The sequence below is a fragment of the Streptomyces misionensis genome (assembly GCF_007896895.1).
Classification (GTDB): domain Bacteria; phylum Actinomycetota; class Actinomycetes; order Streptomycetales; family Streptomycetaceae; genus Streptomyces; species Streptomyces misionensis_A.
The window spans coordinates 1-40790 of the sequence record NZ_VOGW01000048.1 but is presented as its reverse complement, the minus strand read 5'-3'; the positions used below and the strand labels follow the sequence as shown (position 1 = coordinate 40790).

Sequence of the window (40790 nt, the reverse complement as noted above, 5' to 3'; positions counted from 1 at the left end):
GCCCCCGTCCTGTCCGTGCGGGACCTGCGGATCTCCTTCCCCTCCGAGGCGGGCACCGTCGAGGCGGTGCGCGGCGTCGACTTCGACCTGCTGCCCGGCCGTACCCTCTGCGTCGTCGGCGAGTCCGGATCGGGCAAGTCGGCGACCGCGATGGGCATCATGGGCCTCCTGCCCCCCACCGCCGACGTGCGCGGCCGGGTGCTGCTCAACGGCGAGGACCTCGTCGGTCTCGACGACAAGGCGCTCTCCGGGATCCGCGGCAACTCCATCGGCATGGTCTTCCAGGACCCCCTGTCCGCCCTCACGCCGATCTTCTCCGTGGGCAGGCTGCTCTCCGACGCCCTGCGGGCCCACCAGGACCTCACCAAGCGGGCGGCCTGGGACCAGGCCGTGCAACTGCTCGACCTCGTCGGCATCCCCGACCCGCGCGGCCGGGCCGCGTCCTTCCCGCACGAGTTCTCCGGCGGCATGCGCCAGCGGGTGGTCATCGCCATGGCCATCGCCAACCGGCCCTCCGTGCTCGTGGCCGACGAACCCACCACCGCCCTCGACGTCACCGTACAGGCCCAGATCCTGGACGTGCTGCGGCTGGCGCAGCAGGAGACCGGCGCCGGTCTCCTGCTGATCACACACGACCTCGGGGTCGTCGCGGGCCATGCCGACGACGTCGCCGTCATGTACGCGGGCCGGTTCGTGGAACACGCGGGCGTCGGCGAGCTCTTCCGCCGCCCGACGATGCCGTACACCGCGCGGCTGCTGGCCGCCGTGCCGACCGTGGACAGCGGCGTCCGCCGTCCCCTGGTCCCGATCGGCGGCGAACCACCCGCCCTGGTGGGCCTCCCGGACGGGTGCCCCTTCGCGCCCCGCTGCGCGGTCGCCCTCGACGCGTGCCGCTCCGGCGAACCGGAACTGCGCCATGTCACCGGACACGGACACGTGGCCTGCCTGCGCGCCGCCGAGATCGCCGACGGAACCCTGGACCTGACGGGCGGTGCCGCGGCCGCCGACCGGCCGGCGCCACCGGAGCGTGCCGAAGCCGGCGAGGTGGTGCTCCGTGTCGAGGACCTCGTCAAGACCTTCCCGGTCACCAAGGGGGCCCTCCTCAAGCGCCGCGTCGGCACGCTGCACGCCGTCAACCGGGTCGGTTTCGAACTGCGCGCCGGCGAAACGCTCGGCCTGGTGGGCGAGTCCGGCAGCGGCAAGACGACGACCCTCATGGAGATCCTGCGGCTCAGGCGGCCCGAGGGCGGCCGGATCGAGATCTCCGGCACCGACGTCGGCACGGCCGCGTCCGGCGCACGCACACGGGAGCTGCGGCAGGACGTACAGATCGTCATGCAGGACCCCCTGGGCGCGCTGGACCCCCGGATGCCCGTCTTCCACTCGCTGGCCGAACCCCTGCGGGTACTCGGACGCGACCGCGAGTCGATCCGCGCCCGGGTCCGCGAACTGCTCACCCTGGTGGGCCTGGACCACTCGGTCGGCGACCGCTTCCCGGCCCAGCTCTCCGGCGGCCAACGCCAGCGGATCGGCATCGCCCGGGCGCTGGCCACGGAACCGAGGCTGCTCGCGCTCGACGAGCCGCTCTCCGCCCTGGACGTGTCGGTACAGGCCGGGGTGATCAACCTGCTGGCACGGCTGAAACGGGAACTCGGGCTCGCCTACCTCGTGGTGGCCCACGATCTGGCCGTGATCCGGTACATCTCCGATCGCATCGCGGTGATGTACCTGGGGCACATCGTCGAGACCGGGGACACCGAGACGATCTTCTCCGACCCCAGGCACCCCTACACACGTGCGCTGCTGTCGGCGATCCCGATACCCGACCCCGAGCGGGAACGCACCCGCGAACGCGTCGTGCTGGAGGGCGAACAGCCGACCGCCACGCGCCTGCCCGCGGGGTGCGTCTTCGTCGACCGCTGCCCGCTGTACCGCGACGCCGACGACGAACTGCGGCACCGCTGCCGCACCCAGCCACCCGTGCCGACCCCGGCGGCCGGACACCCCGGCCACCAATACGCCTGCCACGGCGTCTGAGCACCGGCCCGGCGATGTTGTCCCTCACCCTTCCTTAAGGAACCCTCCACCATGCGCACGAGACCGGCCCTGCCCGTCGCCCTGACCGCCGCCGTCCTTGTCGCCGCCACCGCGTGCCAGTCCTCCTCGGGCAAGGACTCCGCGCGGTCGGACGCGAAGAACGCCCCCTCGGCCGCGTCGTCCGCCGCCGACTACAACCCCACGCCGTACGACCGGATCAAGGACGGGGGCACGTACACCACGGTCGGGACCTTCGACGACCAGGGCAACCCGTTCAACGTCAACGCCACGCTGACCGCGTCCCGCGTCTGGTCCTGGTACAACGCCGACGCGATCACCTACTCGCCGACCGGCGACGTGCAGTACAACCCGGACTACTTCAGCGACGTGAAGGTCTCCGTGGAGGGGGGCGACCAGCGGGTCACGCTGACCATCAACCCCAAGGCCGTCTTCAACGACGGCACCCCCATCGACTGGACCGCGATCAGGGCCACCTGGAAGGCCAACAACGGCTCCGACAAGGCCTACGCCGCCTCCTCCACCGACGGCTACGACCAGATCACCTCGGTGACGAAGGGCAAGGACGCCAAGCAGGCCGTGATCACGTTCCGCGGAGTGAACCCCTCCTGGTCGAGCCTGTTCACCACCTTCCTGCACCCCAAGGCCGCGACGGTCGGCAACTTCAACAACGCCTACGTCAAGAAGGCCCACCCCGAGTGGGGCACCGGGCCGTACACCGTCGGCACGTGGGACACCCACTCCGGCGACATCACGTTCGTCCGCAACCCGAAGTGGTGGGGCCGGAAGGGCAAGCTCGACAAGCGCGTCTACGTCAACCTGGAATCGACCGCCGCGATCAACGCCTTCAAGAACGGGCAGATCGACTACGTCTCCGCGGTCGACGCCGAGAGCCTCAAGCAGATCAAGGGGCTCCCGGGCACGGAGATCCGCAGCGGCGGAAGCCCCTTCGAGTACTCGCTGTACTTCAACACCAAGTCCTCCGTCCTCGCCGACAGGACCGTGCGCAAGGCCGTCGAGGAGAGCGTCGACCGCACGCAGATCGCGAAGATCCGGTTCCAGGGCCTGGACTACAAGGAGCCGCTGCCCGGTTCCGCCATCCTCTACAGCTTCCAGAAGGGCTACGAGGACAACGTCTCCGCCGTGCTGAAGTACGCGCCGGACGACGCCGAGAAGGCACTGGACGCGGCGGGCTGGAAGCCCGGGGGCGACGGCATACGCGTCAAGAACGGCAAGAAGCTCGAAGTCGGCTACACGCTCCTCGGCGACGACCCGTTGGACAAGGCGACCGCCGGCGCCCTCGCGGCGATGCTGAAGCCGGTGGGCGTCCGCCTCGACGTCAGGAAGGCCGACGAGGCGGACTTCTCCAAGATCCTCAGCGACCGCAAGTTCGACCTGCTCCTGTCGGGCAACCGCTCCATGGACCCGTTCGGCGCCCGCTACCTGTGCGACTTCTACTGCTCCGACCGCGACTCCAACCTCACCGGTGCGGGCTCGCCCGCGCTGGACCAGGAGATCCGGGCCACCGGCAGGATCGCCGACCTGGGCAAGCAGGCCGCGGCGGCCAACGAGGTCGAGCGGAAGGCGCTCCAGGAGTACGCCTTCCTCCCGCTGTTCAGCGGACCCTCGACCTACGGGGTGAAGAAGGGACTCGCCAACGTCGGCGCGACCATCTTCTACAACCCGCTCCCGGAGACGGTCGGCTGGCAGAAGTGACCGCCCCGGGCGGGGGGACGGCGGCCGGAGTTCCGCGCCCGTCCGTCCCCCCGCCCGGCCCGCTCCGAGGAGCGCCCGCCGCGGCCGGCGCGCCGGCTCAGGACCCGCCGCGCTCGCGGGGAATCCGCAGACCCGCTTCGATCGCCACCGGCAGCCGGTTCTCGGCCGGCGGCAGCGGGCAGGTGGCCAGATCCGTGTAGGCGCACGGCAGGTTCGCGGCGCGGTTGAAGTCCAGGACGAGCGTGCCGTCGGCGGCGGGCGGCCCGACGGTCAGCACCCGGTTGGCGGCATAGGTGGTGACCCCGGAGGTCGCGTCGGTGAACAGCACCATCAGCCGGCCGGCGCCGTGCCCGGGGAACGCGGTCAGGGACAGCCGGCGCCCGAGCAGGTCGAACTCGATCCTGCCCGGGGCGTCGTAGACGTGTTCGAGACCCTCGACGGCCGCGCCCACGGTGGTCGGCCGCGGTTCGTCGAAGGGGACGTACCGGCCCGTCACGGCCCAGCGCGGATCGGGGGCGTAGGCGGGGGTACCGGTGAAGGCCGTGCGCAGCGGCGCGTCCGGGTGCCGGGGGCGCACGATGTCATGGCCGCCCCGCTTGGCGACCTCGATGACGGCGTCACCCCAGACCGCCTCGACGCCGCCGCGTTCGGCGAGCACGCCGAAGCGGTGCTCGCCGCGCACCGGCGCTTCGCCGACGACCAGTTCCTCCCCGTCGTCGAGGTCCACCACGACCCCGTCGGGGCCGGTGCGCCATGCGCCGGGCGCGTCGGGGAAGCGCCGCGGCCGCTCATCGAGCCAGTGCAGGTTGGTGATGGCCAGGAACCCGTGCGGGTCGGCGATCCTGGCCTCCTGGGCGCGGTACCACTCCAGCCAGTTCTCGGTGAACTCCTGGAGGTCCGTCGTGGTGGCCTCGGTGGTCATCGGTTCTCCTTCGTCACGCGAGGCCCGGCCTCGCACAGGGGGACAGGACGTCCGGCGGGGCCGGTGCCGACGGGCCCGCTCATCCGGCCAGTTCGCCGAGGAGCGCCCAGGTGCGACGGCGGTCCGCGTCTCCGGCGATCTCGGTACCGGTGAACACGACCTCGGTGGCCCCGGCGTCGCGGTAGCGCCGCACTTCGGCTTCGACGGCCTTCTCGTCGCCGATCACGGCCAGGTCGGCGGCCCGGCGGCCACCGGAGAGCTCGATGACCCGCGCGTAGGACGGGATCTGTTCGTAGAACGCGAGGGTTTCGGTGGCCTTCGCCCGCACCGCGTCCACGTCGTCCGTGACCACGCCGGGCACCAGGGCCACGATCCGGGGAGCGGGACGGCCGGCGGCCTGCGCCGCCGCGGTCAGGGCGGGCACGATGTGTTCCGCGAGGGCGCGCGGCCCCGCCAGATACGGCAGGATGCCGTCCGCCAGCTCACCGCTGACCCGCAGCGCCTGCGGCCCCATCGCGGCGACCAGCACGGGGACGCCGCCCTCGGCGCCCGGTACCCGCGCCGGCACCGGCGTGGCGGCGGTGAGCAGCTCGCCGTGGAAGTCGGCCGTGCCGGTCTCGGTCAGCTGCCGCAGTGCGACGAGGAATTCGCGGAGGCGGGCGACGGGGCGCTCGAAGGGGAGGCCGAAGCCCGTCTCCGTCAGCAGTTTGGTGCCCAGGGCCAGCCCGAGGTGGTAGCGGCCGTGCGTCGCGGCCTGGGCGGTCTGGGCCTGGCTGGAGACCAGCAGGGGGTGCCGGCCGAAGACGGGGATCGCGGAGGTGCCCACGTGCAGTCCGGGTACCGCGCGCCCGACGAGCGCGGCGAGCTGGGGCGAGTCCGCGCCGAAGGTCTGGCCGAACCAGGCCGACCGCAGACCGGCGGCCGCGGCCTCCTGGGCCAGCTGCACGGTGGCGTCGACCTGGTTGTGCGCGTGGGAGGCGTCGAGTGCTACTCCAACAGTCATACCCATCAGAACGGGCCCCCGCCGGACCGGCATTCCGGTCGAGTGTGACAGCTTCTTGTCAGTCGTGTGTACGGGCGCCGTCCCGCGCGCCCGTACCCCACTCACGGCGACGGCGTCACCGGCTCGCCGTGCCCCCGTCCGCCGCCGCACGGTTCCGGCGCTCGGTGCCCCAGTAGAGCAGGGCCACGAGGGAGAGGGCGGTGCCGAGGACGGTCAGGCCGGTCCAGCCCCCGGCGTGGTAGACGGCGGAGCCGAGCTGGGAACCGGCGGCGCCGCCGGCGAAGAACATGGCGATGAAGGCGCTGTTGAGGCGGGCGCGGGCGGTGGGGTCGAGCTGGTAGACGGTGTGCTGGCCGAGGATGAGGCTGGTCTGGACGGCCATGTCGATGAGGATCGCGGCCAGGGCGAGCAGGACGACGCTGTGTCCGCCGAACCCGGCGAGCGCGAACGCCAGGGCCGCCACCACGAAGGCGATGCCGGTCACGGGGCGGACGAGTCCGCGGTCGGCCCAGTGCCCGGCGAACGGTGCGACGGCCGCGCCGGCCGCGCCGACGAGCGCGAAGACACCCACTCCGATCGACGAGTAGTGGAAGCGGGGGCCGGTCAGGACGAAGGAGACCGTGGTCCAGAACGCGCTGAACGCGCCGAACATGGCCGCCTGGTAAAGGCCGCGGCGCACCAGCGCCGGGTGCGTGCGCACCATCCGGAAGGTGGAGCGCAGCACCTCGGGGTAGGGGAGGGTGGTGGTGGGCGCGTGCTGCGGCAGGGCCGCGCGCAGGGCCACGGCGAGCACCGCCATCAGGACGGCGGACCCGAGGAAGACGACGCGCCAGCCCGCGAGGTCCGAGACCAGACTGCTCAGCGTGCGGGAGAGCAGGATGCCGGTGAGCAGGCCGCTCATCACCCGGCCGACGATGCGGCCCCGGGCGTGGTCGGGCGCGAGGCTCGCGGCGAAGGGCACCAGTATCTGCGCGACGACCGAGGTGGCGCCGCTGACCAGCGACGCGATCAGCAGCATGGGGAAGTCGACGGCCAGCCCCGCCGCCAGCAGGGAGATGGTGGTCACCGCCAGCATCACGGCGATCAGATTGCGCTTCTCCAGCCGGTCCCCGAGCGGGACCAGGAAGAGCATGCCGATCACGTAGCCGACCTGGGTGAGGGTGATCAAGGTGCCGGCCGCGGCCGTGCCGGTGTGGAACACGTCGCTCAGCGTGGACAGCAGGGGCTGGGCGTAGTAGAGGTTGGCGACCGTCATGCCGGAGGCGACCGCCAGAAGCGCGACCAGCCAGCCCGGCACGGCGTCAGGGGCCTCGGCGGTCTCGGGCCGGCGGTGGCTGTGGGCATCGGTTGACGCGGAAGACATGTGCACCTTCTTGACGGGTGAGCCGTGAGCCGGCTCGGAACGGAGTCGTGCGGTGGGCCGGCAGCTTCTTCGGTGCCGTCACGCAGGTGTAAGCGTCTGGCCGGGCTCGGCTCTTCCGCTCCCGGCGCGATGGTTCGCGAAGTCAGTCATCTTGATCGGAGATGACGCCGACCAGGTGGGAAGCGTAGCCCCGGGCCCCGCCGCAGAGCGGGCGCGACCGGACAGAAGTGCTTCCCCGGGCAACGGTCTGTGCGTTCGCCGACAAGTTCCCCGGCCGCCGGAACCTACGGTAATGACGAGGGATTGCGCTTCGGTAGAGCCGGCGGCCATTGCCGACCGTACGTCCGGTTGTCCTGACACATGCATGGCCGAAAGAAATCAAGGTTGAACCGACATGAACCAGCACCCGCTTCCGGAGGAGGGGGTACGAGAACCGGATGGCGCCATCGCCATGACCGTCGCGGCCACCCTGGTGAGGGGCCGGACCGAGACGGTGCCGGTCACCGTGCACTTGTCCTACGACCGGCTCCAGCCCTTCGCCGTGCTGCTGGACCTGCCCACGCCCGACGGCCGGCGCCGCGCCCGGTGGTCCTTCGCCCGGGATCTCCTCCAGTCGGGTCTGCACCGGGCGTCCGGAGAAGGCGACGTGCGCATCTGGCCGCCGTGCCGCTGCAACGACAGGCCCGACGCCCGGCTCTTCCTGCGTGACGGCACCGCGTCGGTCCTGCTGGACGTCCCCAGCCAGCCGCTGCGCGAATGGCTGGTGCGCACCTGGGTGGCGGTCCCGCCCGGCGAGGAGAACCGGTGGATCGACTGGGACACCGTCGTGGGGCGCCTGCTCGACGGCTGCTGAGCGGCCCGCCCGCCGAACCCGCCGACCCGCATGTCCGAGCGGCCGGCCTGGTCGCCCTCCGGCCCGTGTGCCGGCGCCTGGAAGCATGCCGACGCGACCTGCCGCGCCGACGAGGGGCCTCACGATCGCCGCGCCGGCCCATCGGGGCGGCTTCGCCGGCGCCGCTCACTCCCGCCGGACGTTCCGAGCCGTCCACGGCGTGCCCCCGGTGGGTGGCGCCGGACCCAGCGGGCCCCGCAGGCCGGTCCCCGTGCGCAAGCCACGCCGTAGGCCCCGGGAGACCGTTCCGGAGGAGGCCCTGCGGCTCCCGCGCCGCAACCGCCGGGCGGGCGACGACGGCACCGGGGCCTCCTTGTCCCGCAGGCGGTCCGCCGCCCGTACCCGCTTACGATGCAGCGGTGACGGCCGTCTTCGCACCGGGCGAAGCGCTGGGTGAGCGGGAGCTGATGATGGATCTGCGACAGATGGAAGTCATCGTCGCGGTGGCCGACACGGGGGGCTTCACGGCGGCGGCGCGGCGCCTGCACGTCGTCCAGTCCGCGGTGTCCGGCACAGTCCGGGCCCTGGAACGCGAGTTGGGCACCCCCCTCTTCGACCGCACCACGCACCGCGTCGCCCTGACCCCGGCGGGCGAGGCCTTCGTCCCCGCCGCCCGGGCCACCCTCCGCGCCGCCGAACTCACCCGGGAAGCGGTCGACGCCGTCAAGGGACAGCTCCGCGGACGGGTCACGGTCGGCACCATGCAAGGCGTATGGGCGGGACTGCACCACGCCCTGGCGGCGCTGCGCACCGAGCACCCGGGCGTGGTCGTGCAACTGCGGCAGGCCGCGGTCGCCGACATCCGCCAGGCGCTGCGCGACGGCACCGTGGACCTGGCGGTCGTGGCACTGGACCGGCAACAGCAACGCGGACTGACCACGCGCCTGCTGTCCCGCGAGGACATGGTGCTCGTGGCGTCGTCCCACCGGGAGCTCCCCGGTATGAATCCGGAGCAGGAGGTCGACCTCGCCGACATCGCCCGGTTGCCCATGGTCGACTTCTCGCCGGGCTGGGCCATCCGCTACGCGGTCGACCGGGCGTTCCGCGCCGCCGGCGTCGAACGCGGCACGACGTTCGAGGTGAACGACATCGTCGCGGCGGCCGAACTGGTCCGCAACGACCTGGGCGTGTGCATCATGCCCAGATCGATCGCCGACCGGTTCGGCGACCTGCGCCAGCACCCGTTCCGGCGGCACGCCCCGAACTGGAAGGTCATGGTGGTACGGCCGCCGGGCGAGGCGCCCCCCGCGGTCGCGGCGCTGCTGAAGCACATCATGTGACGGCATCCGGGTCCGGACGGCGGCCACCGTCCGCCCACGCGGGCCGTCCACGCGCGGAGAGGGCAGGATTCGAACCTGCGTGGGTCCTCGCGGACCCGACCTCCGAGCCGTGCTCGCCGGTCCCCGTTCAACCACTCCGGGCACCTCTCCCTGCGCCCGGCCGGACCTTCGCGAGGCCCGTGCCGTTCACGACGACCACGGTGCCAGGCACTGCTGACCCGCCGCTGACGGCGCGATGACATGGCTCGCCGCGGAAGACCCGCGGACACGAGGAGGGCGGCTCCCGGGGGAGCCGCCCTCCTCGTCCACGCGGTCAGCGCGAGCGTCCCGTCACCAGGCGGTAGAGCAGCAGCACGATCACGGAACCCACGATCGCGGCGATCCACGTAGAGAGACTGAAGAAACCGTTGATCGAGTGCACCCCGAAGATCACCTTGCCCAGCCACCCGCCGAGCAGCCCGCCCACGATGCCGATCAGCATCGTCACCAGGCAGCCGCCGGGGTCCTTGCCGGGGGTCAGTGCCTTCGCGATGGCACCCGCGATGAGGCCGATCAGGATCCAGGCGATGATGCCCACGAGGTCTTCCTTCCGTTCCGCTGTGTCACCCCGGATCGGGGCTCCCACGTAGATGCGGATATCCCTCTCGGGGCGGCATATGCAGGACCGGGATCGTGCCGTTGTCGCGAGACCCGACCCACCAGCGGTCACGCGACCCGCTGTAGAGTGTGAAAATGTCGCTTGACCTGCAAGAACGCAGACAGGGAGCCTGAGCGTCGCGGCGCACTGACGCCGCGTACCGAGAAGCCCGGCGGTACCGCTGTCCGGGTGGCGCGCAGCCCGGCTGCCGTGAAGGCGGCGGCGACCGCGAGGTCCACGCAGGCCGCCGCGCGCCACCGCTCGCTGTCCAGCGCCGGCCCGGCCACCGTGGCCGCGTGCAGTCCGTGGGAAACGCGGCGAGGGCGGCACCCCAGGCGATGCGGACCGCGGTCGTGGCGGCCGTCGCCGGCTTCCTCGGGCGGGCGAGTGTGCGATGAGGTCCGCGGCGGACCCCTTCCGGCCGGAGGGTGCGGCTGCCGCAGTACCCGCGAAACCGGAATTACCCATTCCGATCGCGGGTCCACCCGGACTCCTCGCCGGGCGGGTGATCTCGGCGTGAACCGTAGGAATCGGGAAACCCATGGTGCAGCCCAGCAAGCCCGCCAGCGCAGAGGCTGACATGAACGCCCTGACCCCCCTCCGCCCGCCGGGGCGGCCTGAGACCGACGACGCGCTCACGTCCTCGCGGATCGACGAAATCGTCGGGCGGATCGGCAGGCGCCCTCCGGGGCGCGAGCGGGACGCGGCCCGGGAGCGGGGCATCCGTACCCTGATCCCCGTGGCCCACCGGATCGCCGCCGAGTACCGCGGCACCGGCTCGGGTCCGGGCGCCGACTGGTGGGCGCGGCACCTGAAACCGCGCCAGGGCATGCGGGCGTCGCCGTCGGGGACACCGGCGACGATGGGCCCGGGGACGCCGTACGCGATCGCCGCTCGCTTGGCCTGTCCGGACCGGCGGGTGATCGCGTTCCCCAAGGCCGACCAGGAGATCGCGCCCATCGCGCCGCACACCATGCTCGCTCAGGGCGAGATGGCCGCCAAGGCGGCCGTCCACGACCCAGGGCGGGTGGGCATCGCCACCAGGGGCGTACGGCAGAAACTCGCCGAGGTCGCCGAGCACCTGCCCGGACGGCACCGATGAGCGGCGCGCGGACCGGCGCCGGACCGGATCCGGTGGCGTGCCGGATCGACGGGGTGGACGTGCACGCCTTCGAGGTGCCGACCGACGGCCCGGACGGCAAGGAGCAGGACGGCACCCTGGAATGGGACTCCACCACCATGGTCCTGGTCCGGGTGCACGCCGGCGGTCGTACGGGCCTCGGGTACACCTACGGGGACGTCTCGGTCGCCTCGTTCGTCGACTCCGCACTCGCGCCGCTGATCGACGGCCAGGCCGCCACGGCACCTGCCGCCCTGTGGGAGCTGATGGGGCGCCGGATCCGCAATGCCGGCCGCCCCGGCGTCGGCGCCATGGCCCGCTCCGCCGTGGACGTGGCGCTGTGGGACCTCAAGGCCCGGCTCCTCGGCCTGCCGCTGGTCCACCTGCTCCCGGCGTACCACGACCGGGTGCCGGTGTACGGCAGCGGCGGCTTCACGAACTACCCCCTGGACCGCCTCGCCGACCAGCTCACCGGCTGGGTGGAGCAGGGCATCCCGCGCGTGAAGCTGAAGACCTCCCGGCACCCAGAGGACGACCCGCAGCGCTTGGCGGCGGTCCGCAGGGCCATCGGCGACGAACCGGAGATCTTCACCGACGCCAATGGGGCGCTGGGCCGCAAGCAGGCGTTGTACTGGGCACGCAGGTTCCACGAGGAGTGGGACGTGCGGTGGTTCGAGGAACCGGTCAGCTCCGCCGACCTCAAGGGTCTGCGCCTGCTGTGCGAGCGGGGCCCCGACCGGCTGGAGATCGCGGCCGGCGAATACGCCTACACCACGCAGGACTTCGTCAATCTCGTCGGCGGCCTCGCCGTGGACTGCCTCCAGGCCGACGTCACCCGCTGCGGAGGCATCACCGGTCTACTGGAGGCGGCCGGCCTCGCGGCGGCCCACCACCTGGACCTGTCCGCCCACTGCGCCCCGGCCGTCTCGGCCCACGCCTTCTGCGCCGTGCGCCGGCTGCGGCACCTGGAGTACTTCCACGACCATGTGCGGTTCGAGAACCTGCTGTTCGACGGCACGCTGTCGCCCGACGGGGGTGCCCTGCGCCCGGACACCTCGCGGCCCGGCCTCGGCCTGGAGGTCAGGTGGCCCGACGCCGAGCGCTACCGCGTCTACGGAAACCGGACCACCTGACCTGGCCTTCCCCGCCGGCGGGCGGTCCCCACGGACGGCCGGTTGGACTCCCCACCGGTGGGCTGGCCTGTACGCAGGGTGTCGTCGCCGAGGGATGACCCGAACCGTGTGGCGAGGGACCCGGACTGCGGTTACCCGGCGGTCGGCTCGGGATGGACCTGCTCGATGCGGTCGCGCTTGGTGTACAGGTCCCAGTAGTGCTCGGCGAGGTCGTCGGGGCCGACGAGCGGGCCGACGCTTTCCGGCAGTGATGCGGCGGCGATCTCTCCCATCTCGCTGCGGGCGATGAAGGCCGCGATGGAAAGGGTGCCGGCGTAGGCGCCGATGTCGGCGAGTTCGCCGTTGAGGGAGTGCAGCCAGTTGCGGGCGGCGGACATCAGCGGGCCCACGCCGCTCATGTACGGCCGCGGCTCCACGGCGGTGTGGCCGGTGGTCATCAGGAACGCGCCGTCGCCGCGCTCGGCCCACTCGGGCAGCACCGCGCGGACCACCTCGACCGGCGTGAACAGGAGAAGAGGGCTGTCCTTCTGCAGGGTGACGGCGTCCAGCTTGGTGGCGGGGGCGAAGCTCTGCTCACCGCTGATCGGCCCGTACTCGATGACGTCGATCCGGCCGAACCGTCCGCGGATGACGTCGATGAGGGCGGGTACCTCGGCGGGCTTGGAGAGGTCGGCGGTGAATCCGGCCGCGTCGATGCCCTCGCCGATGAGCTGTTCGACGAGTGCGTCGAGGCGGTCCTTGCGGCGGGCGACGAGGGCGACGCGGAAGCCTTCGCGGGCGAAGCGGCGGGCGACGGAGGCGCCGAGCCCGGTGCCGGCTCCGAAGACGGCGATGACCTTGGACGTGTCGGGCATGGGGATGTCTCCTCGGGCTTTTTGGGGTGTTCTGGCTGTTCGGCAGGGGTTCGAGGTGGGCTGGGTCAGCCGCGGGCGTTCCACACCAGCGGGGCGCGGCGGATCCAGGTCTCCTCGTCGACGGAGTCGAGGAGGAAGCGGGCGAGGTCGGCCCGGTTGATCCGGCGTCCGGGCGTGGTGGCGGTGGCGTCGCCGGCGCGCAGGGGGCCGGTGGCGGGCCTGTCGCTGAGGGCGACGGCGCGGGCGAGGGTCCAGTCGGTGTCGGAGGCGCGCACGACCTGGTCGACGCCGGTGTGGTCGGTGAAGCCGACCTTGATGTTCGACAGGTTGATGAACGCCTTCACCAGCGGGTTGAGGCGGGCCCAGTCGTCGCCTGCGCCCTGTGTGGAGGTCAGGACGATCCGGCGGATGCCCTGTTCGGCCATCACGGTCAGGGTGTTGCGGGCGGCGTCGGTCATGAACATCGGCGGGCTGACCGGCTTGGCCCAGGGGTTGTCGGAGGCGCGGGCGTTGTTCAGCACGCTGATCACCGCCCGGGTGCCCTGGGCGGCCCGGCGGATGTCGTCGATGTTCGCGGGCGTGCCCTGGATCAGCTCGACACCGGTCGGGGCGTGGACGGCGGAGGGGTCGCGGACGAGGGCGCGGACGCGGTGGCCGCGTTCGGCGGCCTGCGCCAGGACGTGGGTGCCGGTGCGGCCACTGCCGCCAAGGACGAGCAGGTCGGTCATGGGAAGTCATCGCCTTTCGTGGGCGGAGGGCCGGGCGGCGGGAGCCGGCCGGGGACGGATTCGGAGGGATCAGGAGGAGGACGTACATCGGACTCCCGGCTTCCGGATCACGGGGGCTACGGGGATTCAGCCGTGTGCCGGGACGGCACAGCCGTCCGAGCCGCAGACCGGGGCGTCACCGCCACCCGCGACGGGGGTGAGGGGGTGGGTGTCGTCCCAAGCGGTGCGGAGCAGGTGCAGCAGGGTGCCGCTGTCCTGGGCACCGGGGACGCCGTAGCGGCCGTCGACGACGATGAACGGGGCACCGGTCGCGCCCAGGCGCTGAGCGCGGGCCGCGTCGTCGCGGACCTGCTCGCGGTAGCGTCGCTGAGCGAGGGCCTGCCGGGTCTGCTCGCGGTCCAGGCCCAGGGTGTCGGACAGCGCCAGCAGGTCGTCCGGGGAGAAGACGGGCTCGGCCTTGCCGAAGTAGGTGTCGAAGATCGCGTCCCACGCTTCGCGGTTCTTGCCCCGGGCGGAGGCGTGGGCGAGGAACTCGTGGGCCAGGTCGGTGTTGCCGACCTGGTTGTCCAGCACCCGGTAGGGGCTCAGGCCCTCGGCCTCGGCCAGTGCCTCGATCCGCCGGGTCGACGCCTCGGCCTGACCGCCGCCCACACCGTGCCGTCGCAGCAGAGCCTCGCGGACGGAGAAGGTGCGGTCCTCGGGGAAGCTGCTGCTGAGCGGGAACGAGTGGTGGACCACCTCCACCCCGCCCGCGTGCTCGAACCGCTCGACGGCCTGCTCCAGGCGGTGATGGCCCAGCCCGCACCAGGGGCACGTCACCTCGGACCAGATGTCCACCCTCACGGCGCACCTCCAATTCTTACGACTTGTTCGTAACGCCATGGTGGACCAGTATGGAAGGCGGTACAAAAGGCACACCCGTGTGCGTGCCGGAGAGGAATGTGCGTCATGGAACAGACCCGCGCAGCGAAGGCGGCCGGTGGGGCGAAGGCGGTCGGGGCGGCGGCGATCGGGCCGTGCGCGGCGATCCCCGCCGAGCACATGGCCTTCATCCGCGAGGTCCTGGACCGCGTCGGCGACAAGTGGAGCCTGCTGCTGATCGCCGTCCTGGAGCCGGGCCCGCTGCGCTACACCGAGCTGCAGCGCCAAGTCCCCGGGATCTCCCAGCGCATGCTCACCCTCACCCTGCGCCAACTCCAGCAGGACGGCCTGGTCGCCCGTACCGCCTACGCCGAAGTTCCCCCGCGCGTCGAGTACGCCCTGACCCCGCTCGGCCGCGGCCTCCACGAGATCGCCACGTCCCTGGTCGGCTGGGCCGCCGCCCACCACGACGAGATCCGTGAGAACCGGGCCCGCACGATCTCAGCGCAGCCGGGTGCGGGTGCACACGCCTGAGCTACCGGAGACCGTGACCGACGGTGGCGAAACACGCGGCCACCCGACTCCCCATCGCTGGCCGCGGGTGGAGGATCCCCGCTGGTCACCGACATGGTGAGCAGGGATTCGGCACCCAATGATCACTCGGAGGCCGTGCCTGCCTCCGTTCCAGCCAGATCGTTCCCGGGCGCCTCGGCGGTGCCGTGCCCGGGGCTGAGCCCTTCCACGGCGAGGCGGAAGAGGCGGCCGGCCTGGGTGTCGGGGTCCTCGTGATGCTCGGTGGCCAGGGCGATACCGACGGCGAGGGTCAGCAGGTCGTGGAAGGTGACATGCGGTGCGACCGCCTTGTCGCGAATGGCTCGCTGCAGCAGGGGATTCCCGGCCGCCTCGATCCTCTTGCCACAGGAGTGCGGGGAGACTCCTTCGGTGGGGGGCTCGTAGCTGAGGACGTCGGCGAATCCGCGGGCCGAGATCGCATAGTCAACGAGAGCACGGAGCCACTCCAAGAGGGCGGTGCGGCCGTCCTCGGCCGCGCTCAGCCGGTGGGCGTGCTCGCACAGAACTTCGATGCGCTCCTGGAAGACGGCTTCGAGGAGGGCCCGACGGGTGGGGAAGTGGCGGCGTACGGTCGCCGATCCGACGCCTGCGAGCCGGGCGATCTGCTCCAGGGATGCGTCGGCACCGTGCGCGGCGACCTCGGCTTCGGCCACAGCGAGGATGAGCCGGTAATTGCGTCGGGCGTCTGAGCGTTGGCCGGTCATGATCTCCCCATTGCTAATCGGCGGGCCCCGCCATATCGTAGCGGCAGACGAAACGGCGGGCCCCGCCGTTTTCTTTCTCCGGTTCGTGAGGAGCAGTACCATGCCCGTCGACAGAGATACCGTCCTGGTCACTGGAGCCACCGGCCGGCAGGGCGGCGCCACAGCTCGCGCCCTCCTGGCCGCCGGGATACCCGTACGTGCACTCGTACGCGATCCGCGGTCGAAGCCCGCACGGGCGATCGAGGCGCTGGGCGCCGAGCTGGTGCGAGCGGACCTCTCCGACCGGGCCACCCTCGGCCCGGCGGTCGAGGGGGTCCGCGCCGTGTTCTCCGTGCAGATGCCGCCGATGACCGAGACCAGTGTGGACTTCGCGGGCGAGCTCACCCAGGCCACCAACCTGATCGATGCGGCGAAGGCCGAGGGCGTGCGGCAGTTCGTGCAGTCCTCGACCAGTGGAGTCGGTGAGCACACCCAGGCCCCCGGTTGGGCCGAAGGCCGCTGGACGGCGATGGCCGACTACTTCCACACCAAGCAGGCGATCATGGAGGCGGTACGCGCTGCGGGCTTTGCCCGCTGGACGGTGATCAAGCCCGCCTTCTTCATGGAGAATCTGCCCCTGCTGGCGCCCCGGGGGCCCCGCGGCGGCCTGCTGACGGTACTGAAGCCGGATACCGAACTGGCCCTGGCGGCCGTGCGGGACGTCGGCACGGCCGTGGCGCACGCCCTCCGAGACCCCGACCGGTTCCACCAGGTGGAACTGGAACTGGCCGGTGACCTGCGCACGATGGAACAGATCGCGCAGACCTTGTCCGCCGCCTGGGGCGTGCCGGTGAGCGCGCCTTCCATGAGCCTGGAAGAGGCCCTCGACGCGGGCATGCCGATGTGGGGAGCCGGACACGAGTGGAACAACGTGGTCCTCCAGCCCGCCCGGCCCGAATTCGCCCGGGAGTTGGGCATCCCGGTCACCACCCTCGCCGAGTGGGCGGACGAGGAGTTGACAGCCGTGTCCGGCCATGGGCATCCGGCGCCGTGACCTTCGGCAGCGCCCACCGGGGCGGATGCCGGAATCGCCGGGCGCCCACTGGCCCGCCTGCCTCAACTCCCGAATCTCGATCAACGTCTGCCGCTTACTCGGTGCCGTCCTCAGTGGATCGGGAACGGATCTGAGGGAACGGAACCTCGCGACGTGCTCACGGCAGGCGCTCTTCGCCACCAACGGTGACGGTCGCATGGGGGACCACATGTACTCCTACGAGAGCCAGGTGAAGAGCGCCAGGGGCAGTGATCGACATCACGGCCCGGGGTACCGTGCCCGACGGTTCCCCCGGCATCTCTTTCAGCCGGCCCGTCCCGAACTCGATCCACAGCCCGCCGCAGGGAATGAAGAACGTCGTGCGGCTGTCGGCCGGCGGACACGCACCCAGGCGGAAGGCGGTTGACCGCCCCGCGCGTCCGGGTAGGCATGGTGCCGGGACCGGTGCCGGTGGGCGGCCGGGCATCGTATGAGGAAGGGCGGACAGCGCATGACGGCGTCGCCTCAGCCGCACACCCGTGTCATGGTCGAACTCGGCGAGCGCTCCTACCCCGTCGACATCGGGCCGGGCGTCCGGCACTCGTTGGCCGGAATCCTCGCCGGGCTCGGTGTGCGGCGGGTGGCGATGGTGTCCGCGCGGCCGGAGGAGTGGCTGCCGGACCCGGGGGTGCCGTCGATGGTGCTGCGAGCCCGGGACGGCGAGGCGGACAAGACCCTGGCCACCGTGGAGGAACTGGGCCGTGCCTTCGTGCGGTTCGGGCTGACCCGCTCCGACGCGGTCGTCTCCTGCGGCGGCGGCACCACCACCGACGTCGTGGGACTGGCCGCAGCGCTGTACCACCGGGGGGTGCCCGTGGTGCACCTGCCGACGTCACTGCTCGCCCAGGTGGACGCCAGCGTGGGCGGCAAGACGGCCGTCAACCTCCCCGAGGGAAAGAACCTGCTGGGCGCCTACTGGCAGCCGGCCGCCGTGCTGTGCGACACCGACCATCTGCGCACGCTGCCCGAGCGGGAGATGCTCAACGGATACGGGGAGATAGCCCGCTGTCACTTCATCGGCGCCGGCGACCTGCGTGGGCTGCCGCTGCCGGAGCAGATCGCGGCGAGCGTGGCACTCAAGGCGTCGGTGGTCGCAGCCGACGAACGGGACTCGGGACGCCGGCACATCCTCAACTACGGCCACACGCTGGGACACGCCCTGGAGATCGTGACCGGCTTCACGCTGAAGCACGGCGAGGGGGTGGCGGTCGGCACGGTGTTCGCGGGCCGTCTCGCGCTGGCGCTCGGCCGGATCGACGCGGCACGCGCGGCTGAACACCTCGCGGTGGTGCGGAGTTACGGCCTGCCGACCGCGCTGCCGGCCGGGGTCGACGCGCGGCGCCTGATCGAGGTGATGCGGCTGGACAAGAAGGCGACGCACGGGCTGACCTTCGTCCTGGACGGCCCGGACGGCCCCGGGCTGGTGTCCGGGGTGCCCGAGGAGACCGTTGCCGCGACACTGACCGAGATGGATCGGACACCTGGCTGAACTACCCCGCCGGCAGGCCCCGGGCCAGCAGCACCGCGCCATGCAGGGAGGACAGCCCGCCCAGCAGCGCGGGACGTACCGGGGGCAGCGGGTGCCCTGGGCGTTGAAGGACCGCGGTCCGCTCGGCCACCATCGGCACCAGGTCCGGCACGGCCGCGGCGAAGCCGCCGCCGATGAGGACCAGCGCGGGGCGCGTCAGTTCGCAGATGCCGACCACGGCCACGGCGAGCGCGGCGCAGCTCTCCCGCAACGCGGCCACGGCCCACGGCTCGCCGTCGGCCACGGCCTGACGGAAGGGGGTGAACCGCACCTCCGCTCCCCGGTTCCGGGCCGCGCGGCGCAGTGTCGCCGGGCCCGAGGCCGTCGCCTGCACACAGCCGCGCCGTCCGCAGTCGCACAGGGGTCCGTCGCGGTCGACGACGAGGTGGCCGACCTCGCAGGAACCGCGCCCCACGCCGGGAACGGGGCGCCCGGCCAGCACGAGACCGCCACCGACACCGGTGCCGACGCCGAGGTAGAGGAGGTCCGCGCAGCCGGCCGCGTCCGCCTCGGCGAGGGCGGCCAGGTCACCGTCGTCGGCGCATGCCACCTCGGCGGCACCGAAGAGCGCGGACAGGGCGGCGCCCAGGCCGAACCCGGTCCAGGCGGGGCGGCCCGGCCAGGCGGTGACCGTGCCGGCGGCGTCGAGCGTGGCCGGAAGGGCGACCCCGACGCCGCGCAGCCCCTGCGGACGCCCCGCGCACAACTCCCCGACGTGCCGGGCCAGCAGGCCGAGATCGTCGTCGGGGCGGGAGGCTTGGCCGGCCCACCGGAAGGACGACTCCTCCACGCCACCTTGGTCGTGCTCGACGCGCAACGCCACCTTCGTGCCGCCGATGTCGATGCCCAGCCGGCCGGCGGCTCCGGCGGTCAGGCCGGCACCTTCTCGAGCAGGGCGCGGGCGGCGAGCCGGTACCCCAGCGCGCCGAGCCCGAAGACGACGCCGGACGCCAGCGGCCCGGTCACCGACTCGTGGCGGAACTGCTCACGGGCCCACACATTCGACAGATGCACTTCTATCCACGGCCGCGGATAGTTCGCCAGGGCATCACGGAGACCCCAGCCGGCCATCATCAGGGCGGCCGGATTGATGATTGCGCCGACGGTGTCGTAGTTCCCCTGAATGGTGCGGATGATTTCCGCCTCACCATCGAACTGATAGGAGTCAACTTTCCAGCCGCGCTCCGCGACCTCTTCTCCCACCCAGTGTTCGATGTCCTGCAGGGTATCGGTTCCGTATATCTCGGGCTGGCGGGTTCCGAGTATTCCGAGATTGGGACCGTTCACCAACAACAGCCTGCTCACAGCGCACCTCACCTGGTTCGTCACGGACTTCCATCTATAGCACGGGCCTCGCGGCGCGCGCCCCGACGAATCCGCGGGAGCCGTTTTAAGGGGCTTCTAGGGGGGTGTTGAGGGGGAATGACGTGGCTGCCGTCGGCGGGTTAGCGTGCTGAATCGATCTCCTCTGCATATCGCGTCGAGGGAAGTGTCGAGGGAAGTGGGGAAAACATGAGCAAGGGTGTGCGTCTGGAATCCGAGCTGCCCGGCTGGCCGCAGTACGACGACGCGGAACGCGAGGGACTGATACGGGCGCTGGAGCAGGGCCAGTGGTGGCGGATCGGCGGCGGCGAGGTGGACGCCTTCGAGGCCGAGTTCGCCGCCGCCCACGGCAGCCCGCACGCCCTGGCGGTCACCAACGGCACACACGCGCTGGAACTCGCCCTCGAAGTGCTCGGCGTCGGCGCCGGCTCCGAGGTCATCGTCCCGGCGTTCACCTTCATCTCCTCCTCGCAGGCCGCGCAGCGGCTGGGCGCGGTGGCCGTGCCGGTCGACGTCGACCCGGGCACGTACTGCGTCGACCCGGCGGCGGTCGAGGCCGCGATCGGACCGCGGACCGCAGCCATCATGCCGGTGCACATGGCGGGCCAGATGTGCGACATGGACGCGCTGGGCAAGCTGTCCGCCGACTCGGGCGTACCACTGGTCCAGGACGCGGCCCACGCGCAGGGCGCGCGGTGGCGCGGCCAGCGGGTCGGGGAGCTGGGCTCTGTCGCGGCGTTCAGCTTCCAGAACGGCAAGCTGATGACCGCCGGTGAGGGCGGCGCGGTGCTCTTCCCCGACGCGGAAGGGTACGAGAAGGGCTTCGTGCGGCACAGTTGCGGCCGACCGCGCACCGACCGCGGCTACTTCCACCGTACGTCCGGTTCCAACTTCCGCCTCAACGAGTTCTCCGCGTCGGTGCTGCGCGCCCAGCTCGCCCGGCTCGATGCACAGATCGACACACGCGAGGCGCGCTGGCCGGTGCTGAGCCGGCTGCTGGCCGAGATCCCCGGCGTCGTCCCGCAGGCCCTCGACGAGCGCGGTGACCGCAATCCGCACTACATGGCGATGTTCCGGGTGCCGGGCATCACCGAGGAACGGCGCGCACGGGTCGTCGACACCCTCATCGAGCGGGGGCTGCCCGCGTTCGTCGGGTTCCGCGCGGTCTACCGTACCGACGCCTTCTGGGAGGTCGCGGCGCCGGAGCTGACCGTGGAGGAACTGGCCCGCCGCTGCCCGCACTCCGAGGCCCTCACCCGGGACTCCGTGTGGCTGCACCACCGTACGCTGCTGGGCGGCGAGGAGCAGATGCACGAGATCGCCGCCGTCATCGCCGACGTGCTCGCGAGCGCATGAGCGCCCCGTCCCCGGCCCTGCCGCCCGTCCGCACCGCCGTGATCGGCCTGGGCTGGGCCGCCCGCTCGGTCTGGCTGCCCCGGCTGCTCCGCAGCCCCGCCTTCACCGTGACCGCCGCCGTCGACCCCGACGAGCGCGGCCGGGCCGCCGTCGCCGACTCCCAGGGGGCGGACGCGACCGGGCTGTCGGTGCTGACGTCCCTCGCCGACCTCGACCCCGCCGAGGTGGACCTCGCGGTCGTCGCGGTCCCCAACCACCTGCACTGCGCCGTCGCCTGCGAACTGCTCACCAAGGGCATCCCGGTGTTCCTGGAGAAGCCGGTCTGCCTGACCTCCGAGGAGGCGGAACGGCTGGCCGCCGCGGAACGCGCGGGCGGCGCGATACTGCTGGCCGGCAGCGCGGCCCGCCACCGCGCCGACGTAACCGGCCTGTACCGGGCCACCGAACGCCTGGGCGAGGTCCGGCACGTCGAACTGGCCTGGGTACGGGCGCGCGGGGTGCCCGACCGGGGCGGCTGGTTCACCCAGCGGTCGCTCGCGGGAGGCGGGGCGCTGGTCGACCTCGGATGGCACCTCCTCGACATCGCCGTACCGCTGCTGGGCACCGCCGCCTTCCGGCACGCCATCGGCACCGTCTCCGCCGACTTCATCACCCAGGCATCCTCCCGGGCCGCCTGGCGCGACGACGACAACGATGCCGAAGGCGATGGCGACGCGACCGGGGGCGGCGGCACCGACGTCGAGGACACCGCGCGCGGCTTCCTCGTCACCGACGACGGCCGGTCCGTCGTCCTGCACGCGAGCTGGGCCTCGCACGAGGCGGTGGACACCACCCGCGTCACCGTCGAGGGCAGCGCGGGCAGCGCGACCCTGCGCTGCACCTTCGGGTTCAGCCCCAACCGCCTCGGGAAGTCCGTGCTGACCCGCACCGCCGACGGCACCACGCGCGAGCTCGCTGTGCCCACGGAACGGGTCGGCGCCGAGTACGACCGGCAGCTCGCCCTGCTGCCCGGCCTGTTGCACGACCCGGCCGCACGAGGCCGGGCGATCGCCGAGGCGCGCCGCACCATCGGCGCCATCGAGCGGGTCTACTCCTCGGCCCGCACCGTCCAGGAGGTCCGGGAGTCCGCCCCGGTGTGACCGCACCGGTTGCGCGCCGTGACCACGTTCCACGGGAGTCCCCGATGATCAGCCAGTCCGTTCCTTCCGTCCCTTCCCCTTCCGGCGTCACCTCGGTGGTCTTCGACCTCGACGGCGTCCTCGTCAACAGCTTCGCGGTGATGCGCGAGGCGTTCACCCTCGCCTACGCGGAGGTCGTCGGGCCGGGCGAGCCGCCGTTCGAGGAGTACAACCGGCATCTGGGCCGCTACTTCCCCGACATCATGCGCATCATGGGGCTGCCGCTGGAGATGGAGGAACCCTTTGTCCGCGAGAGCTACCGGCTCGCCCACCTGGTGGAGGTGTTCGACGGCGTGCCGGAGCTGCTGGGGGAGCTGCGCCGCCGGGGGGTCCGGCTGGCCGTGGCCACCGGCAAGAGCGGCCCGCGGGCCCGTTCGCTGCTGGACACGATCGGTATCCGCGACCGGTTCGACGCTGTCCTCGGCTCGGACGAGGTGCCGCGGGCCAAGCCGGCGCCCGACATCGTGCTCAAGGCGATGGAGCTGCTGGGCGCCGACCCCGGGCGGACGGTGATGGTCGGCGACGCCGTCACCGACCTCGCCAGCGCCCGCGGCGCGGGTGTCACCGCGGTGGCCGCGCTGTGGGGCGAGACGGACGAGGCGACGCTGCTCGCCGCGGACCCCGATGTCGTCCTGCGTCACCCGGCGGAACTCCTGGCGCTGTGCCCGGCGGTGCCGGTGCCCTGACACTCAGGGGCGTCCGGCACCCCGGATGCGTCGACGGCGGTGCGGAGGGCGGCCGGGACCGGCAGCGTTCCGCACCGCCGTCTCCTCTGCTCACCGGGGAGCGAACTCCACCGGCAGGGACGTCAGGGAGCGGATGAACGGGTTGGGCTTGGCGCCGACCTCGGCGACCGGTACGGCCAGGCGCAGGTCGGGGAAGCGCAGGAACAGGCTCTCCAGCGCGGTCTGCGCCTCCACGCGGGCCAGCGGCGCGCCGATGCAGTAGTGCACGCCCTGGCCGAACTGGAGGTGCATCACGTTGCCCCGCGTGAGGTCCAGCCGCTCTCCGTCGGTGACGTGCGCGGGGTCGCAGTGGGCGGCGTCCATGTCCAGCAGCACCTGCTCGCCCGCGGCTATCGTGACGCCGCCGATCTCGACGTCCTCGTCGGCGAAGCGCACGACGAGGATGCCGGGCCCGGCGTGCCGCAGCAGCTCGTCCAGGTTCCGGCCGGCCAGCTCGGGGTCCGCGCGCAGCAGGTCGAGCTGGTCCGGCCGGGTCAGCAGCGAGAAGACGGCGTTGCTGATGAAGCTGCCGGTCAGTTCGTAGCCGGCGATCAGCATCATGCGGGCGGTGGCGACCACCTCGCGGTGGCTGAGCCGGTCGTCCTCGTGCGCCGACATCAGCGCGCTGATCAGGTCGTCCTTGGGGTCCTCGCGCCGCTCCTCGGCCAGGTTCTCCACGTAGGACCACAGTTTCGCGGAGGCATCCGCGGAGCGGGCGGCGGCCTCCGGGTCGAACGGCGGCAGCAGCATCAGGTCGGCCCACTGGTGGAACTCGGTGCGGTCGGCGATGGGCACGCCGAGCAGCTCGCAGATCACCTGCATGGGCAGCGGGACGGCCAGCGCGGAGACCAGGTCCGCCCGGCCGTCGGCGGCGACGGCGTCCAGCAGACTGTCGGTGATCTCCCGCACGCGCGGCCGCAGGGCTTCCACCCGGCGCGCGGTGAACGCCGTGCCCAGCAGTCGGCGCAGCCGGGTGTGCTCGGGCGGGTTGGTGCCCATCAGCGTGTCCTCGAACAGCCCGCTCACCGGGGTCTTCTGCCCCCGTGAGGCGGCGTAGGCGGCGGCCGGGCTCATCCTGGGGTGCGCGAGGCACTCACGTACCTCGTCGAACCGGGACACGAGCCACGCGGCGGTGCCGTGCATCTCGATCCGCCGCGGCGGGCCGTTCTTGCGCAGCTCCTCGGCGACGCTCTGCGGGTCGAGGACGCGCATCTCTTCTTCGGATGTCTGAGCCATGGTGACGCGATCTCCTTGCGAGTAAGCGGGTCGGTAAGCGGGTCAGGGGGCCGGGTTCGGGCTGCGGGCGGGGATGACGTAGGCGGGATCGGCTGTGCGGGGCGGTTCACGCCGGGCCAGGGCGGCGTCGAGGGCGGGCTGAAGCCGGGCGGCCTTCGCCTGCGCGGCCCGCTCGTGCCGCTCCTTGAACTCGGGCATCACCTCGCGGGCGAACAGCTCCAGCGACTCGCAGACGTGCTCGTGCCGGGTCCCGCCGCCCTGCACCAGGAAGATCGCCTGGTCGAGGCCGGCCTCCTCGTGCTGCCGCAGGAACCGCCGGATCTGCTCCGGGGTGCCCACCGCGCCGCGCGCCGGGTTGCCCAGCGGCATACCGGGCCTGCCGAAGGCGGCACGGCCCATGCCGTAGCGGTCGCGGTCGCGCTGGAACGTCTCCCACAGCCGGGTCCGGCCGGGGGCGGCGGCGCCGAAACCGGCGTAGAAACCGAGTCCGAAGTTGAAGAACTGGACGCCGTCGGCGCCGCGTTCCACGGCGGTCGCCTCGTCCTGGTGGCAGAACATCGGGATGGTCGCGGCGACCTGCGCGTTGACCGCGAACCCGGCGGGCACGCAGTCCGCGGACTCGAGGCCCTCGTAATAGGCGTCGACCCACTTCCTGGTCTCGGCCGGGCCGAAGAAGGAGAAGTTGAGCGCGCCGAGCCCCTTGGCGGCAGCGAGCCGGATGGCATCCCGGTTGCCGCAGGCCATCCACATCGGCGGGTGCGGCTTCTGCCGGGTCTTGGGCAACACGTTGCGGACCGGCGCCGAGACGTACTTGCCCTCGTACCCGGCGAACGGCTCCTCCACGAACATGCGGGCCACGGCGTCCACCGCCTCCGCCCACTGGTCCCGTTTGACGGCACGCTCCACACCGAACCCCGCCAGCTCGGTGGGGGTGGTGGACTCGCCGGTGCCGAACTCCACGCGTCCCCCGGACAACAGGTCCAGCGTGGCGATCCGCTCGGCGATCCGCGCGGTCGGGTTGAAACCCGGCGGCATCAGGGCGACGGCGTGCCCGATCCGGATACGGCTGGTGCGCTGGCTGACCGCGCCGAGGAACACCTCCGGCCCGGACATGTGCGAGTACTCCTCCAAGAAGTGGTGCTCGGGACACCACACATGGTCGAAGCCCAACTGGTCGGCCAGTTCTATCTCCGCCAGCATGTCGTGGAAGAGCCGGTATTCGGAGTCCTCGGTCCAGGGGCGGGGCAGCTGGGCACCGTACAACAGGCCGAACTTCATGGGCGCATCACTTTCCGCTGGCGGCGGTCGGCCGGGAACGGGGACGGGGGCGGGGCTGGGGGGCGACGGCCCCGGACGGGTCAGTCGCGGCCGTCCCAGTAGGTGGCGATCACCTCGGCACGCTGTGCGGGGTCGACGAGGACGGAGACCTTCTCGTGGCCGTCCTCGACGGTCGTGAACATGTTGCTGGTGAGGAACACCTGTCCCCGCTCGGTGGCACGCCGGCGCCGGCGCATCGCGGCGAGGATGGCCGGCCCGTTGCCGCCGCCGACGCCCTCCCAGGCGTCGTAGGTCCGGGGCGCGGTGGTGAAACGGTAGGTGGTGCGCCAGTCGTGTCCCAGCGTCTTGGCCTGGAGCACGAGGAACCCGTCCCGCCGCACCAGCCGGAACGCGCAGCCGTACTGCCACTGCGGCTCGTCCTCCACCAGCCGCAGCGGCTCGGTGAAGCAGAGCCCGGCGTGTCCGACGTCGGCCAGCCACTCCTCGCCGTCGATCCGGACGAGCATCAGCATGTGCTCCGGGTCGGGTGCGAAGGTGTTACCGGGCAGGTAGGTGCCGCCGCTGAGCACGTCCAGGTCGTAGCCCAGTTCGCGCAGGAGCCGGGCGAACAGGGTGTTGAGCTCCAGGCACATGCCGCCGGCGCCGGTCGGCACGATGGCCTCGAAGGCCTTGTCGACGTCGATGTCCGCCATGTTCACCGCGCTGAGCCGGTGGGTGTGCGCGGTGTCGTAGGGGACGGACGTGAGGTGACTGCGGTGCAGCCGCCGCAGGTTCACCAGGGTCGGCGCGGGTGGCCGGTCGAATCCCAGGCGTGCCAGGTAGGCATCGGTGCTGAACATGTGCCATCCCTTTCTCGTTCGCATCGCGCTCGCTATGAGTTGGCGTCCGTGTCCGCGTTCGGAACGCTCAGTTCGTCCCGCAACTGCCGGGCCAGCATCCGCAGAGTCGGGTGGTCGAAGACGAAGCTGGGCGGCAGCCGCAGCGCCGTGTGCCGGGCCAGGCGGTCGCGGAGTTCCACCGCCATCAGGGAGTCCAGGCCGATCTCGGTGAACACCACGTCCGGGTCGAGGGCGGTGGACGCCGTGTGCCCGAGGACCTGCCCGGCCTCCTGTAGCACCAGGCCGAGCAGTACGCCCTCCCGCTCCTCCGCGTCCAGACCGGCCAGCCGCGCGGACACCGGCTCCTCCTCGGCCGCGAGCGCCGGCGCCCGTCGTGCCGGGGGCACCAGGGTCCGCATCGGCGGAACGACGGGTCCGGCGGCGGCCTGGGCGCGCAGGGCGGCGAGGTCCAGTTTCATCGGCACCACCACGGGCAGGCCGGTGCGCAGCGCGGCGTCGAAGAGCTGCATGCCCTCGGCGGGTGCCAGTGCGGCGACGCCGCCCCGTGTCGTCCGGTGCCGCTCGGTGGCCGCGAGCCGCCCGGTCATACCGGTACCTGCGGCCTGTTCCCACATGCCCCACGCCAGCGACACGGCGGGCAGGCCCGCGGCGCGGCGCCGGTGCGCGAGCGCGTCGAGGTAGGCGTTGGCGGCGGCGTAGTTGCCCTGCCCCGGGTTGCCCAGGACACCGGCGGCGGAGGAGAACAGGACGAACGCGGCGAGTCCGGAGTCCCGGGTCAGCTCGTCCAGGTGACGCGCGCCGTCGGCCTTGGCCCGCAGCACTGTGTCGAGCCGCTCCGGCGTCAGGGCGGTCAGCACCCCGTCGTCCAGCACACCCGCCGCGTGCACTACGGCGGTCAGCGGTGCGTCGGCGGGCACCTCGCCCAGCAGCGCCGCCACGGCGTCCCGATCCGCGACATCGCACGCCGCGATGCGTACCCGGGCTCCCGTCGCCGCCAGTTCCGCCGCCAGTCCGGCGGCACCGGGGGCCTTCTCCCCGCGCCGTCCGGCCAGCACCAGACTCCGCACCCCGTGCACCGCCACCAGGTGCCGGGCCACGACCGCGCCGAGGGCACCGGTACCGCCGGTGACGAGGACGGTGCCGTCGCCCAGGCCGCCGTACGGCACGTCACCCGCCGCCGCTCGGACGAGCCGCCGGGTGAACCACTGACCGTCACGCAGGGCCAACTGCGGCTCGTCGGCGGCAGGGAGCTGAGCGAGCGCTCCGGTGCCCCAGTCGGTGTCGGTACCTGTGTCGGCGTCGACGAGGAGGACACGCCCCGGGTTCTCCGCCTGCGCGGAGGCCATCAGACCCCACACCGCGGCCGTTGCCGGGTCGGCCGACTCGCCCTCCCGGACGGTGACGGCGCCCCGCGTCACCACGACCAGTCGGCTGGACAGCAGCGACGGCTCGGCCAGCCACGCCCGTGCCACCCGCAACGCCCGTCCGGTCACCTCCCGCACATCGGCTGCCGCACCGCGGAGGTCCAGCAGCAGTGTGTCCGGTGTCTCGGGCGCGGCGGACAGCCGGTGCACGTCGCCGGCGTCGGCCACCGGCACCGGACGGAGGGCCCGGGACTCGCCCCGTGCCGGCACCTCCTGCCAGGCGACGCGGAACATCCGGTCAGCCGTGGCCGCCGTCCCGGTGAGCTGCCCGGGGTCGACCGGCCGGGACACCACCGACCCGAGCGACGCGATCGGGGCACCGGTACCGTCGGCCAGTTCGAGGGTCATGGTGTGCGTGCCGCTCAGGGTCACCCGGACCCGCAACGCCGAGACACCGGACGCGTGCAGCGTCACGTCACGGTAGGCGAAGGGCAGTACCAGCTGTGGCTCGGCCTCGTCACGCTCGTGGAAGGCCAGGGTGTGCATGGCGGCGTCGAGGAGCGCGGGGTGCAGCCCGAACGTCGCCGCCATGTCACGGTGCTCGTCCGCGAGGGCCACTTCCGCGTACACGGCGCCGTCACCGCGCCAGGCCGCCCGCAGCCCTTGGAACACGGGCCCGTAGCGGTACCCGGCCTGCTCCAGACCGTCGTACAGCCCCTCGATGTCCGCCGGGTCCACGGCCACCGCGTCGGCCGGCGGCCAGACCGTCAGGCCGACCGTCGACGCGGCCGTGGCCGCGACCACGTCCGTGTCGTCCTCGGGGCGCAGAGTGCCGGAGGCGTGCCGCGTCCACGGCGTTCCCAGCCCGGCGTCCTCGGCACGGGAGTGGACGCGCACGGCGCGGCGGCCGGCACCGTCGTCAGCCGCGACGCTGACACGCACCTGCGCGGCGGCGCCCTCCGCGAGAACCATGGGAGCCTCCATCACCAGCTCCTCGACGGCACCGCAGCCGACCTCGTCACCGGCACGCAACGCCAGCTCCACGAAGGCCGCACCGGGCAGCAGTACCGCCCCGGCCGCGACGTGGTCGGCCAGCCACGGGTGCGTGGCGAGCGACAGGCGCGAGGTGAACAGCACCTCACCCGACTCCGGTACTTCGACCACCGCGCCCAGCAGCGGATGCCCGAGGCCGTCCACCCCGGCGGCCGATACGTCACCGGCGGCACCGGGGGCGCCCTCGCCGGTCAGCCAGTAGTGCGCGCGCTGGAAGGCGTAGGTCGGCAGCTCGGGCATGAGCGGGGGACGGGCCGTGGTGCCGTGGAGGACGCCGAGGTCGACGGGGACGCCGGCGGTGTGGAGTCGGGCGAGGGCGGAGGTGAGGGTGCGTACTTCGTCGCCGTCGTGGCGTAGTGCGGGGACGAATACGGGCTGGCTCTGCGTGTCGTGGTCGAGGTTTTCGCGGGCCATGGCGGTGAGGGTGCTGTCGGGGCCGAGTTCGAGGTAGGTGGTGATGCCGTGGTCGGCGAGGGTGTGGATGCCGTCGGCGAAGCGTACGGTCGCGCGTATGTGGTGGGCCCAGTAGGCGGGGGTGCACAGTGTCTCGGGGTCGGCGAGTTGTCCGGTGGTGTTGGAGAGGAGGGGGAGAGTGGGGGTGTGGAAGGTGAGGTTTTCGAGTGCGTGTTGGAATTCGGTGAGTATGGGTTCCATGTGGGCGGAGTGGAAGGCGTGGGAGACGTTCAGGCGGCGGGTGCGTATGCCGTGTGCGGCTAGTTCTTGTGCTGTTTTGAGGAGGGGTTGTTCGTCGCCGGACAGGACGGTGGAGGTGGGGCTGTTGAGGGCTGCGATGTCGATGCCGGGGTGTGGGGGGATGTTGTGTTCGGTGGTGGCGACGGCGATCATCGCGCCGCCTTGGGGGAGTGTTTCCATCAGGCGTGCGCGGGTGGTGACGAGGGTGGCGGCGTCTTTGAGTGAGAGCACGCCTGCGATGTGTGCGGCTGTCACTTCGCCGATGGAGTGTCCGGCGACGATGTCGGGTGTGATGCCCCAGGAGGTGATGAGTCGGTAGAGGGCGACTTCCAGGGCGAACAGTGCGGCTTGGGTGTACTTGGTCCGGTCGAGGCGGTTCTGGTCGTTGCCGAGGACGGTTTCGCGGATGTCTCCGCCGAGGGCTGCGCAGACTTCGTCGAAGGCTTCGCGGTACACGGGGAAGGCTTGGTGGAGTTCACGTCCCATGCCGGCTCGTTGGGAGCCCTGGCCGGTGAACAGCACGGCCAGCCGTCCGCGTGTGACGGTGCCCGTGACGACGCCGGGTGCCTTCTCGCCCCGTGCCAGCGCGTCCAGGCCCGCCAGCGCCTCGTCCCGGTCGCGGGCCAGGACCACCGCGCGGTCGGGCAGCGCGGCCCGGCCCAGGGCCAGCGCGGCGCCCAGGGCGGCCAGGTCCATCTCCGCGTGTGCCCTGGCGTGGTCCCGTATCTGCCGTGCCTGCGCCCGCAGGGCTGCCGTGCCGTGTCCGGAGAGGAGCAACGGCACCACGGGGAGGGCGGCCGGGCCGGGTGTCTGGGCCGACTCCTGTTCCGGGGCCTGTTCGAGGATGACGTGGGCATTGGTGCCACTGATGCCGAATGCGGAGACACCGGCCCTTCTGGGCCGTTCGACCTCGGGCCAGGGCCGCTGTTCCGTCAGCAGTTCCACCGCGCCCGCCGACCAGTCGACCTGTGGTGTGGGGGCGTCCACGTGCAGGGTGCGCGGCAGGATTCCGTGCTGGAGGGCCAGTACCGTCTTGATGACGCCGGCCACGCCCGCGGCGGCCTGGGCGTGTCCGATGTTGGACTTCAAGGACCCGAGCAGCAGCGGGCGTTCGCGGTCCTGGCCGTAGGTGGCCAGGACCGCCTGGGCCTCGATGGGGTCGCCCAGTGCCGTGCCCGTACCGTGCGCCTCGACCGCGTCGACGTCGGACGCGGTGAGGCGGGCGTCGGCCAGAGCCTGGCGGATGACGCGCTGCTGAGAGGGGCCGTTGGGGGCGGTGAGGCCGTTGGAGGCGCCGTCCTGGTTGACCGCGCTACCGCGCAGCACCGCCAGCACGCGGTGGCCCAGGCGCTGGGCATCCGACAGCCGTTCGAGGAGCAGGACGCCCGCGCCCTCGGCGAAGATCGTGCCGTCCGCGGCGGCGGCGAACGCCTTGCAGCGGGCGTCGGCGGCGAGGCCGCGCTGCCGGGAGAAACCGATGTAGGCGCGGGGGGTGCCGAGGACGGTGACACCTGCGGCGAGGGCCATGGAACAGTCACCCGCGCGCAGGGCCCGCGCCGCGAGGTGGAGGGCCACCAGGGAGGCTGAGCAGGCGGTGTCGACGGTGACGGCGGGGCCCTCGAAGCCGAAGATGTAGGAGATCCGGCCGGACAGCACGCTGCCCGCCCCGGAGGTCATCAGGTAGCTCTCCAGCTCCTCCGGGAGTCCGGTGAGTTCGCTGCCGTAGTCGCTGCCCGCGAAGCCGGCGAAGACCCCGACGTCCTTGCCGCGCCACGCGGTCGCGTCGATGCCCGCGCGTTCGAAGGTCTCCCAGGACAGTTCGAGCAGGAGGCGCTGCTGGGGGTCCATGGTGACCGCTTCGCGCGGGGAGATGCCGAAGAAGGCGGCGTCGAAGTCGCCCGCGTCGTGCAGGAAGCCGCCCTCGCGGACGTAGCTGGTGCCGTGGTGGTCGGGGTCGGGGTGGAACAGGTTGTCCAGGTCCCAGCCGCGGTTCTCGGGGAAGGGCGTGATGCCGTCGTGGCCGCGGCGCACCAGGTCCCACAGTTCCTCGGGGGAGGTGACGCCGCCCGGGAGGCGGCAGGCCATCGCCACGACGGCGATCGGCTCGGACCGCTCGGCCTCCAGTTCGCGGACCCGCTGCTGGGAACGGCGGGCGTCCGCCAGCACGCGCTTGAGGTAGTCACGCAGCTTCCCGTCATCTGCCATGAGAGTTCGCTCCTGATGGAAACGCGTCGGAGGTCGGCCGGGCCGGGGCCTGGGCTGGGCCTGTGGTCGGAGGTCGCGGTCGGTCAGGTGGTGCCGAACTCCCGGTCGATGAGGTCGAACATGTCCTCGTCGGTCGCGGTGTCCACGTCGAACTCCTCGACATCGGTACCGGTGCGGGCCGGGTCCGCGGCCCTCCTCCACTGCTCGACGAGCGCGTTCAGGCGGGTCAGGACGGTGGCGTGGGTCGATGCGTCGGGGCTGGTCCCGGCCAGCGTCGCGGCCATGGCGTCGAGTTCGGTCAGCAGCAGCTCGGCCGGGTCGACCTCCTGGCCCAGCTCGGCGAGGAGGAAGCGGGCCAGGGCGGTGGGTGCGGGGTGGTCGAAGACGAGCGTGGCGGGCAGCCGGGTGCCGGCCCGGCGGGAGAGACGGTTGCGCAGCTCGACCGCGGTGAGCGAGTCGAAGCCGATCTCCTTGAAGGGCTGGTGGGGGTCGACGGCGTCGGCGGAGGAGTGGCCGAGGACGGCGGCGGCCTCCTGCTGGACCAGGTCGAGCAGGATCTTCTCCCGCTGTCCCGCGGTCGCTCCGGCGAGCCGGCCGGCCAGGTCGTCGGTGTCCGCCGCCGTGTTGTCGACGGTCCGGCGCGGGGCCCGGACGAGGGAGGCCAGCAGCGCGGGCAGGGTGCCGGTGCCGGCCAGGCCGCGCAGGGCGGCGAAGTCCATGCGGGCGGGCACCAGGACGGCGGCGGGGGTGCGCAGGGCGGCGTCGAACAGCTCCATGCCCTCGGGCACGGACAGGGCGAGCATGCCACCCTTGGCCATGCGTCGCTGGTCGGTGTCGTCGAGGTGGGCGCTCATGTCGGTGGCCTGGCCCCACAGCCCCCAGGCGAGGGAGGTGGCGGGCAGCCCGGCGGCGTGCCGGTGGCGGGCGAGCGCGTCGAGGAAGGCGTTGGCGGCGGAGTAGTTGCCCTGGCCCGGGGAGTCGAAGGTGCCGGCTCCGGAGGAGAAGACGACGAAGGCGCTCAGCGGCAGCGTGGCCGTCAGCTCGTGCAGGTTGAGCGCGGCGTCCACCTTGGGCCGGAACGTCGTGGCCAGCCGCTCCGGTGTCAGGGCGGTGATCACACCGTCGTCCAGGAGTCCGGCGGCGTGCACCACGGCGGTCAGCGGGGCGTCCGGCGGGATCGAGGCGAGCAGGGCGGCCGCCGCGGCCCGGTCTGCGACGTCGCAGGCGACGGTGCGGACGGTGGCGGCACCCAGGGCGCGCAGCTCGTCCTCCAGCTCGGGCACGCCGTCGGCGGCCCGGCCGCGCCGCCCGGCCAGGACGACGTGGCGCACACCGTGCTCGGTGACCATGCGCCGGGCCACCAGGCGGCCCAGGGTGCCCGTGCCGCCGGTGACCAGCACGGTGCCGTCGGAGTCGAGGGGGCGGGGCAGGGTGAAGACGTTCTTGCCGGTGTGCCGGCCCTGGCTCATGAACCGGAAGGCGGCCGGGGCCTCCCGTACGTCCCAGGTGTGCAGCGGAAGGGGACGCAGGACACCCTGCTCGAAGAGGGCGGCCAGGTCCCGCAGCATTTCCCCTATACGGTCGTCGCCCGCCTCGTGGAGGGAGAACGCCCGGTAGACGACGCCGGGGTGGGCGGTCGCCACCTCGGCGGGGTCGCGCAGGTCGCTCTTGCCCATCTCCAGGAAGCGCCCGCCGCGCGGCAGCAGCCGCAGGGAGGCGTCGACCAGGTCGCCGGCCAGCGAGTCGAGGACGATGTCGGCGCCGCGGCCCTGCGTGACGTCGAGGAAGCGGCGTTCGAACTCCGTGGTGCGGGAGCCGGCGATGCGGTCGGCGGGGACGCCGGTGGCGCGCACGGTGTCCCACTTGGCGGGGGACGCGGTGGCGAGGACGTCGGCGCCCCAGTGCCGGGCCAGCTGCACGGCGGCCATGCCGACACCGCCGGCGGCGGCGTGCACGAGGACCGTCTCGCCCGCGCGCAGCCCGGCGAGGTCGCGCAGGCCGTAGTAGGCGGTGAGGAAGGCCATGGGCACGGAGGCTGCCTGCTGGAAGGTCCAGCCGTCCGGGATCCTGGTGACGGTGCGCTGGTCGGCGACGGCGACGGGGCCGACGGCATCGGGGAACAGGCCCATCACCCGGTCGCCGACGGCGAGTGCGGTGACGTCGGGGCCGGTCTCGGTGACGATGCCCGCGCCCTCGTTGCCGAGGGTGGCCTCGACCTTGTTCATGCCGAGTGCGACCAGGACGTCCAGGAAGTTCAGGCCCGCGGCCCGTACCTCGACGCGGACCTGCCCGGCGGCGAGCGGTGCGAGCGCGGCGGGGGAGGGGCGCAGCGCCAGTCCTTCGAGGGTGCCGTCACTGCCGGGCTCCAGCCGCCACGCCGCCGCGTCCGCGGGGACGGTGAGCGCGCCGGTGGTGTCGGCGCGGGTGAGCCGGCGGGCGAAGCGGACGCCGTCGCGCAGGGCGAGCTGGGGTTCGGTCCCGGTGAGGACGGCGGGCAGCAGGGCGCGGGACGCCCGGGCTCCGTCGGTGTCCACCAGGGTGATCCGCTCGGGGTTCTCGGCCTGCGCGGACCGCAGCAGGCCGAGGGCGGCCGCGGCAGCGGGGTCGGTGAGTTCACGGTCGTGGTGCACGGCGACCGCGCCGTGGGTGAGGACCAGCAGCCGGGTGGCGTCCAGTTCGGGCGCGGTCAGCCAGGTCTGGAGCAGGTCGAGGACCCGGCCGGTGACGTCACGGGCGGCGTCGGCGTTCAGCCCGTCAGCCGCCGCTTCCAGTTCGAGGAGCAGCGTCTCGGGGATGCCCAGGTCGGCGGTCTCGGCGAGTTCACGAATGTCCTCGGCGGTCGCCACCGGCACGGGGTGCGGCGCGTCTTCGACGGGGCCGGGCGCGGGGAGTTCGTCCCAGCCGACGCGGAACAAACGGTCGCGGACGGGGGTGGTACGGGTGGCGGGCAGGTCCGTGGCGAGCGGCCGGGACACCACCGAGCCGACGGTGGCGACGGGCGCGCCCGTGCCGTCCGCCAGGTGCAGGGCGACCTCGTCGGCGCCGTGCGGGGTGACGCGGACGCGCAGCGCGGTCGCTCCGGCGGCGTGCAGGGCGACGTCGCGGTAGGCGAAGGGCAGGGCGAGCGCGGCGTCGGCGCCGGCCGGGGCGCGGAAGCCGATGGCGTGCATGGCGGAGTCCAGCAGCACAGGGTGCAGCCCGAACCCGTCGGCGGACAGCCCCTGGTCCGCGGCGAGGGCGACCTCGGCGAACACCTCCTCGCCCCGCGTCCACACCGCGCGCAGGCCCCGGAACGCCGGCCCGTAGCCGTATCCGGCGGCGGCCATCTCCTCGTACGCCTCCGTCACCCGCTCCGGGCCGACCGGGACCGCCCCGGTCGGCGGCCACGGGGCCAAGGCCTCCGGCGGGGTGCCGGCGGCCGGGGCCAGGAAGCCGCTGACGTGCCGGGTCCAGGCCGCGCCGGGGTCGCCGTTCGCCGGGAGGGAGCGCACGGACAGCGGGCGGCGGCCCTGCTCGTCCGCCTCGCCGACGAGGACCTGTACGCGTACGCCGTCGCCCTCGGCCAAGGGCAGCGGCGCCTCGACGACGAGCTCCTCCAGGGTGGGGCAGCCCACCTCGTCCCCGGCGCGCACCGCGAGCTCCACGAAGGCCGCGCCGGGCAGCAACACCGTGCCACCCGCCGCGTGGTCGGCCAGCCAGGGGTGGGTGCGCAGCGACAGGCGGGAGGTGAACAGCACGGGGCCGGAGCCGGACGCGGAGCCGGTTCCGGTCCCGGAGACCTCGGTGACCGCGCCGAGCAGCGGGTGCCCGGCCGGTGTCAGTCCGAGGCTCGCGGCGTCGCCGTGGCCCTGCCCCTGGCCCGACTCCAGCCAGTAATGCCGGTGCTGGAAGGCGTAGGTGGGCAGGTCGGTGACGGTCGGCCGCTCCGGGCCGCCGGCGTCCCCGGCGCCCCCGTCGGAGTCCGCCGCGCCGGCAAGGACCGCGGACCAGTCGACGGGCAGCCCGCCCACGTGTCCCTCCGCGAGCGAGGCCAGCATCCGGGGCGCGCCGCCCTCGCCGCGCCGCAGCGAACCCACGGCGACCGCCTCGGCTCCGGCGTCCTCGAAGAGCTGCTGCATGGCGGTGACCAACACGGGGTGGGCGCTGGACTCCACGAAGAACCCGAAGCCGTCGGCGAGCAGATCGCGCACGGCGGCCTCGAAGTCCACCGGGCGGCGTGCGTTGCTGAACCAGTACTCGGCGTCCAGGCCGACGGTGTCGAACGCGCCGCCGGTGACCGTCGAGTAGAACGGGACGGCCGAACGGCGCGGACGGACGTCGGCGAACATCGCGAGGATACGGTCGCGCAGCGGATCGACCTGGGCGCAGTGCGAGGCGACCGTGGAGCCGACGACACGGGCCCGCAGGCCGTCGGCCTCGCAGCCGGCCACGAACTCCGCAAGCGCCGCCTCCTCACCGGCGACCGTGACCGCGGCGGGCCCGTTGCGGCCGGCGACGGCCAGCCGCCCGTCCCACGCCGCGAGCCGCTTCTCCACAGCGTCGGCGGAGGCGGCGACGGAGGCCACCGCGCCCTTGCCGACCAGTTCCTCGGCGAACAGGGCGCTGCGCAGCACGACGATACGGGCCGCCTCCTCCAGCGTCAGCGCCCCGGCGACGTACGCCGCCGCGATCTCCCCCTGGCTGTGGCCGACCACCGCCGCCGGTGCCACCCCGGCCGCCGTCCACACCGCGGCCAGCGACACGTGCACCGCGAACAGCGCAGGCTGGAGCACCTCGATGCGCTCCATGGACGGCGCCGACGCGGCGCCCCGGACGACGTCGGTGACCGACCAGTCGAGGTGGCGGCCCAGCGCCTCGTCGCACTCGGCGAACCGGGCGGCGAACACGGGGGAGGAGTCGAGGAGTTCGGCCGCCATACCGGGCCACTGCGAGCCCTGGCCGGGGAAGACGAAGACGGTGTGCCCGGTGGTCGGGCCGCCGTCGCCCCGCACCACCTCGGGCGCCGGGGTGTTCTCGGCCAGCGCGGCCAGGCCGCGCAGCGCGGCGTCCCGGTCGGCGGCCAGTACGACACCGCGCTGTTCCAGCGCCGCGCGCCCGGTGGCCAGCGACCGGCCGAGGTCCGTCAGCGCCGCGCCGGGACGGTCCGTCACGTACGACCGCAGCCGCTCGGCCTGGGCGCGCAGCGCGGCCTCGCCGCGCCCGGAGACCAGCAGCGGCACGGGGGCGCCGGTCAGGAGCGGCTTCTCGGAAACCGCTTTGTCCACTGGACCGGTGGCGGCCGGGGCCTCCTCCAGGATCACGTGGGCGTTGGTGCCACTGATGCCGAAGCCGGACACGGCGGCCCGGCGCGGCCGTCCCGTCTCCGGCCACGCCTGCTCCTCGGTCAGCAGCTCCACGGCCCCCGCCGACCAGTCCACCTGCGGTGTCGGCGCATCCACGTGCAAGGTCCGCGGCAACACGCCGTGCCGCATCGCCATCACCATCTTGATGACTCCGGCCGCTCCGGCGGCGGCCTGCGTGTGCCCGATGTTCGACTTGACCGACCCCAGCCACAGCGGCCGTTCGCGGTCCCGGCCGTAGGTGGCCAGCAGCGCCTGCGCCTCGATGGGGTCGCCCAGCGCTGTACCGGTGCCGTGCGCCTCCACCACGTCCACCTCGGCAGCGGTCAGCCGGGCGTTCTTCAGCGCCCGCCGGATGACGCGCCGCTGCGAAGGGCCGTTCGGCGCCGTCAGTCCGTTCGACGCGCCGTCCTGGTTGACTGCCGAGCCCCTTACCACCGCGAGCACCGGATGGCCCGCCTCGACCGCGTCGGACAGCCGCTCCAGGAGCAGCACCCCGGCGCCCTCGGCGAACCCGGTACCGTCCGCCGCCGCCGCGAACGCCTTGCACCGGCCGTCGGGGGCGAGCCCGCGCTGCCGCGAGAAGCCGACGAACGCGTCGGATTCGGCCATCACCGTCACCCCGCCGGCCAGCGCCAGCGAGCACTCTCCGGCGCGCAGCGCCTGCGCCGCCAGGTGCAGGGTGACCAGCGAGGACGAGCACGCCGTGTCCACGGTCACCGCCGGCCCCTCGAAGCCCAGCACGTACGACACCCGGCCCGACAGCACACTGCCCGCCCCGCCCGTGAGGAGGAAGCCCGCGAGTTCCTCGGGGACCTCGGGCAGCCCGGCACCGTAGTCGTGGAAGGCGATGCCGGAGTACACACCCACGTCCTTGCCGCGCAGGCTCGTCGGGTCGATGCCGGCCCGCTCCAGCACCTCCCAGGACAGCTCCAGCATGATCCGCTGCTGCGGATCCATCGCCACGGCCTCGCGGGGCGAGATGCCGAAGAAACCCGCGTCGAACATCCCGGCGTCGTGCAGGAAGCCGCCCTCGCTGGCGTAGCTGGTGCCGGGGTGGTCGGGGTCGGGGTGGAACAGGTTGTCCAGGTCCCAGCCGCGGTCGGCCGGGAACCCGGTGATGCCGTCGCCCCCGCTGGACACCAGTTCCCACAGCTCCTCGGGCGAGGACACCCCGCCCGGCAGGCGGCAGGCCATGCCGACGACGGCGACGGGCGCCGTGGTGGCCGCGACCGCCTTGTCGTACTCGTGCTTCAGCCGGGCGTTGTCCTTCAGCGAGGCGCGCAGCGCTTCGACGATCTGTTCAGTCTGGCCGCTGCTCATGGCTGCTCCCACCGTGTCGAGTGCGCGATCACAACCGGTTCCCGTCCAGCGCTCGTTGGACCAGCCCGGCGACGTCCATTGCGTTGATCAGGTCGAGTTCCTCGGCGGCGTCCGTGGCGGACGGTGACTGCCCGCCGTCGTCCGGTCCGTCCACGCCGGCCGCCCGGGCGAGCTGCCGCAGCGCGTCCAGCAGCCCGGCCTCCCGGAACCGGCTGAACGGAACCGAGGCCAGCGTCCGGCGGAGCTCCTCCTCGTCCGCCTCGCTCAGTTCCTCGTCGGCCGGGTCCGCGAGCAGTTCGGTGCGCAGGTGCTCCACCAGCGCGGCGGGCGTGGGGTAGTCGAAGACGAGGGTGGCGGGCAGCTTGGTGCCCAGGGCGGCGCCGAGGGTGTTGCGCAGGTTGACCGCGGCGAGTGAGTCGAAGCCCATCTCCTGGAAGGCGCGCCCCGGCTTCACGGCCTCGGCGCCGCTGTGGCCCAGCGCGATTGCCGTGTGCTCGCGAACCGCCTTCATCAGCGCGCGTTCCCGCTCGGCGTCGGAGGCGGCGGCGAGCTGCCGCAGGAACTCCGAGGCTGACTCGTCGCCGGGATCGTCCGCCGCCAGCCCGTCGACGATCTCCCGTACGCCCGGCAGGTCGCCGATCAGCGGGCTCGGCCGCAGCGAGGTGAAGGCGGGCACGAACGCCGCCCAGTCGACGTCCACCACGGCCACCCGCGTGTCGTCACCCCGCACCGCGAGCGTGAGCGCCGCCATGGCCTCCTCGGGTGCCATCGGCAGCACACCACGCCGGCGCAACTGCTCCCGCGCAGCGGCGTCGGACGCCACACCGAACCCGTCGATCACACCCCAGGCCACCGAGGTGGCCGTCAGCCCCCGTGCCCGCCGCCGTTCGATCAGCGCGTCGAGCTGGGCGTTGGCGGCACCGATGAGCCCCTGCCCACCGCCGCCCCACACACTGGCCACGGAGGAGAAGACGACGAACAGGTCCAGGTCCCGTCCGGTCAGCAGCGCGTCGAGGTGCCACAGCCCGTCGACCTTGGCTGCCAGCGTCTGCGCCAGTTCCTCGACGGTGGTGACGTCCGTCTGGGCGACGCGCGCGAGATCGGCGGTGTGCACGACGCCGGAGAGTTCCGGCACGACGGCGGGCCCGGAGAGCAGCCGCGCGAGCGCCTCCCGGTCGCCGAGGTCGACCTGACGAACGGTGATCTTCGTGCCGTGCGCCCTCAGCTCGTCGCACACCTTCCGCACCCGTGGCGCCTCCGGGTCCGACGAGACGGTCAGCACCAGGTGCTCGGCCCCGGCCTCGGCGAGCCAGCGCGCTGCGTGCCGGCCGAGGCCCTCGGTGCCGCCGGTGACCAGCACGGTGCCGCGTGGCCGCCACTCCGGTCCCGCCGTCGCGCCCGGGAGCAGCGGACGGCCGCTCATCCTGCGCACCAGCGCGCCTGTGGGCCGGACCGCGAACTGGTCCTCACCGTCCGGGGCGGCCAGCACCCCGAGCAGGGTGCGGGCGGCCCGCTCGTCGAACACCTCGGGCAGGTCGACCAACCCACCCCAGCGGTCCGGCTGTTCCAGTGCCGCGGCGAGCCCGAGCCCCCACACGGCCGCCTGCTCGGGGGCGTCGATGCCGTCCGTGCCACCGACGGCGACCGCGCCCCGGGTGGCGCAGTACAACCGGTGCCCCGAGCCCAGGTCGCCGAGCGCCTGCACCAGCGCCAGGGTCGCCGCGACACCCTCGGTGAGCGTGGCACCGCCCGGCCGCGGACGCCGGTCGAGCGCGAGCAGCGACAGGACGCCGCCGACGTCGTCCACTCCCGCCAGCGCGCCCCGCAGCGTCTCGGCCAGCCCGCCCCGGTCGGCGGCGGCCCCGGCCCGTACGACGACAGTGCGCAGCCCCTGCCGGTCCAGCGCCGGCGCGACCCGCTCGGTGTACTCCTCGGCACCGCCGCCGTCCGGGAGCACGACCAGCCAGGTGCCGGACGGCACCCCGGACGCGGCGCCGGGCAGCGGCTTCCACAGCACCTCGTAGCGCAGCCGGTCCGCCGCGGCCCGCTCGTCACGTCGGCGCCGCCACGCCGACAGCATGCCCAGCGCCCCGCCGACGGCGTCCAGTTCCGCACCGTCCCGCACCCCCAGCGCCTCACCCACGGACTTGAGGTCCTCGCGCTCGACGGCATCCCAGAAACGGGCGTCGGCATCATCGGCGGCACCGGGGGCGCCCTCGCCGGTCAGCCAGTAGTGCGCGCGCTGGAAGGCGTAGGTCGGCAGCTCGGGAAGGTGAACGGGCGGGAGGGACACGCCGAGGTCGACGGGGACGCCGGCGGTGTGGAGTCGGGCGAGGGCGGAGGTGAGGGTGCGTACTTCGTCGCCGTCGTGGCGTAGTGCGGGGACGAATACGGGCTGGCTCTGCGTGTCGTGGTCGAGGTTTTCGCGGGCCATGGC

General features: G+C 73.0%; 27 protein-coding genes and 2 pseudogenes. 12 read left to right on the top strand and 17 right to left on the bottom strand.

The genetic code is table 11. The features are described 5' to 3' along the window. Together FRZ03_RS08505 and FRZ03_RS08500 are read left to right on the top strand one after the other, a co-directional pair. Positions 1–2037: dipeptide ABC transporter ATP-binding protein (locus tag FRZ03_RS08505; RefSeq protein ID WP_146464555.1), on the top strand; the 2037-nt coding region annotated here is incomplete at its 5' end. Positions 2038–2088: 51 nt separating this feature from the next. Then, positions 2089–3771, top strand: a complete 1683-nt coding sequence (locus FRZ03_RS08500) for an ABC transporter family substrate-binding protein (RefSeq protein ID WP_186785306.1) — start codon at positions 2089–2091, stop codon at positions 3769–3771. Between the two features lie 97 nt (positions 3772–3868). On the opposite strand, the gene FRZ03_RS08495 is transcribed toward FRZ03_RS08500, so the two are convergent. From FRZ03_RS08495 to FRZ03_RS08485, 3 genes are all read right to left on the bottom strand, one after another. Beyond that, the gene (locus FRZ03_RS08495; RefSeq protein ID WP_146464554.1) at positions 3869–4693 is read right to left on the bottom strand and encodes a DUF1684 domain-containing protein; all 825 of its coding nucleotides are present in this window, start codon (positions 4691–4693) and stop codon (positions 3869–3871) included. A gap of 79 nt (positions 4694–4772) precedes the next feature. Continuing rightward, positions 4773–5696 carry an LLM class F420-dependent oxidoreductase gene (locus FRZ03_RS08490; protein ID WP_146464553.1) on the bottom strand — a complete coding sequence of 308 codons (924 nt, stop codon included), beginning with the start codon at positions 5694–5696 and terminating at the stop codon, positions 4773–4775. 115 nt (positions 5697–5811) lie between these two features. Then, positions 5812–7059 carry an MFS transporter gene (locus tag FRZ03_RS08485; protein WP_146464552.1) on the bottom strand — a complete coding sequence of 416 codons (1248 nt, stop codon included), beginning with the start codon at positions 7057–7059 and terminating at the stop codon, positions 5812–5814. 394 nt (positions 7060–7453) lie between these two features. On the opposite strand from FRZ03_RS08485, the gene FRZ03_RS08480 reads away from it, so the two are divergent. Next, positions 7454–7912, top strand: a complete 459-nt coding sequence (locus tag FRZ03_RS08480; protein WP_146464551.1) for an SsgA family sporulation/cell division regulator — start codon at positions 7454–7456, stop codon at positions 7910–7912. A 398-nt stretch (positions 7913–8310) separates the two neighbouring features. Continuing rightward, positions 8311–9231: a LysR family transcriptional regulator gene (locus tag FRZ03_RS08475; RefSeq protein WP_261398730.1), complete on the top strand. Its 921-nt coding sequence runs from the start codon at positions 8311–8313 to the stop codon at positions 9229–9231. 54 nt (positions 9232–9285) lie between these two features. On the opposite strand, the pseudogene FRZ03_RS38905 reads toward FRZ03_RS08475, so the two are convergent. Further along, positions 9286–9381, bottom strand: a pseudogene (locus FRZ03_RS38905). A 163-nt stretch (positions 9382–9544) separates the two neighbouring features. After that, positions 9545–9808 (bottom strand): GlsB/YeaQ/YmgE family stress response membrane protein, encoded by a 264-nt coding sequence (locus FRZ03_RS08470; RefSeq protein WP_146464550.1) that lies wholly within the window; start codon positions 9806–9808, stop codon positions 9545–9547. Between the two features lie 838 nt (positions 9809–10646). On the opposite strand from FRZ03_RS08470, the pseudogene FRZ03_RS08465 reads away from it, so the two are divergent. Then, a pseudogene (locus tag FRZ03_RS08465) lies at positions 10647–10970 on the top strand (thiamine pyrophosphate-dependent enzyme); the annotation flags it as partial. Further along, positions 10967–12121 (top strand): enolase C-terminal domain-like protein, encoded by a 1155-nt coding sequence (locus FRZ03_RS08460; RefSeq protein ID WP_146464549.1) that lies wholly within the window; start codon positions 10967–10969, stop codon positions 12119–12121. The pseudogene FRZ03_RS08465 and the gene FRZ03_RS08460, both read left to right, overlap by 4 nt. 131 nt (positions 12122–12252) lie before the next feature. Here FRZ03_RS08460 and FRZ03_RS08455 read toward each other — a convergent pair whose 3' ends face one another. The 3 genes from FRZ03_RS08455 to FRZ03_RS08445 all read right to left on the bottom strand — a co-directional run bounded on the left by FRZ03_RS08455 (position 12253) and on the right by FRZ03_RS08445 (position 14546). After that, positions 12253–12975, bottom strand: coding sequence for an SDR family NAD(P)-dependent oxidoreductase (locus FRZ03_RS08455; RefSeq protein ID WP_146464548.1), 723 nt, complete (start codon positions 12973–12975; stop codon positions 12253–12255). Between the two features lie 65 nt (positions 12976–13040). After that, positions 13041–13703, bottom strand: a complete 663-nt coding sequence (locus FRZ03_RS08450) for an NAD(P)-dependent oxidoreductase (RefSeq protein ID WP_146464547.1) — start codon at positions 13701–13703, stop codon at positions 13041–13043. A gap of 126 nt (positions 13704–13829) precedes the next feature. Continuing rightward, on the bottom strand, positions 13830–14546 hold the full coding sequence (locus FRZ03_RS08445) for a DsbA family oxidoreductase (RefSeq protein ID WP_146464546.1): 717 nt from the start codon (positions 14544–14546) through the stop codon (positions 13830–13832). 105 nt (positions 14547–14651) lie between these two features. Here FRZ03_RS08445 and FRZ03_RS08440 point away from each other — a divergent pair, with 105 nt between their 5' ends. Continuing rightward, positions 14652–15098, top strand: a complete 447-nt coding sequence (locus FRZ03_RS08440; protein WP_146464545.1) for a winged helix-turn-helix transcriptional regulator — start codon at positions 14652–14654, stop codon at positions 15096–15098. A gap of 122 nt (positions 15099–15220) precedes the next feature. On the opposite strand, the gene FRZ03_RS08435 is transcribed toward FRZ03_RS08440, so the two are convergent. Next, a complete protein-coding gene (locus FRZ03_RS08435) occupies positions 15221–15841 on the bottom strand; it encodes a TetR/AcrR family transcriptional regulator (RefSeq protein ID WP_146464544.1) in 621 nt (206 codons plus the stop codon). 100 nt (positions 15842–15941) lie between these two features. Between FRZ03_RS08435 and FRZ03_RS08430 the strand changes: the two genes are divergently transcribed. Further along, positions 15942–16874 carry an NmrA/HSCARG family protein gene (locus FRZ03_RS08430; protein ID WP_146464543.1) on the top strand — a complete coding sequence of 311 codons (933 nt, stop codon included), beginning with the start codon at positions 15942–15944 and terminating at the stop codon, positions 16872–16874. A gap of 490 nt (positions 16875–17364) precedes the next feature. Then, positions 17365–18402 (top strand): 3-dehydroquinate synthase family protein, encoded by a 1038-nt coding sequence (locus FRZ03_RS08425; RefSeq protein WP_146464542.1) that lies wholly within the window; start codon positions 17365–17367, stop codon positions 18400–18402. A gap of 1 nt (position 18403) precedes the next feature. On the opposite strand, the gene FRZ03_RS08420 is transcribed toward FRZ03_RS08425, so the two are convergent. Next, complete coding sequence (locus FRZ03_RS08420) at positions 18404–19279, bottom strand: ROK family protein (protein WP_261398731.1); 876 nt, start codon at positions 19277–19279, stop codon at positions 18404–18406. A 32-nt stretch (positions 19280–19311) separates the two neighbouring features. Continuing rightward, entirely contained in the window at positions 19312–19746 is a 435-nt protein-coding gene (locus tag FRZ03_RS08415; protein ID WP_146464540.1) for a type II 3-dehydroquinate dehydratase, read from the bottom strand. 207 nt (positions 19747–19953) lie between these two features. On the opposite strand from FRZ03_RS08415, the gene FRZ03_RS08410 reads away from it, so the two are divergent. The 3 genes from FRZ03_RS08410 to FRZ03_RS08400 are packed head-to-tail and all read left to right on the top strand — an operon-like array spanning position 19954 to position 22984. Then, entirely contained in the window at positions 19954–21120 is a 1167-nt protein-coding gene (locus FRZ03_RS08410; protein WP_146464539.1) for a DegT/DnrJ/EryC1/StrS family aminotransferase, read from the top strand. Next, complete coding sequence (locus FRZ03_RS08405) at positions 21117–22259, top strand: Gfo/Idh/MocA family protein (protein WP_146464538.1); 1143 nt, start codon at positions 21117–21119, stop codon at positions 22257–22259. The genes FRZ03_RS08410 and FRZ03_RS08405 overlap by 4 nt, the downstream gene beginning before the upstream one ends. Positions 22260–22303: 44 nt before the next feature. After that, positions 22304–22984, top strand: a complete 681-nt coding sequence (locus FRZ03_RS08400) for an HAD-IA family hydrolase (protein WP_146464537.1) — start codon at positions 22304–22306, stop codon at positions 22982–22984. Between the two features lie 90 nt (positions 22985–23074). On the opposite strand, the gene FRZ03_RS08395 is transcribed toward FRZ03_RS08400, so the two are convergent. The 6 genes from FRZ03_RS08395 to FRZ03_RS08370 all read right to left on the bottom strand — a co-directional run. Next, positions 23075–24259: a cytochrome P450 gene (locus tag FRZ03_RS08395; protein WP_146464536.1), complete on the bottom strand. Its 1185-nt coding sequence runs from the start codon at positions 24257–24259 to the stop codon at positions 23075–23077. Positions 24260–24301: 42 nt separating this feature from the next. After that, a complete protein-coding gene (locus tag FRZ03_RS08390; protein ID WP_146464535.1) occupies positions 24302–25537 on the bottom strand; it encodes an LLM class flavin-dependent oxidoreductase in 1236 nt (411 codons plus the stop codon). 80 nt (positions 25538–25617) lie between these two features. After that, positions 25618–26376, bottom strand: coding sequence for an arylamine N-acetyltransferase family protein (locus tag FRZ03_RS08385; protein WP_146464534.1), 759 nt, complete (start codon positions 26374–26376; stop codon positions 25618–25620). Positions 26377–26408: 32 nt separating this feature from the next. Beyond that, positions 26409–31691 carry a type I polyketide synthase gene (locus tag FRZ03_RS08380; protein WP_146464533.1) on the bottom strand — a complete coding sequence of 1761 codons (5283 nt, stop codon included), beginning with the start codon at positions 31689–31691 and terminating at the stop codon, positions 26409–26411. Between the two features lie 83 nt (positions 31692–31774). Then, positions 31775–38353: a type I polyketide synthase gene (locus FRZ03_RS08375; protein ID WP_146464532.1), complete on the bottom strand. Its 6579-nt coding sequence runs from the start codon at positions 38351–38353 to the stop codon at positions 31775–31777. A gap of 28 nt (positions 38354–38381) precedes the next feature. After that, on the bottom strand, positions 38382–40790 hold a 2409-nt coding region (locus FRZ03_RS08370), incomplete at its 5' end, for a beta-ketoacyl reductase (protein ID WP_146464531.1).

Excerpts from the sequence above, each read along its gene's own strand:
- FRZ03_RS08405 (WP_146464538.1), top strand. The coding sequence starts at position 21,117 with ATGAGCGCCCCGTCCCCGGCCCTGCCGCCCGTCCGCACCGCCGTGATC.
- FRZ03_RS08425 (WP_146464542.1), top strand. The coding sequence starts at position 17,365 with ATGACGGCGTCGCCTCAGCCGCACACCCGTGTCATGGTCGAACTCGGC.
- FRZ03_RS08485 (WP_146464552.1), bottom strand. The coding sequence starts at position 7,059 with ATGTCTTCCGCGTCAACCGATGCCCACAGCCACCGCCGGCCCGAGACC.
- FRZ03_RS08410 (WP_146464539.1), top strand. The coding sequence starts at position 19,954 with ATGAGCAAGGGTGTGCGTCTGGAATCCGAGCTGCCCGGCTGGCCGCAG.
- FRZ03_RS08495 (WP_146464554.1), bottom strand. The coding sequence starts at position 4,693 with ATGACCACCGAGGCCACCACGACGGACCTCCAGGAGTTCACCGAGAAC.
- FRZ03_RS08385 (WP_146464534.1), bottom strand. The coding sequence starts at position 26,376 with ATGTTCAGCACCGATGCCTACCTGGCACGCCTGGGATTCGACCGGCCA.
- FRZ03_RS08480 (WP_146464551.1), top strand. The coding sequence starts at position 7,454 with ATGAACCAGCACCCGCTTCCGGAGGAGGGGGTACGAGAACCGGATGGC.
- FRZ03_RS08460 (WP_146464549.1), top strand. The coding sequence starts at position 10,967 with ATGAGCGGCGCGCGGACCGGCGCCGGACCGGATCCGGTGGCGTGCCGG.
- FRZ03_RS08455 (WP_146464548.1), bottom strand. The coding sequence starts at position 12,975 with ATGCCCGACACGTCCAAGGTCATCGCCGTCTTCGGAGCCGGCACCGGG.
- FRZ03_RS08375 (WP_146464532.1), bottom strand. The coding sequence starts at position 38,353 with ATGAGCAGCGGCCAGACTGAACAGATCGTCGAAGCGCTGCGCGCCTCG.
- FRZ03_RS08435 (WP_146464544.1), bottom strand. The coding sequence starts at position 15,841 with ATGACCGGCCAACGCTCAGACGCCCGACGCAATTACCGGCTCATCCTC.
- FRZ03_RS08450 (WP_146464547.1), bottom strand. The coding sequence starts at position 13,703 with ATGACCGACCTGCTCGTCCTTGGCGGCAGTGGCCGCACCGGCACCCAC.
- FRZ03_RS08440 (WP_146464545.1), top strand. The coding sequence starts at position 14,652 with ATGGAACAGACCCGCGCAGCGAAGGCGGCCGGTGGGGCGAAGGCGGTC.
- FRZ03_RS08395 (WP_146464536.1), bottom strand. The coding sequence starts at position 24,259 with ATGGCTCAGACATCCGAAGAAGAGATGCGCGTCCTCGACCCGCAGAGC.
- FRZ03_RS08380 (WP_146464533.1), bottom strand. The coding sequence starts at position 31,691 with ATGGCAGATGACGGGAAGCTGCGTGACTACCTCAAGCGCGTGCTGGCG.
- FRZ03_RS08400 (WP_146464537.1), top strand. The coding sequence starts at position 22,304 with ATGATCAGCCAGTCCGTTCCTTCCGTCCCTTCCCCTTCCGGCGTCACC.
- FRZ03_RS08430 (WP_146464543.1), top strand. The coding sequence starts at position 15,942 with ATGCCCGTCGACAGAGATACCGTCCTGGTCACTGGAGCCACCGGCCGG.
- FRZ03_RS08500 (WP_186785306.1), top strand. The coding sequence starts at position 2,089 with ATGCGCACGAGACCGGCCCTGCCCGTCGCCCTGACCGCCGCCGTCCTT.
- FRZ03_RS08390 (WP_146464535.1), bottom strand. The coding sequence starts at position 25,537 with ATGAAGTTCGGCCTGTTGTACGGTGCCCAGCTGCCCCGCCCCTGGACC.
- FRZ03_RS08490 (WP_146464553.1), bottom strand. The coding sequence starts at position 5,696 with ATGACTGTTGGAGTAGCACTCGACGCCTCCCACGCGCACAACCAGGTC.